The sequence below is a fragment of the Streptomyces sp. A01 genome (assembly GCF_059026195.1).
The window spans coordinates 1-57671 of record NZ_JBWLKN010000002.1; the positions used below are offsets into that span (position 1 = coordinate 1).

Annotated in this window: 46 protein-coding genes and 3 tRNA genes; 9 read left to right on the top strand and 40 right to left on the bottom strand. The window is 70.3% G+C overall.

Features of this window, described 5'->3' with window-relative positions; translation table 11 throughout:
• Positions 1-4: 4 nt before the first annotated feature.
• The 7 genes from AC5P1B_RS02520 to AC5P1B_RS02550 all read right to left on the bottom strand — a co-directional run bounded on the left by AC5P1B_RS02520 (position 5) and on the right by AC5P1B_RS02550 (position 5209).
• Positions 5-77: transfer RNA gene (locus AC5P1B_RS02520), tRNA-Ala, on the bottom strand.
• Between the two features lie 237 nt (positions 78-314).
• Positions 315-968 (bottom strand): histidine phosphatase family protein, encoded by a 654-nt coding sequence (locus AC5P1B_RS02525; protein ID WP_493884831.1) that lies wholly within the window; start codon positions 966-968, stop codon positions 315-317.
• Positions 965-1417, bottom strand: coding sequence for a ribosome silencing factor (rsfS, locus tag AC5P1B_RS02530; protein WP_493884499.1), 453 nt, complete (start codon positions 1415-1417; stop codon positions 965-967). Before rsfS ends, AC5P1B_RS02525 begins: the two co-directional genes overlap by 4 nt.
• A 290-nt stretch (positions 1418-1707) precedes the next feature.
• Positions 1708-3882, bottom strand: coding sequence for an LCP family protein (locus AC5P1B_RS02535; protein WP_493884500.1), 2175 nt, complete (start codon positions 3880-3882; stop codon positions 1708-1710).
• Positions 3883-3892: 10 nt separating this feature from the next.
• Positions 3893-4504 (bottom strand): nicotinate-nucleotide adenylyltransferase, encoded by a 612-nt coding sequence (nadD, locus tag AC5P1B_RS02540; RefSeq protein WP_493884501.1) that lies wholly within the window; start codon positions 4502-4504, stop codon positions 3893-3895.
• A 43-nt stretch (positions 4505-4547) separates the two neighbouring features.
• Positions 4548-4703 carry a hypothetical protein gene (locus tag AC5P1B_RS02545; protein ID WP_493884502.1) on the bottom strand — a complete coding sequence of 52 codons (156 nt, stop codon included), beginning with the start codon at positions 4701-4703 and terminating at the stop codon, positions 4548-4550.
• 356 nt (positions 4704-5059) lie between these two features.
• The gene (locus tag AC5P1B_RS02550) at positions 5060-5209 is read right to left on the bottom strand and encodes a hypothetical protein (protein ID WP_493884503.1); all 150 of its coding nucleotides are present in this window, start codon (positions 5207-5209) and stop codon (positions 5060-5062) included.
• A gap of 94 nt (positions 5210-5303) precedes the next feature.
• Here AC5P1B_RS02550 and AC5P1B_RS02555 point away from each other — a divergent pair, with 94 nt between their 5' ends.
• The gene (locus AC5P1B_RS02555; protein WP_493884504.1) at positions 5304-6503 is read left to right on the top strand and encodes a M48 family metallopeptidase; all 1200 of its coding nucleotides are present in this window, start codon (positions 5304-5306) and stop codon (positions 6501-6503) included.
• Here the strand turns inward: AC5P1B_RS02555 and AC5P1B_RS02560 are convergent.
• From AC5P1B_RS02560 to proB, 5 genes are all read right to left on the bottom strand, one after another.
• On the bottom strand, positions 6469-7725 hold the full coding sequence (locus AC5P1B_RS02560; protein ID WP_493884505.1) for an SCO2583 family membrane protein: 1257 nt from the start codon (positions 7723-7725) through the stop codon (positions 6469-6471). The two genes, AC5P1B_RS02555 and AC5P1B_RS02560, sit on opposite strands and share 35 nt — an antisense overlap.
• 75 nt (positions 7726-7800) lie before the next feature.
• A complete protein-coding gene (locus tag AC5P1B_RS02565) occupies positions 7801-8427 on the bottom strand; it encodes an SCO2584 family spore wall biosynthesis protein (protein ID WP_493884506.1) in 627 nt (208 codons plus the stop codon).
• Positions 8428-8730: 303 nt separating this feature from the next.
• Complete coding sequence (locus AC5P1B_RS02570; RefSeq protein WP_493884507.1) at positions 8731-10014, bottom strand: glutamate-5-semialdehyde dehydrogenase; 1284 nt, start codon at positions 10012-10014, stop codon at positions 8731-8733.
• 374 nt (positions 10015-10388) lie between these two features.
• The gene (locus tag AC5P1B_RS02575) at positions 10389-10901 is read right to left on the bottom strand and encodes a DUF8830 family protein (RefSeq protein ID WP_493884508.1); all 513 of its coding nucleotides are present in this window, start codon (positions 10899-10901) and stop codon (positions 10389-10391) included.
• 208 nt (positions 10902-11109) lie between these two features.
• Entirely contained in the window at positions 11110-12213 is a 1104-nt protein-coding gene (gene proB, locus AC5P1B_RS02580; RefSeq protein WP_493884832.1) for a glutamate 5-kinase, read from the bottom strand.
• A gap of 648 nt (positions 12214-12861) precedes the next feature.
• On the opposite strand from proB, the gene AC5P1B_RS02585 reads away from it, so the two are divergent.
• Positions 12862-14952 (top strand): hypothetical protein, encoded by a 2091-nt coding sequence (locus AC5P1B_RS02585; RefSeq protein WP_493884509.1) that lies wholly within the window; start codon positions 12862-12864, stop codon positions 14950-14952.
• 478 nt (positions 14953-15430) lie between these two features.
• On the opposite strand, the gene obgE is transcribed toward AC5P1B_RS02585, so the two are convergent.
• The 12 genes from obgE to AC5P1B_RS02645 form a co-directional block, all read right to left on the bottom strand.
• Entirely contained in the window at positions 15431-16867 is a 1437-nt protein-coding gene (gene obgE, locus AC5P1B_RS02590; RefSeq protein ID WP_493884510.1) for a GTPase ObgE, read from the bottom strand.
• A gap of 186 nt (positions 16868-17053) precedes the next feature.
• A complete protein-coding gene (gene rpmA / locus AC5P1B_RS02595) occupies positions 17054-17311 on the bottom strand; it encodes a 50S ribosomal protein L27 (RefSeq protein WP_493884511.1) in 258 nt (85 codons plus the stop codon).
• Between the two features lie 14 nt (positions 17312-17325).
• A complete protein-coding gene (rplU, locus tag AC5P1B_RS02600; protein WP_493884512.1) occupies positions 17326-17646 on the bottom strand; it encodes a 50S ribosomal protein L21 in 321 nt (106 codons plus the stop codon).
• Positions 17647-18067: 421 nt separating this feature from the next.
• Positions 18068-22300 carry an Rne/Rng family ribonuclease gene (locus AC5P1B_RS02605; RefSeq protein ID WP_493884513.1) on the bottom strand — a complete coding sequence of 1411 codons (4233 nt, stop codon included), beginning with the start codon at positions 22298-22300 and terminating at the stop codon, positions 18068-18070.
• A 218-nt stretch (positions 22301-22518) separates the two neighbouring features.
• Positions 22519-23319, bottom strand: coding sequence for a TIGR03936 family radical SAM-associated protein (locus AC5P1B_RS02610; RefSeq protein ID WP_493884514.1), 801 nt, complete (start codon positions 23317-23319; stop codon positions 22519-22521).
• A gap of 163 nt (positions 23320-23482) precedes the next feature.
• Entirely contained in the window at positions 23483-25249 is a 1767-nt protein-coding gene (locus AC5P1B_RS02615; RefSeq protein WP_493884515.1) for a hypothetical protein, read from the bottom strand.
• A 270-nt stretch (positions 25250-25519) separates the two neighbouring features.
• Positions 25520-25948, bottom strand: coding sequence for a PIN domain nuclease (locus AC5P1B_RS02620; RefSeq protein WP_493884516.1), 429 nt, complete (start codon positions 25946-25948; stop codon positions 25520-25522).
• A complete protein-coding gene (locus AC5P1B_RS02625) occupies positions 25921-26166 on the bottom strand; it encodes a type II toxin-antitoxin system VapB family antitoxin (protein WP_493884517.1) in 246 nt (81 codons plus the stop codon). Before AC5P1B_RS02625 ends, AC5P1B_RS02620 begins: the two co-directional genes overlap by 28 nt.
• A 253-nt stretch (positions 26167-26419) precedes the next feature.
• Positions 26420-28345 (bottom strand): TIGR03960 family B12-binding radical SAM protein, encoded by a 1926-nt coding sequence (locus AC5P1B_RS02630; RefSeq protein ID WP_493884518.1) that lies wholly within the window; start codon positions 28343-28345, stop codon positions 26420-26422.
• 125 nt (positions 28346-28470) lie between these two features.
• A complete protein-coding gene (locus tag AC5P1B_RS02635) occupies positions 28471-30246 on the bottom strand; it encodes a CYTH and CHAD domain-containing protein (RefSeq protein WP_493884519.1) in 1776 nt (591 codons plus the stop codon).
• Between the two features lie 309 nt (positions 30247-30555).
• A complete protein-coding gene (locus AC5P1B_RS02640; RefSeq protein WP_493884520.1) occupies positions 30556-30942 on the bottom strand; it encodes a hypothetical protein in 387 nt (128 codons plus the stop codon).
• 556 nt (positions 30943-31498) lie between these two features.
• Positions 31499-31918: an ATP-binding protein gene (locus AC5P1B_RS02645; RefSeq protein WP_493884521.1), complete on the bottom strand. Its 420-nt coding sequence runs from the start codon at positions 31916-31918 to the stop codon at positions 31499-31501.
• A 302-nt stretch (positions 31919-32220) separates the two neighbouring features.
• On the opposite strand from AC5P1B_RS02645, the gene AC5P1B_RS02650 reads away from it, so the two are divergent.
• Positions 32221-33042 carry a helix-turn-helix domain-containing protein gene (locus AC5P1B_RS02650; RefSeq protein ID WP_493884522.1) on the top strand — a complete coding sequence of 274 codons (822 nt, stop codon included), beginning with the start codon at positions 32221-32223 and terminating at the stop codon, positions 33040-33042.
• Between the two features lie 11 nt (positions 33043-33053).
• Complete coding sequence (locus AC5P1B_RS02655; RefSeq protein ID WP_493884523.1) at positions 33054-33254, top strand: DUF397 domain-containing protein; 201 nt, start codon at positions 33054-33056, stop codon at positions 33252-33254.
• Between the two features lie 49 nt (positions 33255-33303).
• On the opposite strand, the gene rodA is transcribed toward AC5P1B_RS02655, so the two are convergent.
• The 9 genes from rodA to AC5P1B_RS02700 all read right to left on the bottom strand — a co-directional run bounded on the left by rodA (position 33304) and on the right by AC5P1B_RS02700 (position 45956).
• Positions 33304-34437, bottom strand: a complete 1134-nt coding sequence (gene rodA, locus AC5P1B_RS02660; protein ID WP_493884833.1) for a rod shape-determining protein RodA — start codon at positions 34435-34437, stop codon at positions 33304-33306.
• Positions 34438-34499: 62 nt separating this feature from the next.
• Complete coding sequence (mrdA, locus tag AC5P1B_RS02665; protein ID WP_493884524.1) at positions 34500-36767, bottom strand: penicillin-binding protein 2; 2268 nt, start codon at positions 36765-36767, stop codon at positions 34500-34502.
• 49 nt (positions 36768-36816) lie between these two features.
• Positions 36817-37542, bottom strand: a complete 726-nt coding sequence (gene mreD, locus AC5P1B_RS02670; protein WP_493884525.1) for a rod shape-determining protein MreD — start codon at positions 37540-37542, stop codon at positions 36817-36819.
• The gene (gene mreC / locus AC5P1B_RS02675) at positions 37539-38477 is read right to left on the bottom strand and encodes a rod shape-determining protein MreC (RefSeq protein WP_493884526.1); all 939 of its coding nucleotides are present in this window, start codon (positions 38475-38477) and stop codon (positions 37539-37541) included. The genes mreD and mreC overlap by 4 nt, the downstream gene beginning before the upstream one ends.
• 314 nt (positions 38478-38791) lie before the next feature.
• Positions 38792-39811 carry a rod shape-determining protein gene (locus AC5P1B_RS02680; protein WP_493884527.1) on the bottom strand — a complete coding sequence of 340 codons (1020 nt, stop codon included), beginning with the start codon at positions 39809-39811 and terminating at the stop codon, positions 38792-38794.
• Between the two features lie 297 nt (positions 39812-40108).
• The gene (gene ndk / locus AC5P1B_RS02685) at positions 40109-40522 is read right to left on the bottom strand and encodes a nucleoside-diphosphate kinase (RefSeq protein WP_493884528.1); all 414 of its coding nucleotides are present in this window, start codon (positions 40520-40522) and stop codon (positions 40109-40111) included.
• A 542-nt stretch (positions 40523-41064) separates the two neighbouring features.
• Positions 41065-41481 (bottom strand): DUF4233 domain-containing protein, encoded by a 417-nt coding sequence (locus tag AC5P1B_RS02690; protein ID WP_493884529.1) that lies wholly within the window; start codon positions 41479-41481, stop codon positions 41065-41067.
• 5 nt (positions 41482-41486) lie between these two features.
• Positions 41487-43031, bottom strand: a complete 1545-nt coding sequence (gene folC / locus AC5P1B_RS02695) for a bifunctional tetrahydrofolate synthase/dihydrofolate synthase (RefSeq protein ID WP_493884530.1) — start codon at positions 43029-43031, stop codon at positions 41487-41489.
• 291 nt (positions 43032-43322) lie between these two features.
• On the bottom strand, positions 43323-45956 hold the full coding sequence (locus AC5P1B_RS02700; RefSeq protein ID WP_493884531.1) for a valine--tRNA ligase: 2634 nt from the start codon (positions 45954-45956) through the stop codon (positions 43323-43325).
• Between the two features lie 139 nt (positions 45957-46095).
• Here AC5P1B_RS02700 and AC5P1B_RS02705 point away from each other — a divergent pair, with 139 nt between their 5' ends.
• The 3 genes from AC5P1B_RS02705 to AC5P1B_RS02715 all read left to right on the top strand — a co-directional run bounded on the left by AC5P1B_RS02705 (position 46096) and on the right by AC5P1B_RS02715 (position 49154).
• The gene (locus tag AC5P1B_RS02705) at positions 46096-47103 is read left to right on the top strand and encodes a hypothetical protein (protein WP_493884532.1); all 1008 of its coding nucleotides are present in this window, start codon (positions 46096-46098) and stop codon (positions 47101-47103) included.
• A 139-nt stretch (positions 47104-47242) separates the two neighbouring features.
• The gene (locus tag AC5P1B_RS02710) at positions 47243-48184 is read left to right on the top strand and encodes a hypothetical protein (protein ID WP_493884533.1); all 942 of its coding nucleotides are present in this window, start codon (positions 47243-47245) and stop codon (positions 48182-48184) included.
• Positions 48185-48218: 34 nt separating this feature from the next.
• Positions 48219-49154, top strand: coding sequence for a hypothetical protein (locus AC5P1B_RS02715; RefSeq protein WP_493884534.1), 936 nt, complete (start codon positions 48219-48221; stop codon positions 49152-49154).
• A gap of 83 nt (positions 49155-49237) precedes the next feature.
• Here AC5P1B_RS02715 and clpX read toward each other — a convergent pair whose 3' ends face one another.
• The 5 genes from clpX to AC5P1B_RS02740 form a co-directional block, all read right to left on the bottom strand.
• Positions 49238-50524 (bottom strand): ATP-dependent Clp protease ATP-binding subunit ClpX, encoded by a 1287-nt coding sequence (gene clpX, locus AC5P1B_RS02720; protein WP_493884535.1) that lies wholly within the window; start codon positions 50522-50524, stop codon positions 49238-49240.
• A 136-nt stretch (positions 50525-50660) separates the two neighbouring features.
• Entirely contained in the window at positions 50661-51317 is a 657-nt protein-coding gene (locus AC5P1B_RS02725) for an ATP-dependent Clp protease proteolytic subunit (protein WP_493884834.1), read from the bottom strand.
• Positions 51318-51374: 57 nt separating this feature from the next.
• Positions 51375-51980 (bottom strand): ATP-dependent Clp protease proteolytic subunit, encoded by a 606-nt coding sequence (locus tag AC5P1B_RS02730; RefSeq protein ID WP_493884835.1) that lies wholly within the window; start codon positions 51978-51980, stop codon positions 51375-51377.
• A 509-nt stretch (positions 51981-52489) separates the two neighbouring features.
• On the bottom strand, positions 52490-53938 hold the full coding sequence (gene tig / locus AC5P1B_RS02735) for a trigger factor (RefSeq protein ID WP_493884536.1): 1449 nt from the start codon (positions 53936-53938) through the stop codon (positions 52490-52492).
• A 224-nt stretch (positions 53939-54162) separates the two neighbouring features.
• A tRNA-Pro gene (locus AC5P1B_RS02740) sits at positions 54163-54239 on the bottom strand.
• Positions 54240-54406: 167 nt separating this feature from the next.
• Between AC5P1B_RS02740 and AC5P1B_RS02745 the strand changes: the two genes are divergently transcribed.
• Positions 54407-54480: transfer RNA gene (locus AC5P1B_RS02745), tRNA-Gly, on the top strand.
• Positions 54481-54817: 337 nt separating this feature from the next.
• On the opposite strand, the gene AC5P1B_RS02750 is transcribed toward AC5P1B_RS02745, so the two are convergent.
• Positions 54818-55012: a hypothetical protein gene (locus tag AC5P1B_RS02750; RefSeq protein ID WP_493884537.1), complete on the bottom strand. Its 195-nt coding sequence runs from the start codon at positions 55010-55012 to the stop codon at positions 54818-54820.
• Positions 55013-55721: 709 nt separating this feature from the next.
• Between AC5P1B_RS02750 and AC5P1B_RS02755 the strand changes: the two genes are divergently transcribed.
• On the top strand, positions 55722-56906 hold the full coding sequence (locus AC5P1B_RS02755) for an acyltransferase family protein (RefSeq protein ID WP_493884538.1): 1185 nt from the start codon (positions 55722-55724) through the stop codon (positions 56904-56906).
• A 222-nt stretch (positions 56907-57128) separates the two neighbouring features.
• Here AC5P1B_RS02755 and AC5P1B_RS02760 read toward each other — a convergent pair whose 3' ends face one another.
• Positions 57129-57581, bottom strand: coding sequence for an HD domain-containing protein (locus AC5P1B_RS02760; protein WP_493884539.1), 453 nt, complete (start codon positions 57579-57581; stop codon positions 57129-57131).
• Between the last annotated feature and the right edge of the window lie 90 nt (positions 57582-57671).

Sequence of the window (57671 nt, forward strand, 5' to 3'; positions counted from 1 at the left end):
CTCGTGGAGCTAAGGAGAATTGAACTCCTGACCTCCTGCATGCCATGCAGGCGCTCTACCAACTGAGCTATAGCCCCGCTGTTCCCCTTGGAGGTGAACCACCTGGTGGCGGTCCCTTCCGTGCCGGGAACGAGAAGAAGCTTAACCGGTGACCAGCCCAGATGCGAAATCCGGTCGGCGGCGGCCCACAGGGGGCCGACCGCTCGGGCGCTCTCGGGTCTGGCACGGCCTCCGCCGCGCCGACCCGGTACGGGACGACTGTGCTGCGACGACCGGCGGGGACCAGGGCGGGACCAGCGTGGGACCGGCTTCGGTCAGTCGTCGTCGCCGAGGACCGGCTCCGGCAGCGTCCCGGCGTTGTGCTCAAGCAGCCGCCAGCCGCGCGCGCCCTCGCCGAGCACCGACCAGCAGCAGTTGGTCAGGCCGCCCAGCGACTCCCAGGTGCGCGAGTCGAGGCCGAGCAGGCGGCCGATGGTGGTGCGGATGGTGCCGCCGTGGCTGACGACGACGAGCGTGCCGTCCTCTGGCAGCTTCTCGGCGGCGTCCAGGACCACGGGAGCGGCCCGGTCGGCGACCTCGGTTTCCAGCTCGCCGCCGCCGCGCCGCACGGGCTCGCCGCGCTTCCACGCCGCGTACTGCTCGCCGAACCGTTCGACGATCACCTGGTGGGTGAGCCCCTGCCACTCGCCCGCGTACGTCTCGCGCAGCGCCGCGTCGTACGACACGTCGAGGCCGGTGATCGCCGCGAGCTCCCCGGCCGTCGCCGACGCCCGCTTCAGGTCGGAGGCGATGATCGCGTCCGGCTTCAGCGCGGCCAGCAGCCGGGCGGAGCGGCGGGCCTGGGCGACGCCGGTCTCGGTCAGCTCGATGTCCGTGGAGCCCTGGAAGCGGCGCTCAAGGTTCCAGGCTGTCTGGCCATGGCGCCACAGGACGATGCGGCGGCCCTGGCCGCCCGTGGTGCCGCTCAGTGGAACTCACCGTCCTGCCGGTCGTCACCCTCGTCCTCCACGGCCTTGGCCCTGGCGTACTCCGCGCCCTTGCCCTGGGTGGCCAGCGCGTCGGCGGGCAGCTCAAGCTGCGGGCAGTCCTTCCACAGCCGCTCAAGGGCGTAGAAGACGCGCTCCTCGCTGTGCTGCACGTGGACCACGATGTCCACGTAGTCGAGCAGCACCCAGCGGGCGTCCCGGTCGCCCTCGCGGCGCACCGGCTTGGCGTCGAGCTCCTTGTTCAGCCGCTCCTCGATCTCGTCGACGATCGACTTGACCTGGCGGTCGTTCGGCGCCGAGGCGAGCAGGAAGGCGTCAGTGATGGCGAGCACGTCGCTGACGTCGTAGGCGATGATGTCGTGCGCGAGCTTGTCTGCGGCCGCCTGAGCGGCGGTCTTGATGAGCTCGGTGGAGCGGTCCGTGGCGGTCACAAGCAGGGCTTTCCGGTCGATGGCTGCCCCATGCGGTGGCTGGGGGCGTGATGACTTAAGGGTCTCACGCCCCACACACACTTCCGCCAGCCGTTTCCTGAGCCAGTACGCCGGGCCGGACCGCCCCGTCGGGGCCAGGCGAGACCCGCCCCGCCCCGCCCGCCGTAGCCACGAAGTCCGCGCTGCCCGCCCCCGGCTCCCCCGGTCGGCCGTCGCAGCCGGGCCGACGCGCCCCGGCTCCGCCCGCGGCGACCGGCCGGGCCGGTCGCCGCGGGCGGGACCCGGGGCGGTCAGGTCTTCGGGCCGGTGAAGTCGCGGCCCAGGACGACGGTGACGTCCGCGTTGGCCGCGCCCTTGCCCTCGCGTACGGCGCTCTTCGGAAGGCCGAGCGTCGCCGCGACCTCCTTGGCCTGCTCCGCCTGCTGGGCGTCCGCGTAGGTCACCCGGGACGTCGCGGCCTGGGTCGAGCCGTTGCCGCCGCCGACGACCGTGAAACCGCCGTTGACCAGGGTGACCTGCGCGGTGCTGGCCTTGCGTTCGTCACCGGTGGCGTTCTGGACGCTCACCCGTGGCGTGGCGTCCTTGTCCGGGTTCTTGACCGATCCGCCGAGGATGTCCTTCACCACCTTCTCGGTGGCCCCGGCACTCAGCGTGCCGTCGGGCCGCACGGGGAGCAGCTCGGTGTCGTACGCGCCGTCCTGCGCCCGCTGCGCCAGCCGTGCCAGCGACGCGCCGAGCTGCTTCTCGGTCAGCGACGGGTCGGGGATCTGCGCCAGCGTCTCCACGGTGGTGGTCGCCTTGGCCTCGTCGGTGGAGATCTTCCCCAGCACGGCCCGCATCACCTCGCCGAAGCGCGTCAGCTGCTTGGACTGATCCTCGCCGGGCTCCCGGTGGGTGGCGTAGGCGACCGCGCCCTGCCCGTTGAGCCGCTGCCCCTTGCCGCGCTCGACCAGCGGGTCGTCGCCCTTCTTGGCGGCGGGGACGGTGACGTCGGTGTCGACGGAGATCCCGCCGACGAGCTCGACGAGGTTTTCCAGATACGGGGTGTCCAGCCGCCAGGTCCCCTGGATCTCGGAGCCGAGCAGCGCGGTCAGGGAGTCCCTGGTGCCGCCCGCGCCCTCGTCCTCGACGGCGTTGCCGAGGGTGGTGGTGCCGCCCTCCTCGGCGGAGACCGCGAGCGCGTTGGGCAACAGGACCGTGCTGCCCTTCTTCGTGGTCTCGTTGTCCACGAGTAGGGCGGTGGAGCTACCGCCGCCCTTGGTCTCGCGCAGATGGACGACGATCGCCTGGCGCTGCTGCGGGCCGCTCGCTTCGGAAGCGCTGTCCCCGCCGCCGGACATACCGGGCAGCTTCTCCGCGTACCAGAGGTAGCCGACGCCGCCGGTGAGGGCGAGGGCCAGCACGACGACCAGCACGATGACGCGGGTGCGCACCTTGCGCTTGCGTTCGTCGCGCCGCTCGGAGCGGGTCTCGGCGAACTTCAGCCAGTCGATGACGTCTTCGGACTCTTCGTCCGGCTCCTCGATGAAGGAGAACTGCTCGGTGCGGTACTCCTCTTCGTCCGCCGCCTGTTCCCGCGCCTCCTGGGATTCCCGGGACTCGCGAGGCGGCCGTCCCTCGGACGGCCCCGCAGCGCGGCGGGTCTCCCCGTACGACGGTTCGGCTCGGCGCTGGTCGGGCAGCTGGTCGGGCCGCTGCCGCTGGTCCGGGTAGCCCGGCTCCTCGTAGCGCGGCTGGCTGGCCTGTCGCGGCAGCCACTCCCCCGGCGCGGCCTGGCCGCCCTGCTGCGGATGAAACTGCTGGGGCTGCTGCTGAGAGCGAGGCCGAGTCTGTCGCGCCTGCTGGGGCACCTGAGGAGATGTCGCCTGCTGGGTCTGCTGAGCTTGCTGGGCCTGCGAGGGCTGCTGGGTGTACGGGTCATAGCCGTAGTCGCCCGGGGCCTGTGGCGACTGCGGGGCCTGCTGCTGTGCGGGGAAACCCTGCTGCGCTTGGTACTGCTGCGGCTGCTGTGGCGGCTGCCCCTGGTACTGCTGGGGCGGGTAGTTTCCCTGTTGCTGCTGAGACTGGTGTTGCTGCTGAGGCTGCTGGCCCTGCGGCGCCTGCTGCTGGCCGCCCGGCTGTGCCGCGTACGGGTCGTAGCCGCCATAGGCGTCATAGGTGTCGTACGGCTGCTGCGCCTGCTGCCCGTACGGGTCGTAGCCCTGCCCGCCCTGGGACATGCCCTGCGAGGCGTCGTTCTGACCGGGCTGACCGGGCTGACCGGGCTGACCGGCTTGACCGGGCTGGCCTGACTGACCGGGCTGCGGCTGGTAGACCGGCTGCCCGTACGCGTCGTAGCCGTAGACCTGCGGATCTCCCTGGTACGCCGGGTTCTGCGGGTAGTGACCGCCGGAGTCCTGGGCGTACGGGTCGTGCTGCGGGTCCCCGGGCCAGAACTCTGGGGATGGCTCCTGTCGGTCGTTCACCGGTGCCCCTTCAGCCGTCGTCCCGGTACAGCTCGCGCTTGTCGATGTAGCGCACGACGCCGTCCGGGACCAGATACCAGACCGGGTCGCCCTGGGCGACGCGCGTCCGGCAGTCGGTCGAGGAGATCGCCAGCGCCGGAACCTCGATCAGCGAGACACCGCCTTCGGGCAGCCCGGGGTCCGTCAGTATGTGCCCTGGCCTGGTCACCCCGATGAAGTGCGCGAGGGAAAACAATTCCTCGGCGTTGCGCCACGTCAGAATCTGCGCGAGCGCGTCAGCACCGGTGATGAAGAACAGATCAGCGTCACTGTTGTCGGCCCGCAGGTCCCGCAGTGTGTCGGTGGTGTAGGTCTTGCCGCCCCGGTCGATGTCGATGCGGCTGACGGAGAACTGCGGATTGGACGCGGTGGCGATCACCGTCATCAGGTAGCGGTCTTCGGCCGGGGAGACGGTCCGGTGGCTCTTCTGCCACGGCTGCCCCGTCGGCACGAACATCACCTCGTCCAGGTGGAACTGCGCGGCCACCTCGCTGGCGGCGACCAGGTGTCCGTGGTGGATCGGGTCGAAGGTCCCGCCCATCACGCCGAGTCGCCGCTTCACGGACGCTGTCTGTTCTTCCATGCGTGCAGACCCTACTAAGCGAGGCCGAGCTCCGGGGCCGAGGTCAGCGGTCCCGGTTGAAGCGGGTGGTGATCCACAGCAGGAGCAGCAGGACGAACAGCGCGCCACCACCGGTCAGGTAGGGGTTGAGGCTGTCGTGCTCGCCGCCCTTGGAGGCGAGTGTGACGAGATTGGTGTGGGCGGTGCTGAATGCGGTCATGGTCGGCAGGACCTATCCGGAGGTCCCCACGCCGGAGGCTAGGGGAAGACGGGCAGAGGACTTCGGCCACATCGTATGCGGGGTCGCCGCGCAACCTCACGCCGACTCCGCACGTCTACGGATCTATGCGGGCCCCCGCCGGGCCCGCAGCGCGGAAACGGTCCTTCCGGCGGCACCGGAACCAGCACGGCGACGAGCGCCGGACCCGGTCCAGGGCCCGGTCCAGGGACCGGCACCGAGGCGGCCTCGGAGGCGGTCACCGGAACCGGCTCCCGGCGCGGGGTATGAGCCGTTCCCAGCCTTTTGCGGGCTCGGAAGCGGGCGCGCGACCGAGGCCGGGGTGGGCGGGCACGGGATCAGTCCTGCCGGCTGTAACCGCGCAGCAGGAACCAGGCGAGCAGGGCCGCGCCCACGACGCCGACGACGATGACGGTACGCAGTACCGGCCCGGCGCCGTTGCCGTGGGAGGCGGCGAGCACTTCGGTCAAACCAGTCAGGTGAGGCATTCCTCCACGGTAGCCATGCCACCCGGACGACCTAGGGTGGGGTCTGCCGAAGGGGACGAGGGGCAACGACACAGCAGCCCAACGAGGGGGCACGATGAGCGAAGGCAACACTCACGGGCACGAGCACGTGCCGAGCCGCGAGCGGAGGCGATTCCCCGGGATCTCCTCGCGCGCGTACGAACATCCGGCGGACCGGTCGGCGCTGGTGGCGCTGCGGAAGCTGAGCGGCTTCGACACCGTCTTCAAGGCGTTGAGCGGACTGCTGCCCGAGCGCAGCCTGAGGCTGCTGTTCCTGTCCGACTCGGTACGGGTGAGCGACCGGCAGTTCGCACACCTCAACGACATGTTGCGGGACGCCTGTTACGTACTGGACCTGGAGAAGGTCCCGACGATGTACGTCAACCAGGACCCGCAGCCCAACGCGATGTGCATCGGCCTGGACGAGCCGATCATCGTGGTGACCACCGGGCTCGTCGAGCTGCTCGACGAGGAGGAGATGCGGGCGGTCATCGGCCACGAGGTGGGCCACGCCCTGTCCGGGCACGCCGTCTACCGGACGATACTGCTCTTCCTCACCAACTTCGCCTTGAAGATCGCCTGGATTCCGCTGGGCAACGTGGCGGTGATGGCGATCGTGACGGCGCTGCGCGAGTGGTTCCGCAAGTCGGAACTGTCGGCGGACCGGGCGGGGCTGCTGGCGGGTCAGGACCTCCAGGCGTCGATGCGCGGCCTGATGAAGCTGGCGGGCGGCAACCATCTGCACGAGATGAACGTGGACGCCTTCCTTGAGCAGGCCGACGAGTACGAGGCGGGCGGCGACCTCCGCGACTCCGTACTGAAGATCATGAACGTGCTGCCGCGCACGCATCCGTTCGCCACCGTGCGCGCCGCCGAGCTGAAGAAGTGGGCGGCCTCCCGCGACTACCAGCGGATCATGGATGGCCACTACCCGCGCCGCGACACGGACAAGGACACCTCCGTCTCCGACTCCTTCAGGGAGTCGGCGAGCCACTACGCCAGCTCGGTCCGCAGCAGCAAGGACCCGCTGATGGGCCTCGTACGGGACATCGCGGGCGGCGCCGGGGACCTCGGCGGCAAGCTGCGCGACAGGTTCACGGGCGCCAACGGCGGCGGCAACGGCAGTGGCAACAGCGGCGGCAACGGTGGCAGTGGCGGCGATGGCGGCGACGGGCCCGCCGACGGGACGCCGCCCGGCGACGGCCCGGGCGAGGGGCCCGGTGAAGGGCCCGGCGGCGGCGCTAGTGGTGGCCCCGGGGGGACGGCTGCGCATTAGGCGCGAGGACGCCGCAGAGTGAGTCCGTCGGGCGCCCGGTCGTGTACGGGTTCGTACCGGCCGAGGTGTCCGACGGCGCGCTCTGCCCGGCGAACAGCGGCCGCAGGTAGGCGGCGGAGTCCGGCGCGCATGCCTGCGGCCCCGCCTGGAGCGCACTCTCGACGACCTCGACGTGGTGGTCGCGCAGATCGTCGCGGTCGAAGCGGAAGCGTGCTTCGCGCCGCACGGTGAACAGCGAGTGCGGGCCCGTGCCCGGCACGGTCACCGGAGCCACCTGGTCGCGGCTGTCGGCGCCGGGGGGCGCGGCGCCGCTCCCGGGGGTCGTAGCGCCGTCGTCGGCGCCCTGGGAGTCCTTGGCGGGCGCCTCGGACCCCTGGGCGCCCGGGGTGCCCTTGGCACCCTTCTCCGCTTCGGCTCGCGCGGCACCCTTGGCCGCGGGCCGTACGGCATAGACGTAGGTGTGGTCGGCGATGACCTCAAGGGCGGTCGAGCCCACCTCGCTCACCGTGATCCGCCCGTGCACCCGCACCGGCTCCTTGGCCAGGGAGACCCGCCTGGGGTCGAAGCGCATCACCCAGCCGGTCGCGGCATGCCGCCCGTCGTCGACCGGGTGCGCGAGGCTCTCGTCGAACTGGCCGATCTGGTCGGGGTCGATCAGCAGCCGTACGGCACGCGCCTCGCCCCCGGCGAGCGTCGCCGGGTCGAGCGCGGAGTTGACCAGGAACTCCTTGGTGGTGGTGAGCGCCTTGGCGACCTGTCCCTCGGAGAAGTGCGCCGTGCCCTTGGCCCTGGGCAGCGTGATGCCTTCCGCGCCGATCCGGAACTTCTTCGCCGGGCTGCGTTCGTACAGCTCCTTCGCCGGTCCGCCCGGCACCTCACCGCGCGGGGTCAGCGGCACGACGGCGCTGCGCAGCGGTTCGGCGGGGGTGGCCTGGGGCTTTTGGTACGGGTGTTGTACGCCCATGTAGACGGCGGCGGTGAAGGCGATGGCGATCAGCAGGACGAGGATGACCGCCTGCCGGGAGGACCCGGCCGTCCGCTTCCACACACGCCGGCTGCGCACCGCCGGGGCGTGTTCGACGATCCGCTCCTGCGCGGAGAACTCCTGCAACCGGGCAGCACGGATGAACTGCTCATCGAACACCAGGGAGCGGTACTCGTCGTCGCCGCCTCCCGGGATGCTTTCGGGTGCACCCTCGGGAGGATCTCCAGGCCCGGTCATATCACCAGAGTAGGTCGGTAGGGACGAACATAAACGTCCTCAGGGCTCGACAAGTTCAGACGAAAGCTCACGCGGTCACGGAGACCGGGGCACAGCGGACGCGGTGGGCACCGGGGAGTCGGCCGAGACGGAAGGCAGCGGGCTCGGCCGGCTGCCGGGCGCGCCGTCCACACCGCTGCTCGCGGGCGGCGGGCTGGGCTCCTCCCGGTCACCGGAAGCCCCCCGGTACACAGCGGTGAAGGCCAGGGCCACCACGCCGATGCCCATGAGCACGGCGAGCACCCACGCCACGGGCCGCTGCCAGTGCGTATGGCCCCGGTAGGGGCGTCCCGCCTGGCCGTATCTGCCATACGGGCCGAACACGTCGTCAGGGTCGTCGTCGTCGCCGACGCGGCCGTACCGGGCACTGCCCCCCGCTTCGTCCGGGTCGTAGCCGAACTCACCGTCAGGCCCGTACCCGTCGTCGTAGAGGTCGTCCTCGGTCGGGCCGCCGCGCGATCTGGCCCGAGCGGCCTCGGCATCGGCGCGCGCCTGCGCCGCCGCCAGCATCCGCTCGACGGCGGTTGGCTCATGGACCTCGGCGGACCGCACGAAGTCCTCGTCGAAGACCACGGAGGCGAACTCTTCGTCCGCTGCCCCGCGGCGGTGGTCGTCGGGCTCGTCGCCGTCAAGGAACGGCCTGCCCCCCACGTCGTCCGGCACCCGTCCAGGTTAGCCCTGAGCGTTCGTTTTGGGCAGGGCGTGAGGAGATTCCCGGGCACGCGACCGACGGGCCCGGCGCCGGACCCCCACCGGCTGGGCCGCGCCGCCACCGGACCGGCGGCGGCGCGGGTCAGCGGGGACCGCCGGGCCCCCAGCGGCGCCATACGGGCCGGTACGCGGCGGGCGGCGGCCCGCTCCGGCGCCGGAAACCTGCCCCGCCCCGGCGGCCGACGGCCCGCCGACGGCCTCCACCGGCCGCCTCGCCCCAGCTCACCGGCCACGTGCCCCTCGGACATCACGCGGCTACCTGACGTGTCCGTCGCCCGTCACGATGTACTTCGTCGACGTCAGCTCTGGCAGCCCCATCGGGCCCCTGGCGTGCAGTTTCTGCGTGGAAATGCCGATCTCGGCACCGAACCCGAACTGGCTGCCGTCCGTGAAGCGCGTCGAGGCGTTCACAGCGACCGTGGTCGAGTCCACCAACTGGGTGAACCGGCGGGCGGCGGCCTGCGAGGTGGTGACGATCGCCTCGGTGTGCCCGGAGGACCAGCGGCGGATGTGCGCCACCGCTCCCTCAAGGGAGTCCACGACCCCGGCGGCGATGTCGTACGACAGGTACTCCGCCGCCCAGTCCTCGTCGGTCACGGCGACCACAGCCGTCTTGGACCCGGCGCGCTCAGCGCCCGCGAGCACCGCCTCGTCACCGTGCACCGTCACCCCGGACTCGGCGAGCGCGGCGAGCGCCTTAGGCAGGAACGCCTCGGCGATGTCCTGGTGCACCAGCAGCGTCTCGGCCGCGTTGCAGACGCTCGGCCGCTGCGCCTTGGAGTTGACCAGGATCTCCACCGCCATGTCCAGGTCGGCCCGCGCGTCCACGTACACATGGCAGTTGCCGGTGCCGGTCTCGATCACGGGCACGGTGGACTCCTCGACGACCGTACGGATCAGCGACGCTCCGCCGCGCGGGATCAGCACGTCGACCAGACCGCGGGCGCGCATCAACTCGCGCACGGACTCGCGGCTCTCGCCCGGCACCAACTGCACGGCGTCCACCGGCAGTCCGGCACCACCGACGGCGTCGCGGACCACCCGCACCAGCGCGGTGTTGGAGGAGTACGCGGAGGAAGAGCCGCGCAGCAGCACCGCGTTGCCCGACTTCAGGCACAGCGCGGCGGCGTCCACGGTCACGTTCGGGCGGGCCTCGTAGATGATCCCGACGACCCCGAGCGGCACCCGGACCTGGCGCAGGTCGATGCCGTTGGGCAGCGTGGAGCCGCGGACGACCTCGCCGACGGGGTCGGGCAGCCCGACCACGTCCCGCACGTCGGAGGCGATGGCCCGTACCCGCTCCTCGGTGAGTGTGAGCCGGTCGATGATCGACTCGCTGGTGCCGGCCGCCCGCGCCCGCTCGACGTCCTCGGCGTTGGCCTCGACGATCTCCGCCGTCCTGGCCTCCAGCGCGTCGGCGATGGCGAGCAGAGCGGCGTCCTTCGCCGCGCGTGGCAGCGGAGCCAGCTCAGCGGCGGCTTCCCGCGCGCGGCGGGCTGACTGGATGACGGGCGAGGGGGCGGATTCGCTGCTGCTCATGGCGCGCAGCCTAGCCGGGCGACGCCGCCCGGCCAGCGGGTGTTTCACTCCCCGGGACGCTTCCTGGGACGTTCCTGGGCGCTCCCCCGCCGTGCGGCGTCCCAGCGTGGCGCGGAGCACGCCCGGCCCGGCGTGCGGCACGCCACCGCTTCCCTGTGAGCGACGCCACGCCACGGCGGCGGGGGCGCGGCTCCGTGGCGGTCGGGGGCGCGGCCTGAGCCGTGGCCGACGCGTCGTGCTGGAGGCCCTGTCCGTGCGTATGCCCGTGCGTATGTCCGTGGTTCACGGACCGCGGGTGCGTCGTGGCTGGTCGCGCGCGTTCCCCGCGTCCCTGACGGGGCACGTCCCTCCCCTGCGCGAAGGCTGACAGCCCCCTAATACGGGTGGACGCCGACCGGGGTCGCCGGGGCCGGGCCGTAGCCCTCCGCCACGCGCTGGTGGTACGTCTCCCGGTCGATGACCTCAAGCCCGACGATCTCCCACGGCGGGAGCTTCGCCGTCGAGCGGTGCTCGCCCCACAGCCGCAGCGCGACCGCCGCCGCGTCGTGCAGGTCCCGGGCCTCTTCCCAGTAGCGGATCTCGGCGTGGTCGTTGGCGTAGCGGCTGGTCAGCAGGAACGGATGGTCGTGAGCGAGCTGCTCAAGCGCTCGTCTGACCTCCTTCAGCGGCGCCTCGGCCCCCGAGACGCTGAGCGTGATGTGCCACAGCCGGGAACCTTCCTCTTCCTGGCCCGCCGCCTCCGGCGCCATGGAACCGGTCTCCGCCAGGCTCCCGCTCTGGCTGCTCGCTCCGACGCTGGTCAGCGCGCGTTCCTCGCCGACAGTCCTACGGGTGTGGGTGGGCGCACCCCCATTGCGAGGCTGCGGCCCTGGGCGCCCTCGTGTCACCGGCGGCCTCCTGTTGATCGCCGCTCCGCTCACCCTCGGGCGGAGCTGTGTACTGCTCTCTCGCTCCGGCAACCGCTCCCCGTGCGGCGCCGTGCAACAAAGTTGACCAGCCCGAAGCCACCCGTGTGGCGGTTTTCAGGAAGGTCTCCTTGGAAAGGTGGGAGTTCGCGCGTTTTCCCTCACCCTGCTGACACTTGGGTGACGCCCGTCAGGGGTGCAGCACGACCAGGTCATCGCGGTGCACGACCTCACGCTCGTACGCGGGGCCGAGTTCGCGTGCGAGGTCCCTGGTTGACCGGCCGATCAGCTGGGGCACCTCCTTCGCGTCGAAGTTGACCAGCCCGCGGGCGACCGGCCGTCCCGCGCTGTCGCGCAGCTCGACGGGGTCGCCCGCGATGAAATCGCCCACGACCTGCGAGATGCCCGCCGGGAGCAGCGACGTGCGCCGCTCGACGACGGCCCGCACGGCGCCGTCGTCCAGGATGAGGGCGCCGCGCGGCGCTGAGGCGTGCGCGAGCCACAGCAGCCGGTCGGCGGAGCGGCGGCCCGTGCGGTGGAAGTAGGTGCCCGTGGGGCGGCCGAGGAGAGCGTCGGCCGCCTGGCTGGCGGAGGTGAGCACGACGGGGATGCCCGCGGCGGCGGCGATCCTGGCCGCCTCCACCTTGGTGACCATGCCGCCGGTGCCGACTCCGGCCCGGCCCGCGCTGCCGATCGTCACGCCGTCGAGGTCGGCGGGCCCGGCGACCTCGGTGATCCGGGAGGTGCCCGGTGTCCTGGGGTCGCCGTCGTACAGGCCGTCCACGTCGGAGAGCAGCACCAGCAGGTCGGCGCGTACGAGGTGGGCGACGAGCGCGGCGAGCCGGTCGTTGTCGCCGAACCGGATCTCGTCGGTGGCGACGGTGTCGTTCTCGTTGACGACCGGTACGGCGCCCATGGACAGGAGCTGGTCCAGCGTGCGGTACGCGTTGCGGTAGTGGGCGCGGCGGCTGGTGTCGTCGGTGGTGAGCAGCACCTGGCCGACCCGGCGCCCGTAGCGCGCGAAGGAGGCGGTGTAGCGGGCGACCAGCAGCCCCTGGCCCACGCTCGCCGCCGCCTGCTGCCTGGCGAGGTCCCTGGGGCGCTTGGCGAGGCCGAGGGGCGCGAGCCCGGCGGCGATGGCACCGGAGGAGACGAGGACGATCTCCCGGCTGTCGCCGTGCGCCTTGGCGAGCACGTCGACGAGCGCGTCCACCCGGTCGGCGTCCAGGCCGCCCGCCGCCGTGGTCAGCGAGGACGAGCCGACCTTCACCACGACCCTGCGGGCCGCTGTCACCTCGTGCCTGGCGCCCTCAGGCCCGGCGGCTTCCCGCGGCCCGGCTCCCCGCGCGGGGGCGTCCGTCGCGACCGGCCGCGCGGTCGCCCGTCGTGCGCTTCGTTCCGCATCCCGCTCCGCCGACGCGTCCTGCCCTGTCACGGCCGTTCCCAACTTCGTACCTCGTCGCCATCACCCATGGATGCTCACGCGCGCCCGTACGGGTGCGTGCTCGTGCGCACTGGGCAATGTACGACAGCCGTGCGTGCGATCGCCCGCGCGTTCGCCCCGTGGACGCGGCGGCACGGGCGCCCGCGTACGCGCGTGGACCCCAGCGGACAGGTGTGCGGGGGTCGGCAGGCACGCGCCGACGCCCGCCCTACGGCACGCAGCGGCCTTGACGCCGCCTCCCGGGCCCTCCCCGGCGGCGGCCCAGCGCCCGTTCGCCCGCCGGGCGACGACGGCTTACCGTAAAGGCTGTAATCGTTTGACCCCGATTCGCGGCGATTGGCGCCGCGGCAGATTGTCACCGGGCCTGGCCTCGGCATACGGTCGGTGGTCGACCCGTATCCACACGCTGTCACCCAGGTGACCGCGTAGGGAACGGATGGCCGACACGCATGGCCAGCCCTCTCCTTTTCCGTCGCTCTCCTGCCAGGAGCCCACCCCGTGCCCTCTGCCGGAATCGCCCCCCGCCGAGTCGTACAGCTGGCGGCACTACTCGCGATGATGGTGTTCTTCACCACTCAGCTTGTCGGCGCCCTGCTGCCCAATGTGCCACTCCTGATCACCGCGTCGGCGGCGGGTCTCGCACTCGACCTCTATCTCCAGCACAAACAGCCAGGTCTGCTGTCCCTGCTGGGCAAGATCCGTTTCGATGTCACGGTTCGCCAGCTGTTCCGCGACATGCTGATCGTGGTCGGTCTGCTGCGCATTGACGGCATCAACCCGCTGCACGAGCAGGCGCCGCTGACCGTCGGCCTGCTCCTCTTCTACATCCTGCACTTCCTCTGCCAGGCGGTGGCGGTGCTGGTCAAGCGGCGGCGTTCGCTGCCGTTCGTCACCCGGAACATCGACGCCTCCGCACTGCGGCTGACCGAGGCCCCGCCGCGCCTGCTGGCCCGCCAGCCCGCCCGGCGGCTGCTGCGCTTCGCCGCACCCGCCACCGCGGGTCTGCTGATCACCGCGGCGACCGAGGACGCCCTCTGGGGCGGCATCGGTCTCGGCATCGCGGTCGCCCTGTCCCTCGGTGGGACCGTGTGGCTCGGCTCCTGGCTGCTGCCCGCCAAGCGGGTGGCCAACGAGCAGCAGGCCCTGGCGTGGCTGGACCGCTGGCTCGCCGGCTACCAGCCCACGGTCGGCATGTACTTCTCCGGCGGCACGTCCTCCGCGTACCAGGCGAACATGTGGCTCTCCACGCTCGACGCGCTCGACGGCAACCCGGTCATCGTGCTCCGTGAGCGCTTCATGGTGCAGAAGATCGACGCCACCGACATCCCGATCGTGTGCATCCCGAAGGTCGCGCACCTGATGCGGCTGGAGCACTCGGCGCTCAAGGTGCTCCTGCACCCGGCGAACTCCGGCAAGACCTCGCAGATCCTGCGCATCCCCTCGATCAAGCACGCCTTCACCAACCACGGCGAGAGCGACAAGCTCTCCAGCTGCAACCCGTACGCGAAGGCGTACGACGAGGTGTGGGTGGCGGGACCGGCCGCGCGCGAGCGCTACCAGCTCGCCGACATCGGCGTCGACGACAAGGACGTCGTCGAGGTCGGCCGCCCGCAGCTCGCGCCGATCGCCCCGTACACCGGCGCCCCGACCGGCCCGTACACGAACGTGCTGTACGCCCCCACCTGGGAGGGCTGGGACGGCAACCCGGGCAACACCTCGGTCATCCTGGCGGGCGAGAACATCGTCCGCGAGCTCCTCGCCGACCCCGGCGTGCGGCTGCTGTACAAGCCGCACCCCATGACCGGCTCGGTGGACCCCCGTGCGGGCGTGGCCAACCAGCGCATCCAGAACATGATCGCCGAGGCCAGCGCGCGGCGCGGTGGCGAGCGCCCGGGCCCCGAAGCCATGGCGGAGCTCGCGCGGCGCACCGAGGAGCTGGAAAAGGTCACCACGACCGCCTTCCGGCGCAACACCGACGAGATCGAGCGGATGCTGCTCCAGGGCGCCCCCGCGAGCGACCGCGCGGCGGCCGTCGCGGCGGCCATCGCCGCCTGGGAGTCCGCGTTCTGGTCGTCGCTGCCGGAGTGGGAGCACCAGATCATCACCGGGCCCCGCCCGGCGATCTTCTCCTGCTTCAACCACTCCGACCTGCTGATCAGCGATGTGTCCAGCGTCGTGTCCGACTACCTGAGCAGCGAGAAGCCGTACGCGGTGGCGAACACCAGCGGGCTGTCCGAGCCGGAGTTCAGGGCCGGGTTCCCGACGGTGAGCGCGGCGGCGATCCTCTCCCCCGACGCGGAGGGTGTCCCGGCCCTGCTGGACACCGTCCGGCACCCCGAGCGGGACCCGCACGCCGCGGACCGCGCCCGGCTCAAGGTGCACCTGCTCGGTCCGTCCGACCCGCCGTCGCTCGTGCGCTTCAACCAGGCGGCGCTGGCGCTGGCCGCCAAGGCGGAGGAGCGGCAGGCACGGATGGAGGCCCGTTCCTCCGACGAGTTCCCCGGCCAGCGAGAGGCCACCGACGCCGCCGAGGAGATGGAGATGGAGGCCGACGCCTCAGACGCGTCCGAGGCGAACGCGGCCGTCTGACCGAGGCGACCGCCTGACCAGGCGAGTGACACGACTGCCTCGGCACGGCCCGCAGGCCGCACCGAACGCATCGGCCCCCCGGAAGCACATCGCTTCCAGGGGGCCGATCGGCGTTCGGGCGGACCGCGCGGGCACCCGGCGGGCGGTAGCGGGCAGGCAGCGGGCCCGCGCCGGGCCGCGCGCCGCGCGCCGCTTCCGAGACGTCCAAGGCATCCCGGGTGTCCAAGGCGTCCAAGGCGTCCAAGGCGTCCAAGGCGTCCAAGGCGACGGCATCGCGGTGAACGCCACCGTGCGACCAGCGTGACCGTCCGACCGCCCGAGCGAGCACCACCGCCCCAGCATCGCCCCGTACCCCACACCCAACGCGACGGCCCCCCGGAAGCACATCGCTTCCAGGGGGCCGTCCGGCCGTCACGCGCCCTGCGGGCGCCCGGCACACAGGCAGGGCCCGCGCCGGGCCGCGCGCCGGCGCAGTGGGCTAGAAGGGCTTGAACTCCTCGTACGCCTCATCCGCGTCGTCCCGGGCCGCGTCGCGGTCACGGCGGCGCTGGGTGGCGGGCCGGGGCTCTTCGAGGCGGTGGTCCTCGCCACGACGGCCCAGCATCTCCGCACCGGCGGCCATCGCCGGCTCCCAGTCGAAGACGACCGCGTCGTCCTCGGCGCCGATCGCGACGCCGACTCCGGCCCTGGCACCCGCCTTGAGGAGGGCCTCCTCGACGCCGAGCCGGCTGAGCCGGTCGGCGAGGTAGCCCACGGCCTCGTCGTTGCTGAAGTCGGTCTGGTTCACCCAGCGCTCGGGCTTCTCGCCCCGCACCCGGTACAGGCCCTCTTCCTCGACGGTGACGGTGAACCCGGTGTCGTCCACGGCCTTCGGCCTGATGACGATCCGCGTCGCCTCCTGCTTCGGCTTGGCCGCACGCGCCTCGGCGACGATGCCCGCGAGCGCGAAGGACAGCTCCTTCAGCCCCGCGCGGGAGACCGCGGACGCCTCGTAGACCTGGTAGCCGCGGGCCTCCAGGTCGGGGCGGATGATGTCGGCGAGGTCCTTGCCGTCCGGGATGTCGATCTTGTTGAGGACGATGAGCCGGGGCCGGTCTCCCAGACCGCCGTACTCGGCCAGCTCCGCCTCGATGGTGTCCAGGTCGCTCAGCGGGTCACGCTCGGACTCCAGCGTCGCGGTGTCCAGCACATGCACGAGCACCGAGCAGCGCTCGACGTGCCGCAGGAACTCCAGGCCGAGCCCCTTGCCCTGGCTGGCGCCGGGGATCAGGCCGGGCACGTCCGCGATGGTGTAGACGGTCGAGCCGGCCGTCACCACGCCCAGGTTCGGCACCAGCGTCGTGAACGGGTAGTCTGCGATCTTCGGCTTGGCGGCGGACAGGACGGAGATGAGCGAGGACTTGCCCGCGCTCGGGTAGCCGACGAGCGCCACGTCGGCGACGGTCTTCAGCTCAAGGACGACGTCACCGGCGTGGCCGGGCTCGCCGAGCAGCGCGAAGCCGGGAGCCTTGCGGCGGGCGGAGGCGAGCGCCGCGTTGCCGAGGCCGCCGCGGCCGCCCTGGGCCGCCACATACGTGGTGCCATGGCCCACGAGGTCAGCCAGCACCTCGCCGTTCTTGTCGAGCACGACGGTGCCGTCCGGGACCGGCAGGACCAGGTCGCCGCCGTCCTTGCCGGAGCGGTTGGCGCCCTCGCCCGGCTTGCCGTTGGTGGCCTTGCGGTGCGGCGAGTGGTGGTAGTCGAGCAGGGTGGTGACCGACTGGTCGACGACGAGGGTCACATCGCCGCCCCGGCCGCCGTTGCCGCCGTCCGGGCCACCGAGCGGCTTGAACTTCTCACGATGGACGGAGGCGCAGCCGTGGCCTCCGCTACCCGCGGCGACGTGCAGTTCGACGCGGTCCACGAAGGTGGTCATGACGGTGCCTCCAGGATGAATCTCCCCGCCGTGCGCGGGGCAAAAGTATGAATCTGTCGCTGCGCTGCCGCTCTCGCCGCGAACGCCGCAAACATTGACAACAAACCGAGGGCGGACCCGCTTCCCCGTTCACCGGGAAAGAGCGGTCCGCCCTCGGAGAGGTGCTGTGGATCGTCCGGCGCGAGATTACTCGGCGACCGGGACGATGTTCACGACCTTGCGGCCACGGTGGGTGCCGAACTGCACCGCACCGGCGCCCAGCGCGAACAGGGTGTCGTCGCCACCGCGACCGACGCCCGAGCCCGGGTGGAAGTGGGTGCCGCGCTGGCGGACCAGGATTTCACCGGCGTTGACGAGCTGACCGCCGAAGCGCTTCACGCCGAGCCGCTGAGCATTGGAGTCGCGACCGTTCCGGGTGGACGATGCGCCCTTCTTATGTGCCATCTGTTCTCAGTCCCTTACTTCGCAGCCGTCGGGATGCCGGTGACCTTGATCGCCGTGTACTGCTGGCGGTGACCGATCCGCTTGCGGTAACCAGTCTTGTTCTTGTACTTCAGGATGTCGATCTTCGCACCCTTGTGGTGGTCCACGATCTCAGCCTGGACCTTGATACCGGCCAGCACCCACGGGTCGCTGGTCACGGCATCGCCGTCGACGACGAGCAGCGTCGAGAGCTCGACCGCGTCGCCCACCTTGCCGGTGGAAATCTTGTCAACCTCAAGGACGTCACCAACAGCAACTTTGTGCTGGCGGCCGCCGCTACGCACGATTGCGTACACGCGGTTCTCGCTCTCTCGCTAGGAAACGGGACCTCTGATGCCAGCCGCTCACACAGGCCGGAGCCTGTGAAAATCCGAATGGACGAGCGGCCTCTCCCGGCGAAACCGGGAGGTATTTGCTCAGGGGGTTGGCGTACAGACGCCGACGGTCAAGATTACGGCGCCGCGACCGGAGGGTCAAACCGGCCCCCGGCGCCCGCCCCGCCCCGCGCCCGTACGAGCCCGCCTGAGCCTGCCAGGTCCGCACCGGGCTCCCCGGGCGCTCAGGCCGTCCGCAGCGGCCCACGGCCCCGCCCAGAAGGCGGACGGCCCACACCGGCTGCGCACCGACCGCCACGCACCGACCGCGCCCCGGGCTCATGCGAGCCAGGGGCGCGGTCGGTCACTGCGGGACGGACACCGTCGTGCTACGGACCGGGAATCAGTCCTCCGTCGAGGCCGACACGGTGGCGGTCGTCTGCTCCGCCGCCGCCGTCGTCGTCTTCGAAGCGGCCTTCTTCGCCGTCGTCTTCTTGGCCGCCGCCTTCTTCGTGGTGGCCTTCTTGGCGGCTGTCTTGGTCGCCGTCTTCTTGGCGGCGGCCTTCGTCGCCGTCTTCTTGGCCGCCGTCTTGGCAGCGGTGGCCTTCGTGCCCGTCGCCTTCTTCGCGGCCTTCTTCGCCGTCTTCTTGGCCGGAGGCGTGACCTCCGCCTCGTCCTCGGCGGCGACGGCCTCGGCGACCACCGGGTCGGGCTCCGCCGCCGGCTCCTCGGCCCGCGGCGCGCTCGGCGCCTCGGCTTCGGCCGCCTGCCGCGGCTCGGGCTCGCCCTTCGGCTGCTGCGCGGTCGACGAGCTGACGACCACCACGGCCGCCTCAGCCGACTCGGCGGGCGGACCGGCCGGGGCCGTCGCCTTACGCGTCACCCGGCGCCGGGCACGCGGTGCGCTCACCACGGGCTCCACCGCCTCAGCCGGAGCGGCGGCTTCCACCGCTTCCGCCGGGGCGACCGGCTCGGCCGGGGCCTGCGCCACCGGCTCAGGGGCCGCTACGGGCTCCCGCACGGGCTCCGCCTGGGCGGGCACCTCCGCCGGGGCGACCACGGTGCTCACGGCCTCCTCGGCGGTCTTGGGCGAACCCGCCGGGGCGGACGCCTTGCGGCTCGCCCGGCGGCGGCCACGGCGCGAGTCCGCACCGCGCGAAGGACCGGCGGCGGCCTGCGCCTCAGCGGCGCTGCCGTACCACTCCTCGTCCGCTCCGACCGTCGGCTGCAGCTCCGCCTCGGTGACCGCGGCGGGCTCCAGCTCGGGCTCCTCGTCGGACGGCTCGGCCGCCCGCTCGTGCTCGACGGCACCGTCGGCCAGCTGCTGATCGGCACCGGCCTTCTTCTTCTTGCCGCGCTTGCCGCCGCCACCGCCGCCGATCGAGGACGGCTGGTCCATGTGGACGATGACGCCGCGCCCGTTGCAGTGCACACAGCCCTCGGAGAACGACTCCAGCAGGCCCTGGCCGACCCGCTTACGGGTCATCTGCACGAGGCCGAGCGAGGTGACCTCGGCGACCTGGTGCTTCGTCCGGTCCCGGCCGAGACACTCAAGCAGCCGACGCAGCACCAGGTCCCTGTTGGACTCCAGCACCATGTCGATGAAGTCGATCACGATGATGCCGCCGAGGTCGCGCAGCCGCAGCTGGCGCACGATCTCCTCGGCCGCCTCCAGGTTGTTCCTGGTGACCGTCTCCTCCAGGTTGCCGCCCTGGCCGGTGAACTTGCCGGTGTTGACGTCGACGACGACCATCGCCTCGGTCCTGTCGATCACCAGCGAGCCGCCGCTGGGCAGCCAGACCTTGCGGTCGAGCGCCTTCATCAGCTGCTCGTCGATCCGGTACGTGGCGAAGACGTCGACGTCCGACGTCCACTTCTGCAGCCGGTCGGCGAGGTCGGGGGCGACGTGCGCGACGTATCCGTGGATGGTCTCCCACGCGCCGTCACCGCTGACGATGACCTTCGAGAAGTCCTCGTTGAAGATGTCGCGCACCACGCGGACGGTCATGTCCGGCTCGCCGTACAGCAGCGTCGGCGCGTGCGAGCTGCTGCCGCCCTTCGCCTTCTGCTGGATCTCTTCCCACTGCGCCTGCAGCCGGGTGACGTCGCGCGCCAGCTCGTCCTCGCTCGCGCCCTCGGCGGCCGTACGGACGATGACGCCCGCGTCCTCGGGGACGATCTTCTTGAGGATCTGCTTGAGCCGGGCCCGCTCGGTGTCGGGGAGCTTGCGGCTGATGCCGGTCATCGAGCCCTCGGGCACGTACACGAGGTAGCGCCCGGGCAGCGAGACCTGGCTGGTGAGCCGGGCGCCCTTGTGGCCGATCGGGTCCTTCGTGACCTGCACCAGGACGGACTGCCCCGACTTCAGGGCCGTCTCGATCCGGCGCGGGCCGTGGCCCATGCCGAGCGCCTCGAAGTTGACCTCACCGGCGTACAGCACCGCGTTGCGGCCCTTGCCGATGTCGACGAAGGCGGCCTCCATCGACGGCAGCACGTTCTGGACCTTGCCCAGGTAGACGTTGCCGACGTAGCTGGTGGCCTGCTCCTTGTTGACGAAGTGCTCGACAAGGACGTTGTCCTCCAGCACACCGATCTGGGTGCGCTCACCGCTCTGCCGCACCACCATCACGCGCTCGACGGCCTCACGGCGCGCCAGGAACTCGGCCTCGGTGATGATCGGCACCCGGCGGCGGCCCTGCTCGCGGCCCTCACGGCGGCGCTGCTTCTTCGCCTCAAGACGGGTCGAGCCCTTGATGGACTGCACCTCGTCGGACGGCTCGGTGTCCTTCTGGCGCCGCTCCCTCGGCTCACGGATCTTGACGACCGTACGCTCCGGGTCGTCGCCCTCGGCCGCGGCCTCGGAGCCGTCACCGCTACGACGGCGCCGGCGACGGCGGCGCCGGCTGCTGGCGGAGCCACCGGCCGCGTCGTCTTCCTCGGACTGCTCCTCGTCCACGTCCTCGGCGGAGCCGGACGTCTCGTCCTCGGACTCGGCCTGCTCGCCCTCGGACTGCTCGTCGCCGTTCTCGGCGTCCAGCGCTTCACCCCGGCGGCGGCGACGGCCACCCCGGCGGCGGCGCCGCGACGGGCGGTCGCCCGACTCGTCGTCCCCCGCCTCGGTGTCGTCGGTGTCGGCTTCCGGACCGGCCTCGACCGGTACCTCCGCGGCGCGCTCCGGCGCCTCGTCCCCGCGCGGCTCGGCGGTCCTGCCGCTCTCCGCCGCCTGCTCGCTCTCGTCGGCCGGCTCGCCCCGGCGGCGCCGCCGACGACGGCCGCCGGTGCCACGCTCGGCGCGGTCGGCACGCTCGGTGCGCTCAGCACGCTCGGCGGTCTCCGGGGCGGACGGGACGTCCTCGTCCTCGTCCAGCTCGTCCTCGGCACGCCCGGCGGCCGCGGCTGCCGCCGCTGCCGTCTCCGGTGTCTGGAACATCGGCTCGGCGAACACCGGTGCCTGGAACACGGCGGTCGGCGGCCGCACAGCCCGGCGCCGCCCACGCGGCGCCGCCTGCGGCTCGGCCGTCTCGGTGGTCTCCGGCGCGGCCTCGGCCCGCTCGCTCACGGCGTCGGCGGTGCTCGGCGCGGCGCTCTCGCTGACCGCCCGCTTACGGGTACGCCGCGACACCGGTGCCTCCGGCGCCTCGGCCGTCTCAGCGGTGTCACCAGCGGTCACGGTCTCGTCGCGCGCCTCCTCGGCGGCGGCGGACGTCGTCTTGCGGACGGCGCGACGGCGCGTACGGCCACGCGGGGCCGCCTCGGCCTCGGCCGGGGCGCTCTCCGCGACGCTGGGGGCACTCTCCGGCTCGGTGGCCGCAGCCGGGGCCGGGGCGCCACTGTCGGCGACGGCGGCCGTGCTCGCTGCCTCGTCCTGGGGTGCGGCCTCCGCCTGCGGGGCGGTGGCCTTACGGGTCGCACGACGACGCGGGCGGGTGCGCGGCGCCTCCTCGGCGGCGGGCGCGGCCTCGGGCTCAGCCACGATCGGCTCAGCCACGGCCGCGGTTTCTTCCTCCGCCTCTTCCGCTTCCTCATCGAGGGCGACGGGCTCCGGAACGCTCGGGGCGGTCGCCTTACGTGTGGCGCGACGGCGGGTACGCCCACGCGGCGCGCTCTCAGCCTCAGCCTCGGCGGCGGGAGCAGCGGCCTCCTCAGCGCCGGACTCGACGACGGGGGCGGCGCTGGCGGGAACGGTCTGCGCGGCGGCTTCCGGGGCGCTCGCCTGCGGAGCACCGGCCGGGGCGGTGGCCTTACGGGTCGCACGACGCCGCCCACGGGTGCGCGGCGCCCCCTCGGCTTCGGTGTCGTCGGCGGCGGCGTCCGTGACGGCGGGCGCGGCGGCGGCTGGGCTGTCCTGGGCACCGGTGGCTGCGGCAACCGGCGCGGAACGGCCAGCCGACCGGTCACTCACCGGGGCGGCCTGCGGCGCTTCCGCGGCGCCGGACAGGCCCTCAGGGTTCGCCGACGTCACGGCGTCTTCGCTGCTCAGCGCGCCCTTCGCGACCGGCGGCCCGGCAGGGCGGGAAGCGGCGCGGCGCCGTCGGCGCGGCGGCAAAGTGCCACTCGGGCTGTTCTCAGCAGGGTCTCCGGCGGCGCGCTGCGCGGCCGGATCAACGGCTTCATTGGGCTCAATTGGTTCGAGCATGCGGGCAGTTCTCCCGTCACGCTCCCGGGCGCCGCGCCTGTTTCCGGTCGCGGTCCCGCTTCATGTGCGCGGTTCCGCCATCCGGGGCGCGGGCGCCGCACGGGAGCTGTCGTCTCGCTCGCCGGGTCCGTATCGACGGGACCGGCGAAAGTCTCCTGGTCAGTGCGCCTGCCTCACCCGGGTGACTCCCGTGTACGGCGGCGCGTCGACGACCATCCCTATCCGGGACCTTCCGGCGCTCCCCCGCGAGCGGGCGTTACCCCCATCGCGGCGGTGGCCCCGGCGGCCGTGGGTGGGGCGGCCAGGACTGCCTCGCGGTCGGGTGCGAGCGGATCGGTCACCGTGCCGGACTCCTCATCGAGCAGCCCCTGCGCCAGCCTGGTCACCGCAGCGGGGACCGGCGGCGCCAGGTCGGCCGTGGCGCGAAGACCGGACAGGACGTCGTCAGGTCGAACGGCAGGTGTCAAATGCCGAACAACCAGCCGCAGTATCGCACAGGCACCGCCGCCCGGCCTATCGGCCTGACCTGGGAATGCCTCAAGTGCGGCGACTGCCCCACGGGCGTCGAAGTTACGCAACCCATTTTTTGTGCGGCGCTGGACCTCGACGGTCTCCGCCGCGAGGAACGCCGCTGCGGCGCGCTCGGCGTCGGCGTGTTCCACCCCGTCGAGGCGGATCTCCCAGATCGACGCCTGGAGCCGGTCGGCCAGCCCGGACGTCATGGCCTCCACCGCGTCGGTGATGTCGAGGTCATCCGGAAGGGACTCGTTCAGGAGCTCGCGGAGCCGGTCGGGCTCGCGCCGCTCGGCCAGCTGGATCTCCAGGTACTCGGCTTCACTGCCGGTGCCGGTGGGGGCGGCGTTGGCGTACGACACCTTGGGGTGCGGGGTGAAACCCGCCGAGTACGCCATGGGTACCTCTGCGCGGCGCAGCGCGCGCTCGAACGCGCGCTGGAAGTCGCGGTGACTGGTGAACCGGAGGCGGCCGCGCTTGGTGTAACGCAGTCGGATGCGCTGCACCGCGGGTGCGGGCGGGGGGCCTTCGGGCTGTCGCTTGCCCAGTGGTACTTCTCCTCGTATAGGGCGCTCCGTGGCGCCGTCCCCGCGCGAACGGGGACTGTTCCGGCTTGGCGCCTGACCGGCGCCGTCCGGTCCGGCACGCCCCCGCGTCAGCGGGAACGGATCAGCGCCCAGACCTCTTGTCCAGGGTACGCGTTTCGCGCGCGTCCGGTTCTCGCCGGGGCTTGCTCAGCGAGACCAGCCCCGGATCACGGGGCGTGACCAGCGCGGGATCACGGGGTCGGACCAGCCCGGGCAGAGCGGCCGGGACCGGCTCGGACGCGCCGCGCTCCACGGGCTCGGGACTCCTGGGCGAGCCCGGCTGAGGCTGCCCGAGCGGCTCCCGCGCTACGGCCTTCCCGGACGCGGGCCCGCGAGGTCCTGCCCCCTGCGGCGCGGGCTCCCGGGGCGCGCCGAACAGCGCCCGCCGGATGTCGGCGCGCGCCTGCCGCGCACTTTCGCGGGCGGCGGCCAGCGCCTGCCGGCCGGCCCGGCCCGCATCCCGTACGGCCTGTGCCACCGGGCGCCAGACGTTGTCCCGTACGGCATGACCGGCCGGACGCAGCACCTCGCGCCACGCCCATACGAACGGGTCGACGAACACCCAGCGCAGCAGCCGCGCCAGGAAGCGGCCGACGGCGCGCGAGACGTATCCGGCGACCCGCCAGGCGTGTCCGAGGGCCGAGCCGACCTCGCGTACGACGACGGTGACGGCGCTGACGAGCAGCGTTCCTACGGGCCGCAGCACGAACCGCCACAGGGCGACAGCCGGTACGACGAGGACGTAGCGGACGGTGCCGGTCACGACGGCCCACAGGCCCCGGCCGGCGGCCGCGCACCCGGTTCCGATGCCCCGCGCCAGCCAGCCGATCGCGTGCCCGGCCGGGGTCAGCACGTAGCGGTGGACAGCCGAGCACGGGACGACGATGAGTGTGCGGCCCAGCCACCCGAGACCGGCCACGGTGCCACGGCCGATCGCCGTCACCCCGGCGCCGAGCCCGCGCACCAGCCAGCTCACGCCATGCCACACCGGGGTCAGCAGTGATCCGTAGACCCATCCGGCGGGCACCACGAACAGCCGCCGCAGCACCCACTGGCAGCCGGACCCGGTAGTGCGGGCGCCCGCGACGATCACGGCGCACACGCCACGCACCAGCCAGCTGACGCCATGCCCGACCGGGGTCAGCACGCTCCGGTACGTCCAGCTCAGCGGCAGCACCACCAGATGGCGGGCCAACCAGGTCACGGCCGTGGCGGCGGCCCGTCCGACCGGCGTCAGCACATGGCGCCACAGCGCCACCCACGGCCAGACGAACACCGCGCGCGCCACCCACACCACAACCCCGAGCACCCCGCGCCCTGCCACACCCACGCCGGTGGCCACGGCGCGCGCGAGCCACCCGATCCCCCGCCCCAGCGGGGTCAGCACGCTCCGGTAGACCCAGCTCAGCGGCGCCACGACCAGGGTGCGGCCGAGCCAGCCGAGCCCGCTGCCGAGGGCTCGCAGCGGGGTGACGATCAGGATCTCCACGCACCAGTCCAGCGCGCGGCCCACCGGGCGCAGCACGGCCCGGTCCAGCATCTTGGCGCAGCCGACGACCACGTCCCACACCATCCGCACCGGCACGACGAGCACCAGCACGACGATGCGCACCGGCAGCCGGACGGCGCGCGTCAGGCAGCCCTCCCCCGGCGCGTAACCGGCCTGCGCGGGGGCGCCCGGGCCGACCTCCGCCGACCCCCGTTCTACCGCTTCGGCCGCTGTCACCGCTTCGGCCGGTCGCCGTTCTCCGGCCGAGGCCCCTGGTCGCGCCGACTCGTCCGGGCTGGTCATCCCGTGTGCGTCGGACATCCCCCTCGGCCGATCGGCACGTGTCGTGTCGTCGTCCATGCCCGCACCGTAGCCGACGCCCGGCGCCGCACCGGAGGGCGGCCAGCCCGGGCGCGCAGCGACGCCCGCTGGCAGCCCGATCAGCAAGCAGTCGGCAGCGCACCGACGCCAACTGACCCTGGTCGAAAGCTGGTTGACGCCACAAGAAGCACAGACCACAAGCGCAGACCAGAAGCGCAGGCCAGACGCGCAGGCCGGATACCGAGCGGAAACGGAGCGGGCAGCGCGGGCAGAGTTCGCGGTCGGAGTACGGAAGGCCGATGAGGGACGTCAGTCCAGGGTGCCGGGCTCGGTGAGCCAGCGGGTCTTCAGCTCGGTGTGCCGCGCGATGGTCTCGAACCGCCGGTCGTAGTGCAGGACGGTCAGCCGATGCCACATGGCCGTGACCGAGACCAGCAACTCCACGGCACCGGCGGCCCGGTGACACCCGGCCGCCGCCAGTCTCGCCTGCAATCCGCGCGCCTCCGACCAGGCGTCATCCGGCACGGCCCGCCAGATGTAGAGGGCGGCCACCCGGTCACGCATCGCCTCGTACTCCTGGGGCGTCCGGGCGGAGTACAGCAGCTCCGTCTCGGTCGCCTCGCACATGCCGACGCGACCCTCCCGCAGCGTCTCGCGCCATGCGCCGAGCGCGGAAGGCTTCTGCATGCGTGCGGCGGCCGAGGTGTCGATCAGGAAGCCGTCCGCTCCGCCCCCCACGTGCGGCCGACCTCCTCCTTGAATCCCGGCTCAAGCGCCTTGTCGAAGGCGCCTTCCTCGGCCAGCCGCACCAGGTCGTCCAGGGCCCGCTCCCGCCGGCAACGCGCTCCTATTTCCTCCAGAGCGGCGTTGACCGTGTCCTTCTTGGTCTTGGTGCCCAGCACCTGGGCCGCGAAGGCCAGCGCCTTCTCATTGATGTCGATCATGGTCTTGGCCACATCCACCACCCCCGAATCAAGCGCCCCGGACAGACATGAAGCCCGTATCAGGATACTCCGCGCGAAACCCGGCAGAAACATTTCTGCAGGTCAGAAGCCGACAGGGCCCCCATTTCCCTCGGGAAATGGGGGCCCTGCATGACGGACCTTCAGCTTCAGCGGCGAGGCCGCGCCAGCAACAGCCCACCCGTGCCCGCGCACACGCCCGCGCGCACTCTGCGGCCGCGCCCGCTCCAGCGCCCGCGCCCGCGGATCACTTCACCACGGTGAGCGGCAGCAGCTTCTTCCCCGTCGGCCCGATCTGGATGCTCGTGTCCATCTGAGGACAGACGCCGCAGTCGAAGCACGGCGTCCAGCGGCAGTCCTCGACCTCGGTCTCGTCGAGAGCGTCCTGCCAGTCCTCCCAGAGCCAGTCCTTGTCGAGACCGGAGTCCAGGTGGTCCCAGGGCAGGACCTCCTCGTACGTACGCTCACGCGTCGTGTACCAGTCGACGTCCACGCCGAACTCCGGCAGCGTCTTCTCAGCGCAGCGCATCCACCGCTCGTAGCTGAAGTGCTCGCGCCAGCCGTCGAAGCGGCCGCCGTCCTCGTAGACGGCGCGAATGACCGCGCCGACCCGCCGGTCACCGCGCGAGAGCAGGCCCTCGACGATGCCGGGCTTGCCGTCGTGGTAGCGGAAGCCGATGGAGCGGCCGTACTTCTTGTCGGCGCGGATCTTGTCGCGCAGCTTCTCCAGCCGCGCGTCGGTGTCCTCGACGGACAGCTGGGGCGCCCACTGGAACGGGGTGTGCGGCTTGGGCACGAACCCGCCGATCGAAACGGTGCAGCGGATGTCGTTCTGCCCCGACACCTTGCGTCCCTCGGCGATGACCTTGACCGCCATGTCGCCGATCTGGAGGACGTCCTCATCGGTCTCGGTCGGCAGACCGCACATGAAGTACAGCTTCACCTGCCGCCAGCCGTTCCCGTACGCCGTGGAGACGGTCCGGATCAGGTCCTCTTCGGAGACCATCTTGTTGATGACCTTGCGAATGCGCTCGCTGCCGCCCTCAGGCGCGAAGGTCAGACCGGACCGGCGGCCGTTGCGGGTCAGCTCGTTCGCGAGGTCGATGTTGAAGGCGTCCACGCGGGTCGACGGCAGCGAAAGGCCGATCTTGTCGTCCTGGTACCGGTCGGCGAGCCCCTTGGCGATGTCACCGATCTCGCTGTGGTCAGCGGACGAGAGCGAGAGCAGGCCGACCTCTTCGAAGCCGGTCGCCTTCAGGCCCTTCTCCACCATGTCGCCGATGCCGGTGATGCTCCGCTCCCGGACCGGGCGCGTGATCATGCCCGCCTGGCAGAACCGGCAGCCACGCGTACAGCCGCGGAAGATCTCCACGGACATCCGCTCATGCACGGTCTCGGCGAGCGGCACGAGCGGCTGCTTCGGGTACGGCCACTCGTCGAGGTCCATCACCGTGTGCTTGGACACCCGCCACGGCACGCCCGACCTGTTCGGCACGACGCGGGCGATCCGGCCGTCAGGCAGGTACTCGACGTCGTAGAAGCCCGGAACGTAGACCGAGCCGGTCTTCGCCAGCCGCAGCAACACCTCGTCCCGGCCGCCGGGCCGGCCCTCCGCCTTCCAGGCGCGGATGATCTCGGTGATCTCCAGCACGGCCTGCTCGCCGTCGCCGATGACGACGCAGTCGACGAACTCGGCGACCGGCTCCGGGTTGAACGCCGCGTGGCCGCCCGCGAGCACGATCGGGTCGTCGAGACCGCGGTCCCTGGCCGCCAGCGGAATGCCGGCGAGGTCGAGGGCGGTGAGCATGTTGGTGTAGCCGAGCTCGGTGGAGAAGGAGAGCCCGAAGACGTCGAAGGCGCCGACCGGCCGGTGCGAGTCCACCGTGAACTGCGGGACCTTGTGCTCGCGCATCAGCTCCTCAAGGTCCGGCCACACGCTGTACGTGCGCTCGGCGAGGACGCCGTCACGCTCGTTGAGCACCTCGTAGAGGATCATGACGCCCTGGTTGGGCAGCCCGACCTCGTACGCGTCCGGATACATCAGCGCCCAGCGGACATCGCAACTCTCCCAGGGCTTGACCGTGGAGTTGAGCTCTCCGCCGACGTACTGGATCGGCTTCTGCACATGCGGGAGAAGGGCTTCGAGCTGTGGGAAGACCGATTCGGCAGGCATTTCGGCGATCTTTCGTGGACTGAAGGGGGCAACCCCGGGCCAGAGGCCGAGGGAGGGTGACCATCAAGCCTAACGCGGCGGGAGCCACAGCCGAGCCACGTCGGCCGGGGCCCGGCCCCGCCCCCTCACCCCCGCACAGCGGTCGGCACCTCCCGCATCTCCCACACCGAGGCCCGCTTCCACACCTCCGGCAGCTCCCGGTACAGCTCCGCCGCCCGGGCCTCCTCATGCGCGTAGACCATCCCGAACGCGAAGGTGCTCTCACCGGCCGCGTTCGCCTCCACCGCGATGTCCCGCAGCGTCCTCCTGACCATCACGCTGTCCTGGTACTCACCGAGGAGCCGCTGCACGTCGGCGACCCGGGAGACGAACGTCTCGGCGGGCTTCCCGATCCCGGGCCGGGCCACCTCGGCCGCGTAGCGGAGCCGCTTGGCCGCCTTGCGCGCTTCGTGCAGGGCCAGATCGCGGTCGGTCCCGGCGGGCAGCGCGCGAGCCGCGTCGATCCGGGTGGCGAGCCGGTCGAAGTCCCGGGTTACGGCCTTACGGAGCTCACCGGCCGCGGGCCGGTCGGCGGCGGGTCGCAGCAACGGTGCCCCACCGGCGCCGACCGAAGGGTCGGCGAGCAGCGCGTCGAGGGAACGCAGCAGCTCCAGATAGCGCTGCCCGTCGAGCACGAAGATCAGCCGGGCCCGCGAACCGACGCGCTGGGCGTGCGACCAGGTGCGCACTCTCGCCCGTACGGGGCCGAGGCGCAGCGTCTCCGGAACGCCGTCGAGCCCGGCGTTGAGGCGGGCGGCCAGCACCTCCCGGTCCCGGTCGATCCCCAGCTCGGCGGCCAGCCACTTCAGCTCGGCGCCGACCGGGTCGGTGACGGCCCGGTCGAGCAACGCGCTGTACGAGCGGAAGACGCTGCGGAGCCGACGGGTGGCGACCCGCATCCGATGGACGGCGTCGGGCACGTCGAGGCGAACGGCGGGGTCGAGCGCGACGATCGCGGCGACCTGCTGCCGCGCGTAGTCGAGCGTCACGTCCCCGGCGGTCAGCACTCCCCGCTCGACGCCTCCGATGGCGGCGGCACCCACCTTCTGCTGATTCTTACGGGAAGGGCGCGCCTGTTTCTTACGGGAAGGGTGCGGCTGTTTCTTACGGGAGGGGTGCGGCTTGCGGGACGAGTGCGGCTTCTTGCTGGACGGGCGCGGCTCAGGCGAGGGCGCCGGAGCGGGGCCGTCCGGCGCTGCGGACGTCTCGGCCAGCGCGCGGGCGAGCTTGGAACGGGCGGTGGCGGGCCGCAGACCCATGCCGGTCAACCGGTGTTCGATGCGGTCGAGCAGCGCGCGCTGTTGCCCGTCGGACAGCTCGACCTCCACCTCGGCCCACCGGAAGGGCTTCCCCACGCCTGCGGTGAGCCGCCGCGCGGTGACCTGGTCGATGGCGATCTCGGCGAGAGCGTTTCCGTTGGCGTCCACCAGACGTCGTGTGTCGCGCAGGGTCGTGAGCCGGATGAGCGGTGCGACGGGGGCGTCTCTGGTGCGGGAACGGATGAGGTCGGCAAGCGTCCGCGGCACGGCGTCCGCGAGCGGGGCCCGGATCTCGTCCCTGACCAGGTCCCTGACCACGTCCCCGGCGGCGTTCTTACGGGGCGTCCCCTCGGGCCGCACCGGGAGCTTCAGGTGCCAGCCCTCGTCGCTGCCACCGGTGCGCCGCCGCAACGTGACACCGTCCGCGGCGAGCCGCTGGTCAGCCGTGTCGTAGTAGGTGGCGTCGAGCTCGGCCGTGCCCTCGTCGGCCAGGGCCGCGATGCCGGAGAGCTCGGTCAGCGCGGACAGCCCCGCCAGGTCCGGCGGCTTGTCACTGTCGATGGCCTCATACTTGCGTTCGATCTCCCGCACGGTGTGCGCCATAACGTGAATTTACGCGCTGCCACACCCATCAGGCGAGACGCGCACACCGCCCAACGCACCGGCCCGGCCCTGTGACGGGCCGGGCCGGGCCGGTGCCGAGCAGCCGTTCAGCGGTTGATCGACTGGCCAGGGGGACGCCCTTTGCCGCTGGGTGGCTCTTCTTATAGCTGACCATCGAGCCAATCTCATCGCTGGGTTCGCCACCGGGTGACGGCAGGTCCGACGGACCCCAGTCGGCTTCAGCGGGTATCGCGCCCAGCAAGAGAGCCGCCCCGGTGCATACGGCCGTCACTGCTATCGATCGAAGACTCAGAGACGGCATTCCGCCGCCCCCTGCTTTGACGATTCCACAGAGACTTTCCAGGTGCCGCCATCAGTTTTCTTCATGAACGCCTCATGAGAAACAAAGCTCTTGGCACTCGGGGTGGTCTTGTAAATCTTGGATGTCTTGGCACCCTTGTCGTACGCATACCGCTGGTCCTCGCAATACCGGACGACAGCGGTGTGCGTTCCCTTGACCTTCTTGAGCTTCACTTCGCGGTCGTAGTAATGGACCGAACCAGTGATCGTCTTCCCTTGCTTCCTCATCACGTTGATGCCATCCGCAAACCTCATCAGCGCCGAATCGCTGAGGTGGTCGCCAAGTTGCGGTAGCCCAGGGTTCTGCTTGGCGAAGCCAAGGAGGATCGCTTGCAAGGCATAGCCGTGATCGCGCAGGACTTGGTCCTTGACCTTGTCACCCGTCTTGTCGGGGTCGATCTTGACCTTGATGTCCCTCGGAAGGTCGAACTCCGGAGCACCCGGCTCCGGCGACTCGCTGACTTCGGGGACGAAGAGGGCCTCTCGCTCTTTTCCGCGCCCTTGATCTTGCCCGAGCCGCTGTCGTCGTCACCTCCCCCGCAGGCGCCGAGCAACAGCGTCGCGGCGAGAGCGGCTGAAATCGCGCCGCAGGCGGTGCGTTTGTTCATGGTGCAACAGCTCCAGTTCGCTTGTCCGACTCCGCGCGGCAGGCGGCCGGCCATCGTTCGAAGTGGAGTGGAATTGCTCAACGCCTCCGCGCGCCACGGGGCATGAGCGTACAGAAACAGGCCCCCGCAGAGCGGGATTCCCCAGAACCTCTGAAAACAGAACAGCACCTTCACGTACACGTGCCTCACGGGCGCCCTATGCGGACCTGGGCCCGCATAGGACATGTGCCCAACCGCCGCTTTGAGGCACGCGCACGGGACTATCAGGCGACGCCGCCCCCCGATTACTCAATCGCGCAGGTGAACCACACCCCTTTCCCTTTCCGGCCACCAACGCCCAGCGGTGCGCCGCGGCTTGTGCCCCACGCGTCGGCGAGCGCGTCAACAAGGCGCAACCCCCGGCCGTGCTCATCATCGAAGCCGGGCGGGCGAACGACGGGCTCGCCAATCGCCCCGTCGTAGACGGTGACCCGCACCTGTGCGGACTCGATCGCGAGCCACAGGAGCGATCCGACGCCTCCGGCGTGGACGTATGCATTGGTGGCGAGTTCGGACGTACACATCCGAACGGTGTCGACAGTGCGGTGAAGATTGAGCGACCGCAGCACCAGCGCCACGAACTCGCGGGCGATGCGCGGAGATGTGTCGAGGGGTGGACAGTAGAGGGTGTACGCGTGTGGGAAGCGGGGGTCGCTGTTGCCCATGCGTGGCTTCTCTCGTGAGTGGCGACTCTGCCCTGCGGTGGCCTTGCCCCTCCGGCCGTGAAGGGTGCGCTTCCGACTTGCGGACAGCACGAGGGAGTTGGACGCGAGCCGAAGCGCCACTACCTCGCGTATGAGGTTCGCCACAGACCGTAGCGGCAATGGATGCACCGGCGCAACAATTTCCCACGCTTTCCACAGGCTCCCCGTGGTGTCCCTGAGTCATGGCAAGGTGGGCGAATCAACCGGCAGCGGAGCGGCGAAAGGACCTCATGCCACCTCGGAGTAATCCCACAGCGCGCCAAGTGCGCCTGGGAGTTGAGCTGCGCAAGATGCGTGAGGCGGCGGGCATGCCTGCCCGCGAAGCGGGTGCGCTGCTGGGCGGCGGACAGCCACAGATCAGCAACATCGAGACGGGTCGCTACGGCATCAGCGAGGAACGGCTCCGCCGCCTCGCGGCGTTCTACTCGTGCGGTGACACCCCGTTGATCGACGCGCTCGCCGCCATGACGTACGAACAGCGTGGTGAGGGGTGGTGGGAGGAGTACCGGGGGATTCTTCCGGCACCACTGCTGGACTTGGCAGAACTGGAGCATCACGCCACCTGCCTCCAGACCATCCAGGTGACCCACATCCCCGGGCTGCTACAGACGGAGGATTACGCCCGCACCGTGTTCAGTAACTCCATGACCCCGCTGCCGCGAGCGGAGTCGGAGGCCCGGGTCGCGCATCGCATGACGCGCCGCGAGATTCTCCTACGGGACGGCGCACCCAGGTATGAGGCCATCGTCCACGAGGCAGCTTTGAGGATGAGGTTCGGCGGTCGAGAGGTCACCCGCGCACAGTTGGGCTACCTGCTGGAACTGTCCGCACAGCCGAGCATCACGGTCCGCGTCATCCCGTTCGCCTCGGAGGCGTACATCGGCGCCAGTCGCACCATGCTCTACGCGCACGGCCCCATTCCGCAGCTCGACACCGTACAGATCGAAACCGATCATGGCGTGAGCTTCCTGGACACGGAAACACATTTGAAGAACTATTGTTCCCTCTTCGCCAAGCTCGGAGCCTCCGCGCTCACCACCGCTGAGTCACGAAGTTTCGTCCACTCCGTCATGCAAGAGCTATGAAGGGTTCACAGATGGCCGCGACGCCCCCTTGGCGGAAGTCGTCCTTCTCCGAGGTGCAAGGCGACTGCGTCGAGTTGACCACCCGCAACGGCACCATCCACCTCCGCGAAAGCGACCACCCCGCCACGGTCCTGACCACCACTGCCCCCAGCCTTCACGGCCTCATACGCACCATCAAGGCAGGTCGCCTAGACAACGTGGCGCCCTGGTAGCCCATCCACAACGGACAGCTCCCAGGGCGCCAAACCGACCGGCAGGTCACTACGCCGAAATAGGCCGCTGCACCCGGATCGACTGGAGCAGCCCGACCGCTATCCACGTGGCGAACATCGACGTGCCGCCGTAGGAGACGAAGGGCAGGGGGAGGCCGGTGACGGGCATGATGCCCAGGGTCATGCCGATGTTCTCGAAGGCCTGGAAGGAGAACCAGGCGATGATTCCGGCGGCGACGACCGTGCCGTAGAGCTCGGTGGTGTCGCGGGCGATGCGGCAGGCGCGCCACAGCAGGATGCCGAGGAGCAGGATGATCAGGCCGCCGCCGAGGAAGCCGAGTTCCTCGCCCGCGACGGTGAACACGAAGTCCGTCTGCTGTTCCGGGACGAACTGGCCCGTGGTCTGGCTGCCGTTGAACAGGCCCGAGCCGGTGAGGCGGCCGGAGCCGATGGCGATGCGGGCCTGGTTGGTGTTGTAGCCGACTCCGGCCGGGTCGAGGGCCGGGTTGGCGAAGGCGGCGAAGCGGTCGATCTGGTACTGGTCCAGGATGTTCAGCTGCCAGATCAGGATGACGCCGGTGACGCCGGCGCCGATCAGGCCGAGAATCCAGCGGTTGGACGCGCCGGAGGACAGGAGGACGGCGAGGACGATGACGGCCATCACCATCACCGAGCCGAGGTCCGGCATCATCAGGACGACCGCGATGGGGATGGCGGCCAGGCCGAGGGCCTGGACGACGGTGCGGTGGTCCGGATGGAGCCGGTCGCCCGCGTCCACCTTCGCGGCCAGCAGCATCGCCATGCCGAGGATGATGGTGATCTTCGTGAACTCGGAGGGCTGGAGGGAAAAGCCGCCGCCGAGCTGAATCCAGGAGTGCGCGCCGTTGACCGTGGAGCCGAGCGGGGTGAGCACCGCGAGGACGAGGATCACCGACAGGCCGTACAGCACGGGCACCGCGCCGCGCAGGGTGCGGTGGCCCAGCCAGATCGTGGCGATCATGAAGCCGAAGCCGATGCCGGTGTTGAGCAGGTGGCGGAAGAGGAAGGAGTACGGGTCGCCACCGTTGAGGTCGGTGCGGTTGCGGGTGGCGGAGTAGACCAGTATCGAGCCGATGCCGGAGAGCGCGAGCGCCGAGAACAGCAGCGGCCAGTCGAGGCGGCGCACCATGGAGTCGCGCGCCATGAGCTTGCCCCAGGTCCCGGGCTCCGGGGTGAAGCGGCGGATGGGGTAGTTGTTCCAGGAGGTCACTGGCCCCGCCTTCCGCCTGCCACGGGTGGCAGCGCCACGACGGGTTTGTGTTCGGATGAGCTGGGTGTGCCCGACAGGGTGGAGACCGGGGTGCCCAGCGGTGACTCGCCCACGCGCGGGAGGGCCACCACGGGGGCTTCCTCGATGGGGGCTTCCTTCTCCGGCGGCTTGATGGACGGGGCCTCGATCGAGCCGTCCTTCTCGATCTTCGGCAGCGTCTTCTGCGGCTTGGGCAGCAGCGCCTTCTTCTTGTCGATCTTGCCGTCCTTGTCGACGCCGTACAGAGCGCTGTAGATGTTGCGTACAGCGGGACCCGAGGCACCGGAGCCCGTACCGCCCTGCGAGATCGTCATGACGATCGTGTAGTCCTCGGTGTACGAGGCGAACCATGAGGTCGTCTGCTTGCCGTAGACCTCGGCGGTGCCGGTCTTGGCGTGCATGGGGATCTTCTTCTGCGGCCAGCCGCCGAAGCGCCAGGCGGCGGAGCCGCCGGTGACGACCCCGGCGAGCGCGTTGTCGATCTGGTCCCGGGTCTCGCCGTGCATCGGGAGCTTGCCGTGCGACTTCGGCTTGATCTCCTTGATGTGCTTGCCGTCGGGGCTGACGATCGCCTTGCCGACGGAGGGGTCGTACAGGGTGCCGCCGTTGCTGATCGCGCTGTAGATGGTCGCCATCTGGAGCGGCGTGACGAGGGTGTCGCCCTGGCCGATGGAGTAGTTGACGGAGTCACCGGCGCGCATCTTCATGCCCTCGGCGCAGTTCTCCTTGGCGATCTGCGTGGCGTAGTCGTCCTTGCCCGACTTCGCCTGCTTGCACCAGACGTCCTTGTTGGACTTGTAGTAGTCCTTCTTCCACTGCCGGTCGGGCACGCGCCCCGCGACCTCGTTGGGGAGGTCGATGCCGGTCTCCTTGCCGAGACCGAACTGGTGGGCCGTCTTGTAGAAGTAGTCGCCCGGCTTCTTCTTCGGGTTGTTCCCGCCGTCCTTCTGCCACTGCTTGTACGCGAGGTCGTAGAAGACGGTGTCGCAGGAGACCTCCAGGGCGCGGCCGAGGTTGATCGGCCCGTATCCCTTGGACTCGAAGTTCTTGAAGACCTGGCCGCCGATGTTGAAGGAGCTGCTGCAGTTGTACAGGTCGTTGAAGTCGTAGCCCGCGTTCACGGCGGCGGTCGCCGAGATGACCTTGAAGATCGAGCCGGGGGCGGCCTGCCCCTGGATGGCCCGGTTCAGCAGCGGGTAGTTGGACTTCTTGCCGGTCAGCTTCGTGTAGTCCTTGCCCGAGATGCCGCCGACCCAGGCGTTCGGGTCGTACGTCGGGTTGGACGCCATCGAGACGACCCGGCCGGTCTTGGACTCCATGACCACGACAGCGCCCGCGTCGGCCTTGTAGTTCTGGTTGGTGTTGCGGTCGTGCTCCTTGCGGGCGGCCTTCATGGCCTTGTCCAGTTCCTTCTCCGCTATGGCCTGCACGCGGGCGTCGACGCTGGTGACGACGTTGGAACCGGCCTGTGCCCGGTCACTGTTGGCCTTGCCGATGACGCGCCCGAGGTTGTCGACCTCGTAGCGGGTGACTCCGGCCTTGCCGCGCAGCTCGCTGTCGTACGTGCGCTCAAGGCCCGAGCGGCCGATCTGGTCGGCCCGCAGCAGCGGCGATTTGCTGTCCTCGGCCTTCTTGATCTCGTCGTCGGTGACGGGCGAGAGGTAGCCGAGCACCTGCGCCGTGTTGGCCTCACCGGGTGCGGCGTAGCGGCGTACGGCGGTGGGCTCCGCGCTGATGCCGGGGAAGTCCTCGGCCCGCTCGCGGATCTGGAGGGCCTGCTGGGTGGTGGCCTCGTCGGTGATCGGGATGGGCTGGTACGGGGAGCCGTTCCAGCACGGCTTGGGGGTCTTGGAGTCGCACAGCCGGACCTTGCCCTCGACCTCCTCCGGCTTCATGTCGAGGACCTCGGCCAGCTGGCCGAGGACGGCCTTGCCGTCGTCGGGCATCTTCATCAGCTCGGTCCGGCTCGCCGACACCACGAGGCGGGTCTGGTTGTCGGCGAGCGCCACGCCGCGCGCGTCGAGGATCGAGCCGCGCACGGCGGGGTCGACGACCTGCTGCACGTGGTTGTTGGCGGCCTCAGCGGTGTACTCGTCGCCGTTGCGGATCTGCAGGTACCACAGCCGTCCGCCGAGCGTGAGCAGCAGCGAGAACACCAGGATCTGAATGGCCACCAGCCGGATGGTGACCCGTGTGGACCGCCCGGTCTCCGGGATGTTGCTCACCGTGTCCCCCTGAGGTGGTGCGTCCGGGTGCGATCAGACGATTGCCGCCTCACAGCCTCTTGACCCCCTTGATACGTCCCGCCTTGCTCTTCGCCGCCTTGGCCAGCAGTCCCCCGCGCTGGCTGCCGATACGGGCCGACCTGCCGATACGGGTCGTTCTGCCCACCCGGGCGGCCTTGCCCATCCGTCCGCCGAGGCCGCTGCCGGAGCCGGAGGTGACCCAGTTGCGCGTGCTGTCGCGGCTGCCGGAGGACGTGCCCCCGCTGTCGGACAGCGGGTGGTTCTCCGTCTGCTTGGCGAGCGCCATGATCAGCGGTACGACGAACGGTGCCAGCAGCAGGTCGTAGAGGGCCGCGGTGAACAGCAGCTTCCCCAGACCCACGTGGCGGGCCGTGTCGTCTCCGACGAGCGCGCCGACGGCCGCGTACAGCAGCGTGGTGCCGATGGCGCCGCCGACGACGACCAGCATCGGCCCGGTGGCCGAGCGGAGCTGGCCCTTCTCCGGCTTCGCGAGACCGGCGAGGTAGCCGATGACGCACAGCACCAGCGCGTAGCGCCCTACGGCGTGGTCGGCGGGTGGCGCGATGTCGGAGAGGAGACCGGCGCCGAAGCCGATCAGGGCGCCGCTGGTGTGCCCGTAGACGAGGGCGAGGCCCAGCACGACGAGCAGCAGCAGGTCGGGGACGGCGCCCGGCAGCTGGAGCCGGGCGAGCACGGTGACCTGGACGATCAGCGCGACGACGACGAGGAGTCCCGAGAGAACAAGGCGTTTCACTGAGCTGTTCCTCCCGGAGTGGCGGTCGCGCTCGGGGTGACCGTGACGGTGACCGTGGGGGTGGGCTTGGTCTTGGGCTTGGGCGGCAGGACCATGTCGCGCGGGTTGGTACGCGGCGGCTGGACGACGACGCCGACGATGTCGAGCTTGCTGAAGCCGACGTAGGGGCGCACCTGGACGGTGCGGGTGAGGTCACCGTTGGACGGATCGACTCGTACGACCTCGCCGACGGGCACGCCGGGCACGAACGGCTTGTTGCCCCGGGAGCCGAAGGTGACCATCCGGTCGCCCTTCTTCACCTTGGCCTTGCCGTTCAGCAGCTGGACGCGCAGCGACCGGTCGCCCTGGCCGTTGGCGAACCCGATCTCGCTGGATTTCTCCAGCCGGGTGCCGACGGTGAAGTCCGGGTCGTTGGCCAGCAGGATGGTGGAGGTGGACGGGCCGACGGTGGTGACGCGGCCGACCAGTCCGTCACCGTTGATGACGGTCATGTCGCGGGCGATGCCGTCGTTGCTGCCCGCGTCGATGGTCACGGTCCAGGAGAAACCCTGGGCCGCTCCTATGGCGATGACCTCGGCACCCTTGATGCCGTACTGACCGGCACCGGCTGTCTTGAGGATCTTGTCGAGCTCGCGGGAGCGGGCACGGTTGCGGTCGTCGCTGCCGAGCCGCTGCTTGAGCGCGGCGTTCTCTCGTTCCAGGGTGCTGATGCGGTCGTGCCGGTCATCGGAGTCCCGGACGGCGGCTATGGCGTTGGCGACCGGGTCGACGGCGGTCGCCATGCCGTTCTCCACGGGTCCGAAGACCGTTTGCGCCGCGTGCCGTGGCGCGTCGAGGGGGGAGTCCTCACCGCCTCGGATGTCCACAGTGATCAATGCGAACGCGATGGCGACCAGCAGCACCAATAGCAGCCGGCTCTCTCGGGTGTCCCTCACGTACGGCGGCCGTGCCTTCCTCGTCGGACCGGCCGGCTGCGGGCGGCGGCCGGTCGGGGGCGTCCTGCCTGTAGGTGGACTCTGTCCATGCGGACGGCGTCACTGTCTTCTTGGCTCTGGGGTTTTCTGCGGTTCTTGTGACCGTGCCGAGTTCCCGGTACGGGTGGTGCGCTGTTCGCGGTGGTTGCTACGCGAGGTGCGCGGTACCCGGCACATGACGATGATGATCTCTTACGCGACCCATTATGCGAGCAATCCGCCGCGTGAGACGGCGGTCACTCACGCGGCGGCCGCTGTTCACCCGGCCGCTGAATTCATCGCCGGGGCTGGGAGTCGAGAACCTGCTGAAGCGCCTCGAACTCTTCCACACACTTGCCCGACCCCAGCGCCACGGAGTCGAGCGGGTTCTCGGCGATGTGGATCGGCATGCCGGTCTCGCGGCGCAGCCGCTCATCAAGGCCGCGCAGCAGGGCGCCGCCGCCGGTGAGCACGATGCCCCGGTCCATGACGTCACCGGAGAGTTCCGGCGGGCACTTGTCGAGCGTGGTCTTCACTGCGTCCACGATCGAGTTGACCGGTTCCTCAATCGCCTTGCGTACCTCGGTGGCGGAGATGACGACCGTCTTCGGCAGGCCACTGACCAGGTCACGGCCGCGAATCTCGGTGTGCTCCTCCTGGTCGCCCTCGTACGCGGAGCCGATGGTGATCTTGATGCTCTCGGCGGTGCGCTCGCCGAGCAGCAGGCTGTACTCCTTCTTGATGTGCTGGATGATCGCGTTGTCCAGCTCGTCTCCGGCGACGCGGATGGACTGTGCCGTGACGATTCCGCCAAGCGAGATGACGGCGACCTCCGTGGTGCCGCCACCGATGTCCACGACCATGTTGCCGGTCGCCTCGTGGACCGGGAGCCCGGAGCCGATCGCGGCCGCCATCGGCTCCTCGATGATGTGCACCTGCCGCGCACCGGCCTGGGTGGACGCCTCGATGACAGCGCGCCGCTCAACGCCGGTGATGCCGCTGGGAACACAGACCACGACGCGCGGCCGGGCCAGATAGCGGCGCTTGTGGATCTTCAGAATGAAATAGCGGAGCATCCGCTCGGTGATCTCGAAGTCGGCGATAACGCCGTCCTTCAGTGGCCGGACCGCGACGATGTTTCCCGGCGTCCGGCCGATCATCTTCTTCGCCTCGGCGCCGACCGCGAGAATGCCGCCGGTGTTGGTGTTGATCGCGACAACAGACGGCTCGTTGAGGACGATCCCGCGGCCTCTGACGTAAACCAGCGTGTTGGCGGTCCCGAGGTCGACAGCCATGTCACGGCCGATGAACGACATGTTGTTCCCCATGAGGATGCGTCAGGCCTTCCCAACTGGAGCGATTGCTTACTGGAGGTCGGCAGGATGATGCGCTGCGATGCGCGGGAGCTTCCATCGTAGTCTCGCCCGCCACGGTACGGCGCGAGGGTTCCTTCGCCATTGTCGGCGGAACACTCGCTCGCCCCCTGCTTATGGTGACGTCGTGTCGCGGTGATGCGTTCCCTCGAACGAAGGGCATACGCCAAGAGGCGACCGAAAAAACCGGTCGCCCCTGGTCAGAAGGGCCGCCAAGCCGATCAAAAGACGAGCAGCGCGTCAGGCGAGCCCGGGAAAGAAAATCTTCATCTCACGCTGGGCGGACTCCTCGGAGTCCGAGGCGTGAATGAGGTTCTCGCGAACGATAGTCCCGAAGTCGCCACGGATACTGCCCGGCGTGGCGGCGATCGGGTCGGTCGGACCGGCCAGCGCCCGCACCCCTTCGATCACTCGCTCCCCCTCGACCACCAGCGCCACCACGGGCCCGGAGGACATGAACTCGACCAGCGGCGGGTAGAACGGCTTGCCCACGTGCTCCGCGTAGTGCTGCTCCAGCACGTCACGCTCCAGGGTCCGCAGCTCCAGGGCGGCGATCGTCCAGCCCGCCTTGTTCTCGATACGGCCCAGAATCTCGCCGACCAAGCCGCGCCTCACCGCGTCAGGCTTGAGAAGGACGAGGGTGCGCTGGCTCATGATCGCGGCTCCTTGGGCAAACAGGGATGACGGAGTAGTGGGCCAGAGGCTACAGGGGCCGAACACGGGGGCGGCACCCGCCACCGCATCCCGGACCTGGTCACCGGCGCACCGGCCGTCCGGCGCCGGCAGCCCAGGCGCCGGGACGGACGCCCGGGCGGGCGCACCGCGACCCCGGACCGTCCCCCCGTGCCGACGCGGGGCCCGCCGTCACCGCCCCGGGCGTCCGCGCGTGCGCCAGTGCGAGGCGTATGTACGACGCGTACGTGCGAGGCGTACATACGAGGCGGCGTACATACGAGGCGGCGTACCTACGAGGCGGCGTACCTACGAGACGTACGGACGAGACATACAGACGAAGCGTACGGACGACGCCGCTGAAGCCGCCCCGTGCAGGCGCCCCCCGTACGGACTCGGCGCCCGTAAGCCCCGTATGCCCACATACCCGTACATACGCGCGGGTCCCCGTGCGCCCGCCGCCGGCACCGGCCCGCGGCGGGCGCACGCCACATCCGGCGGCGTGACGACCGGTCAGGTCGCCGTCACGCCGGGCCCGGCTGGGCCATGCCCGGGCCGCTGTCCTCGCCCGCCGCGGCCGCTTCCGCCGCGGCGGCTTCCCGCGCCGCCGCGTCCATCGCCGCGAACCTGATCTTGGCTTCGTCGATGTGACGGCCGTAGTGGATGGACGCCCACCACAGCCCGGCGAACGCCAGCCCGAGGATGAACATCACCGGGACCACGAAGCCGCTGAGGACCAGCGCCCCTTGCAGCGCCCAGCCCACGTGCAGCGCCCACGGCCTGCCGAGCAGTCCGGCGAGCAGCACGCACAGCCCCATGGCGATGCCGCAGACCGTCCACACCGTCCCCATCGACAGATCGGAGAGCTTCATGGCGACGAGACCGGCGAAGCCGATGACGAAGAACTCACTGATCAATGTGCTCGCGCACAGCATTCGCATCGCGCTCAGCCCCTCCCCAGCAGCAGCCGGGCTTCTCCTACGGTGATGACGGAACCGGTGACCAGGACACCCGCCCCCGAGAACTCGCTCTCCTCCTCAGCGAGCGTCACGGCCACCTCAAGGGCCTCGTCCAGGCGCGGTTCGACCTGCACCCGGTCCGGCCCGAAGATCTCGACGGCCACGGCCGCCAGCTCGTCCACGTCCATGGCTCGATCGTGCGCGTAACGCGTCACCACGATCTCGGTGAAAATTGGCTCGAAGGCTTCGAGGATGCCGCGCGCGTCCTTGTCCTTGCTGGTGCCGACCACGCCGATCAGCCTGCTGAAGGAGAACGCCTCGGTGACCGCGTCGGCCGCGGCCCGCGCGCCCGCCGGGTTGTGCGCGGCGTCCAGCACGACCGTCGGGCTGCGGCGCATGACCTCAAGCCGCCCCGGTGAGGTGACCGCGGCGAAGGCCGTCCGCACCGTGTCCAGGTCCAGCGTCCTGGCATGCTGCGAGCCGATGCCGAAGAACGCCTCGACCGCGGCGAGCGCCACCGCCGCGTTGTGCGCCATGTGCGCACCGTGCAGCGGCAGGAAGACCTCCGGGTACTCGCCGCCGAGGCCGCGCAGCGTCAGCAGCTGGCCGCCGACCGCGACCTCGCGGCTCAGCACGCCGAACTCCATGCCCTCCCTGGCGACCGTGGCATCCACCTCGACCGCCCGCTTCAGCAGCACCGAGGCCGCGTCCACCGGCTGCTGGGCGAGGACGACCGTCGAACCGGCACCGCCGTCCGTCGTGTCCCTCGCCTTGATGATCCCGGCCTTCTCGCCCGCGATCTGTTCGGGCGTGCTGCCCAGCCGGTCGGTGTGGTCCAGCGAGATCGGGGTGACCACGGCGACCGTCGCGTCGATCACGTTCGTCGCGTCCCAGGTGCCGCCCATGCCGACCTCGACAACGGCGACATCCACCGGCGCGTCGGCGAAGGCCGCGAACGCCATGGTGGTCAGCACCTCGAAGAACGACAGCCGGTGCTCCTGCTGGGCGTCGGTCATCTCCACGTACGGCTGGATGTCCCGGTACGTCTCGACAAACCGCTCGGCGGAGATCGGCGCACCGTCGAGGCTGATCCGCTCCGTGATCGACTGGACATGCGGGCTCGTATAGCGGCCGGTGCGCAGCTCGAAGGCGCCGAACAGGGCCTCGATCATCCGGGCCGTGCTGGTCTTGCCGTTGGTGCCGGTGATGTGGATCGACGGATACGCGTGCTGCGGCTCGCCCAGGATGTCGAGCACGGCGGCGATGCGCTGCACCGAGGGGTCGAGCTTGGTCTCCGCCCAGCGCCCGGCCAGCTCCGTCTCGACCTCGCGCAGCGCGCGGTCGAGCTCGGGGTCCTGCGGCCGGCCCGGGACACCGTCGCCCTGGGCAGGGCCTGCCTGGGTGCGCAGAGTGCGGCTCCCCGCCTCGATGACCGCCAGGTCAGGGTCGCGGTCGGTTTCTGCCTCGATGATCTCGTCGAATTCGTCGAGCCCGTTGGGCTCAGGGTCATCATTCAGGGGGCGCTCGCTCACGACGCCCAGTCTACGAGGCCGCGGTGACAGCGCTTCGCCCGCTCGCCCGGTGAGCACGGGAAGAGGCGCGATCGCGTACGTGCCGTGTCCGTGAGGGGCCCGGCCCACCCGCCGGACAGCGGGCCGCGGACGGCACACGGCAGGCGGACTCCGTACGAAAAGTCACAGGCGGCCCGCGGGCTCCGCCCACGCGCGGTACGAACAGCGGGCGGCCCCCGCGCCCGAGGGACAGTGTCCCGTAGGCGCGGGGGCCGCCCGCCGTGTCATGCCCGGTCGGCCGGGGGTCCGGCTTCAGGCGTCCGGCAGGGCCGCCAGCTGCGCGGTGATGCGGGCGATGTCCGCCTCAGCCGTCTCCAGCCGCTTGCGGATCTTGTCCACCACGTGGTCGGGCGCCTTGCCGAGGAACGCCTCGTTGCCGAGCTTCGCGTGCGCCTGGGCCTTCTCCTTCTCGGCCGCCGCCAGGTCCTTCGCGAGGCGCTTGCGCTCGGCCGCCACGTCGATGGTGCCCGACAGGTCGAGCGCGACGGTCGCACCGGCGACGGGCAGCGAAGCCGTGGCCGTGAAATCGTCACCCGCGGGCTGGAGCCGCAGCAGCGAGCGGATCGCCGCCTCGTGCGGCGCGAGACCCGTGCCGGTCAGGTCCAGCCGCGCCGGGACCTTCTGGCCGGGCTGGAGCCCCTGGTCGGCGCGGAACCGGCGGACCTCGGTGACCAGCTGCTGGACGACCGTGATCTCCTGCTCGGCCGCCGTGTCCCGGAAGCCGCTGTCGGACGGCCAGTCGGCGATCACAACGGACTCGCGCCCGGTGAGCGTGGTCCACAGCGTCTCGGTGACGAACGGGACAATCGGGTGCAACAGCCGCAGGGTGACGTCCAGGACCTCACCGAGCACCCGCCGCGAGGCGTCGGCCGCCGGGCCGCCAGCCATGAACGTCGTCTTCGACAGCTCGACGTACCAGTCGAAGACCTCGTCCCACGCGAAGTGGAAGAGCGTGTCGGACAGCTTCGCGAACTGGTAGTCGTCGTAGAGCGCGTCCACCTCGGCGACCACCGAGTTCAGCCGGGACAGAATCCAGCGGTCCGCCGCGGAGAGCTGGTCGGCCGGGGGCAGCTCGCCCTCGATCGTCGCGCCGTTCATCATCGCGAAGCGCGTCGCGTTCCAGATCTTGTTGGCGAAGTTGCGGGACCCCTGGACCCAGTCCTCACCGATCGGCACGTCCACGCCGGGGTTGGCGCCCCGGGCGAGCGTGAAGCGGACGGCGTCGGAGCCGTACTTGTCCATCCAGTCCAGCGGGTCGACCGCGTTACCGAACGACTTGGACATCTTCTTGCCGAACTGGTCGCGGACCATGCCGTGCAGGGCGATGGTGCGGAACGGCGGGGTGCCGTCCATCGCGTACAGGCCGAACATCATCATCCGGACGACCCAGAAGAAGAGGATGTCGTAGCCGGTGACCAGCACGGAGTTCGGGTAGAACTTCTCAACGCTCTCGGTCCGCCCGGGCCAGCCGAGCGTGGAGAACGGCCACAGGCCCGAGGAGAACCAGGTGTCCAGGACGTCGGTCTCCTGGTGCCAGCCCTCGCCGGTCGGCGCCTCGTCGTCCGGGCCGACGCAGACCATCTCACCGTTGGGCCCGTACCAGACCGGAATGCGGTGGCCCCACCACAGCTGACGCGAGATGCACCAGTCGTGCAGGTTGTCCACCCAGCCGAAGTAGCGGGACTCCATCTCCTTGGGGTGGATGGCGACCTTGCCGTCGCGGACCGCGTCGGCCGCGTTCTTCGCGAGCGGGGCGACCTTGACCCACCACTGCATGGACAGCCGCGGCTCGATCGTCGTCTTGCAGCGCGAGCAGTGCCCGACGGAGTGCGTGTACGGGCGCTTCTCCGCGACGATCCGGCCGTCGGCGCGCAGCGCGCCGACGATGGCGCTGCGCGCCTCGAAGCGGTCAAGGCCCTCGAACGGCCCGTGGACGGTGATGACGCCACGCTCATCGAGCACGGCGGGCGAGGGCAGGCCGTGCCGCTGGCCGATCTCGAAGTCGTTCGGGTCGTGGGCCGGGGTGACCTTGACCGCGCCGGTACCGAACTCCGGGTCGACGTGCTCGTCGGCGACGACCGGGATGCGACGGCCGGTGAGCGGCAGCTCGATCTCGGTGCCGACCAGATGGCGGTAGCGCTCGTCGTCCGGGTGAACGGCGACGGCGGTGTCGCCGAGCATCGTCTCGGCACGCGTCGTCGCGACGACGATCGCGTTGTCCCCCTCGCCGTAGCGGATGGAGACCAGCTCGCCGTCGTCGTCCTGGTACTCCACCTCGATGTCCGAGATGGCGGTCAGACAGCGCGGGCACCAGTTGATGATGCGCTCGGCGCGGTAGATCAGCTCGTCGTCGTAGAGCTTCTTGAAGATGGTCTGGACGGCCTGGGACAGCCCCTCGTCCATCGTGAAGCGCTCACGCGACCAGTCGACGCCGTCGCCCAGGCGCCGCATCTGGCCGGAGATCTGGCCGCCCGACTCGTCCTTCCACTGCCACACACGCTCGACGAACGCCTCGCGGCCCAGGTCATGGCGGGACTTGCCCTCCTTGGCCAGCTCACGCTCGACGACGTTCTGCGTGGCGATGCCCGCGTGGTCCATGCCGGGCTGCCACAGCGTCTCGTAGCCCTGCATCCGCTTGCGGCGGGTGAGCGCGTCGATCAGCGTGTGCTCGAAGGCGTGGCCCAGGTGGAGGCTGCCGGTGACGTTGGGGGGCGGGATGACGACCGTGTACGGAGGCTTGTCGCTCTTCGCGTCGGCGGCGAAGTAACCGCGGTCCACCCAGCGCTCGTACAGCTGCCCCTCTACTTCGGCCGGCGCGTACTGGGTCGGCAGTTCAGGGACGCTGTTCGGCCCGTCTTGCGGGCTCTGCTGGGGCTTCTCGGTCACGGCCGCAAGTCTACGGGCCCGGGGCACTCTGTTACGAACCCGTTGTCGCCCCGGGGTGAGGCGCGTACGGGACGTCCGGGAGGATGCAGGATGAGGCGCACTGACGCGCGCGACCGTCGACGCACCGAGGAGACGCCCTATGAGCCACCCCCAGCCGCAGCCCGGTCCCTACGGCGGCCAGCCGGGACCGTACGGCAACGGTGGTGGTCAGCCCCAGGGGCAACCCCAGGCGCCCAACCCGTACACGCCTCAGCCGGGTTACGGCTACCCGGCACAGGGCCAGCCGGGTCAGCCCGCGCAGGGCCAGGGGTACGGCCACCCCGGCCCGTACCAGCAGCCGGGCCCGTACCAGCAGCCCGGCCCCTACGGCCAGCAGCCGTCGCCCTACGGCCAGGGCGGCTACCAGCAGGGCGGCCAGGGCCCCTACGCGGCGCCCGGCCCGTACGGGCAGCCCCAGCCGCAGCAGCCCGGCCCCGGCTTCCACGGGCAGCCGCCGACGCCGCCGCCCGGCGCCGGGCGGTCACGCAAGAAGGCGGGCATCGCGGCCGGCGTGGGTCTTGCCGTCGTCGCGGCGGCCGTGGGCGGCTACCTGCTCCTCGGCGGGGGCGGTGACGACGGGCCGCACAAGCTGACGACGCCGCAGACGGTCGCCGGTGACTACCAGCGGCAGGGCGAGGGCAAAGACGAGAACAACCTCTCGCCCAAGGGCAAGGCGCAGTTGCGGGAGATCCCCGTCGTGGAGGACGCCCACCCGGTGTCGGCCGACTACAAGACACCCGGCGCGAAGATGCTCCAGTTCAGCGGGATGTGGGGAGAGGTCACCGACCCGGACCGCGCGGCGGATCTCGCCCTCGCCGTCATCACCAAGGCCCTCGCGGAGGACGGAACGGCCGAAACGGTCGGTACGCCCCAGGAATTCACACCCGAGGGCTTCGACGGGGACGTGCTCAAGTGCCAGCAGCTGAAATTCACCTCGGCCAAGGGAGCCATGACGGCGCCCGCGTGCGTCTGGGGCGATGAGAGCACCGTCGGTGTGACGGTCATGGCCGACCCCGCCGCCATCGTCACGGGCAGCGGAATGGAACTGGAAGCGGCCGCCACACTGTCGGCCAAGGTCAGAGACGACGCTCGCGTCGAGACCGGGTGACCAGCTGCCCCAGGCGGCGGAGTGAGCCGGGGCCGAACACGCGACACGCAGGACACAGCGAGCACCACTCACGAACCGTAGGCAACACCACCCCCCACAGCACCACCACGACGCAGTGCAGTCAGAGCGAAGGAACGTCATGAGCCACAACCAGCCCGGCCCCTACGGCCAGTCCCCCCACCAGCCCGGCCCCTACGGGCAGGGCGGCACGGCCGGGCAGCCCGGCTACGGCTACCCGCAGCAGCCGCCGCAGCCTGGTCCGTACGGCCAGCAGCCGCAGCAGCCCGGTTACGGCTACTCGCAGCAGCCGCAGGCCCCGTACGGCCAGCCCGGTCCGCCGATGCCGCCGCAGGGCGGCAACAACAAGAACAAGACCATCGCCATCGCCGTCGGCGCCGTCGTGGTCGTCGCCGCCATCGTCGGCGTCGTCATCGGCATGAACGGCGGCGATGACGACGACAGCAAGAAGAAGGGCAAGAAGGACGTCGTCGCCGGCGACAACGGCGGCCAGAAGGGCACCGGCGGCACCGGTGGGGGCAACGGCGCCGAAGACGGCAAGAAGTACAAGCTGACGATGCCGCAGACGGTCGCGGGCAGCTACACGCGCGTCGGCGAGCAGCTCGACGAGAGCAACATGACAGAAGCGCAGAAGGGCATGCAGCAGACGATCCCGGGCCTCACCGACCCGCACCCGGTCGGCGCGCAGTACAAGGGCGCGGGCCAGCTGAAGGTCAGCGGCAGCTGGGGCGAGGTCTCCGATCCCGAGTTGGCGGTCGCGGCCGCGTTCAAGGCCGAGAAGGCCAACGCGGAGAAGTCCGGCCAGCCGATCAAGGTCAAGGGCGAACCGCAGAAGTTCACCCCCGCCGGCTTCACCGGTGTCGTGCTGAAGTGCCAGGAGTTCGCCGTCACCACCTCCGGGAGGGAGACCCCGATCCCGCTGTGCATCTGGGGCGACTCCAGCACCGTCGGCGAGGTCATGGCGATGCCCTCGGCGACGTCGCCCACCGGCATGTCCCTCAGCGAGACGGCCGAGCTCACCGCGAAGGTCCACAAGGACACCCGCGTCGAGGTCACGAACTAACCAGCACGACGCCCAGCCCATAGGGGGACGACAGATGAGTTTCAACCAGCCACCACCGCCGCCCGGCCCGTACGGAAGCGGCGGGCAGCCCGGCCCGTACGGCGCGCCTCAGCAGCCCGGTCCGTACGGCCAGCAGCCGCAGCAGCCCGGTTACGGCTACCCGCAGCAGCCCCAGCAGGGCTACGGCTACCCGCAGCAGCAGCCGACGCAGCCCTACGGCCAGCCGCAGGCCCCGTACGGCCAGCAGCCGGGCCCGCCGATACCGCCGCAGGGCGGCAACAACAAGAACAAGACCATCGCCATCGCCGTCGGCGCCGTCGTGGTCGTCGCCGCCATCGTCGGCGTCGTCATCGGCATGAACGGCGGCGATGACGACGACAGCAAGAAGAAGGGCAAGAAGGACGTCGTCGCCGGCGACAACGGCGGCCAGAAGGGCACCGGCGGCCAGAAGGACAAGCCGGATGTGCAGGACGCCCTGAAGTACAAGCTCACCACCCCGGCGACCGTGGCGGGCAGCTACACGCGCAAGGGCGAGGGCAAGACGGACAGCGGTCTGGGCTCTGACGGCCAAGAGCCCACGGGTTTCACGACCGAGGGCTCGGTGTCGGCCGACTACGAGACGTCCACCAAGAAGTCCCTGTCGCTCGGCGGCGCGTACGGCAAGTCCTCGAACCCCGAGGCCAGCGTGGACTGGGTCTTCGACCAGATGGCCGACTCAAGCGGCGCTACCCCCAAGGGCGAACCGCAGAAGGTCACCCCGGCCGGGCTTGAGGCCGGCGCCGTCATGAAGTGCCAGGTGCTGGAGTCCTCGTCGGTCCCGATCATGGTGTGCTCGTGGGGCGACGCCAGCACCGTCGGCGTGGCGATCATGGGTGACCCCGCCTCGGTGACCAACCCCAACGCGGTCACCATCGACGAGGCCGCGGCGACGACCGTTCAGATCCGCAGCGACGCGCGCGTGGCGAAGTAAGCCAGGACGCGGCTCAACGTGAAGGGGCGCCCGGCCAGTTGGCCGGGCGCCCCTTCACGTTGCTGTGTGGCGTGCTGACGCGGCTACGCGCTCTTCTCGTGCCGGTCGTCCTTGCCGACGATGCGCGGCTCGCGCGGGACCAGGGTCGGGTTCACGTTGGAGTGGACGACCTCTTCGGTGATGACGACGCGGGCCACGTCCTTGCGGGACGGCACCTCGTACATCACCGACTGCAGGACCTCTTCCATGATGGCCCGCAGGCCACGCGCGCCGGTACCGCGCAGGATCGCCTGGTCGGCGATGGCCTCAAGGGCCGGGCGGTCGAACTCCAGCTCCACGCCGTCGAGTTCGAACAGCCGCTCGTACTGCTTGACGAGCGCGTTCCGCGGCTCGACGAGGATCTGGAGCAGGGCCTCGCGGTCGAGGTTGTGGACCGAGGTGATGACCGGGAGGCGGCCGATGAACTCGGGGATCATCCCGAACTTCACCAGGTCCTCCGGCATGACCTCCTGGAACTGGTCGCTCGCCTCGATCTCCCGCTTGGAGCGGATGGTGGCCCCGAAGCCGATGCCCTTGGCGCCCGCGCGGGACTCGATGATCTTCTCAAGGCCGGCGAACGCGCCGCCCACGATGAAGAGCACGTTGGTCGTGTCGATCTGGATGAACTCCTGGTGCGGGTGCTTGCGCCCGCCCTGCGGCGGCACCGAGGCCGTCGTGCCTTCCAGGATCTTCAGCAGCGCCTGCTGGACGCCCTCGCCGGAGACGTCGCGGGTGATCGACGGGTTCTCGCTCTTGCGGGCGACCTTGTCGATCTCATCGATGTAGATGATGCCGGTCTCGGCCTTTTTGACGTCGTAGTCGGCGGCCTGGATCAGCTTGAGCAGGATGTTCTCGACGTCCTCGCCGACATAGCCCGCCTCGGTGAGGGCGGTGGCGTCGGCGATGGCGAACGGGACGTTGAGCATCCGGGCCAGGGTCTGGGCCAGCAGGGTCTTGCCGGAGCCCGTCGGGCCGAGCAGCAGGATGTTGGACTTCGACAATTCGATGCCGTCGTCGCGGTTGCCCGCCGCCTCGCCTGCCTGGACCCGCTTGTAGTGGTTGTAGACGGCCACGGACAGCGCCTTCTTGGCGGGCTCCTGGCCGACGACGTATCCCTCAAGGAACTCGTAGATCTCGCGGGGCTTGGGAAGTTCCTCCCAGCGCACCTCGGAGGTCTCAGCGAGCTCCTCCTCAATGATCTCGTTGCAGAGATCGATGCACTCGTCGCAGATGTACACACCGGGGCCTGCGATGAGCTTCTTCACCTGCTTCTGGCTCTTTCCGCAGAACGAGCACTTGAGCAGGTCGCCGCCGTCACCGATGCGTGCCACGAGGTGCTTCCCCTTCGCCTGGGATCCGTCCTGTTCCACGGACCCGGGTGCTTGCCTATCGACGGTACCTTGCCGGGACCCCCGTGCGGGCCCCCCTTGGACCGACTCAGTCCAAGGGGGCCCCATCAAAGGTAGGTCACCCCATGCCGACGGATGTCTTGCGCGTCGAGACGATCTGGTCGATCAGACCGTACGCCAGCGCCTCCTCGGCGGTGAGGATCTTGTCCCGCTCGATGTCGTCGCGGATCTTCTCGATCGGTGTGGTGGAGTGCTTGGCCAGCATCTCCTCCAACTGCGACCGCATCCGCAGGATCTCGTTGGCCGCGATCTCCAGGTCGGAGACCTGGCCGCGGCCGGTCTCGCTGTACGGCTGGTGGATCAGAATCCGGGCGTTCGGCAGCGCCATCCGCTTACCGGCCGTACCGGCGGCGAGCAGCACGGCGGCGGCGGAGGCCGCCTGGCCCATGCAGACCGTCTGGATGTCGGGCTTCACGAACTGCATCGTGTCGTAGATGGCCGTCAGCGCGGTGAACGAGCCGCCGGGCGAGTTGATGTAGATCGAGATGTCACGGTCGGGGTCCATCGACTCCAGGCACAGCAGCTGCGCCATGACGTCGTTGGCGGAGGCGTCATCGATCTGGACGCCGAGGAAGATGACCCGCTCCTCGAAGAGCTTCGCGTAGGGGTCGTACTCGCGCACGCCCTGCGAGGTGCGCTCCACGAAGCGCGGGATCACATACCTGGACTCGGCGACCGGGCCCTGGTAGAGGCCACTGCCGACGTTGTTGTTCATCTGCGTGTTCACCATCCTGATGGCGTTCGGTGGGCTGGGTGAGGAAGCTCGGGGGCGTCAGGCCCCGGTGCCGCCGCCGCCCGGAACGTCCGTGGCGGAAGACATGACATCGTCGATCAGGCCGTAGGCCTTGGCCTCCTCGGCGGAGAACCAGCGGTCGCGGTCGGAGTCGCGCGTGACCTGCTCGACGGTCTGGCCGGTGTGGAAGGCGGTCAGCTCCGCCATCCGCTTCTTGGTGTGCAGCAGCCGCTCGGCGTGGATCTTGATGTCCGAGGCCGAGCCCGCCAGGCCCGCGGAGGGCTGGTGGATCAGGATTTCGGCGTTCGGCAGCGCGAACCGCTTGCCCGGGGTGCCCGCGCTCAGCAGGAACTGTCCCATCGACGCGGCGAGGCCCATGGCGATGGTGACCACGTCGTTCTTGATGAACTGCATGGTGTCGTAGATCGCCATGCCCGCGGAGATCGAGCCGCCGGGGCTGTTGATGTAGAGGTTGATGTCCTTGTCAGGCTCCGCAGCGAGCAGGAGCAGCTGCGCGGTGATCTTGTTGGCGATGTCGTCGTCGACCGGCTGGCCGAGGAAGATGATCCGCTCCCCGAGCAACCGGTTGTAGACCTGGTCGCCGAGGCCGCCACCGACGGTCGGCTCGCCGGCGGCGGAAGGCATCAGATTCGTCACGTATCCACCTGCTCGTTGATTCGACGGCCGCGAGCCGTCTCAGCGTCTTCGTGCGGGCGTGGGATTCGACGCCGCCAGGACTCGCCCGGCGCGTTTCAGGGACTCCCCTGCCCTCGTACTTACGGACCCTAACGCGCAGGTGGGGCAACACCATCCCGCATCAGTAACTGTTCGCTGTGAGCGCAGGCTCCGGGGCCCTGAGCGGCCCCACGAGCGCTCGCGGGGGCGCGGGGACCTCCCGCACGCCGGTGAGTCGTCCCCGTGCCCGTACGGGCCGCTACGGGCCCGCCAGGGTCCCTCGTGCCACGGCGCGGCCGGTTCCGTGCGGTCAGCGGTCGGCGCGGCGGCCTGGCGCGTGCCCTTCCCGGCGCGCCGGGCGGGCGGCGCGGCGGGCCGCCGGGGGCCCGGCCCCGCGGGCGCGGGCGACTCGCTTCCCAACGGCGACGGGCCCGGACGCGAGTGCGTCCGGGCCCGTGCGCGCGGGGTCAGGCCGAGGATCAGCCCTCGGTCTTCTCCTCCGACTTCTCAGCCGCCTTCTCGGTGTCGGCGGCCTCGGCGGTGGTGTCCTCAGCGGCCTCGGCGGACTCGGCGCCCGCCTCGGCGGTGGCCTCGACCGTCTCGGCGGTCTCGTCCTCTTCGTCCTCCAGGTCGACGACCTCACCGTTGCTGTCGGTGACCTTGGCGGCCTCGACGACGACGGCGAGCGCCTTGCCGCGGGCGACCTCGCCGACGAGCATCGGCACCTGGCCACCCTCGACGACGGCCTGGGCGAACTGGTCCGGGCTCATGCCGGAGGACTGCGCACGGCGCATGAGGTGCTCGGTGAGCTCCTCCTGGCCGACCGACAGCTTCTCCTTGTTGACGAGCTCATCGAGGATGAACTGCGTCTTGATGCCCTTCTCGGCCTGCTCCTTGGTCTCGGCGTCGAACTCTTCCTCGGTCTTGCCCTGGATCTCCAGGTACTTCGCGAGGTCGAGGCCCATCTGGCCGAGCTGGTGGTTGACCAGGTTGTGCTTGCGGGTCTCGATCTCGTCCTGGAGCAGCTTCTCCGGGATCGGGACCTCGGCCAGCTCCAGGAGGGCGTCGAGCACCTTCTCCTGGGCCTGGGTGGCCTGCTCGTACTTCTTCGACTGCTCAAGGCGCTTGCGGCTGTCGGCGCGCAGCTCGTCAAGGGTGTCGAACTCGCTCGCGAGCTGGGCGAAGTCGTCGTCCAGGTCGGGCAGTTCGCGGGACTTGACCTCGCTCACGTCGACCTTGACCTCGGCCTCCTTGCCCTCGGCGGAACCGCCCTTGAGCTCGGAGGCGAAGGTCGCGGTGCCACCGGCCTCAAGACCGGTGACGGCCTCGTCGATGCCGTCGAGCAGCTGGCCGGAGCCGATGGTGTACGACACGCCCTGGGCGACGCCGTCCTCCAGCACCTCGCCGTCGACCTTGGCCTCCAGGTCGACGGTGACGGTGTCACCCTCGGCGGCGGCACGCTCGACGACGGAGGTGGTCGCGAAGCGGTCGCGCAGCTGCTCGACCGCCGCGTCCACGTCCTCTTCCGAGACCTCGACGGCGTCGACGGTGACCTCGATGCCGGAGTAGTCCGGGATCTCGATCTCCGGGCGGATGTCCACCTCGGCGGTGAAGGCCAGCAGCTCGCCGTCCTTCAGCTCGGTGATGTCCACCTCGGGCTGGCCGAGGACGTTCAGCTCACCCTCGTTGACCGCTTCGGTGTAGAACTTCGGGAGCGCGTCGTTGACGGCCTCCTCCAGCACGGCGCCACGACCGAACCGCTGGTCGATGACGCGGGCCGGAATCTTGCCCTTGCGGAAACCCGCCACCGTGACCTGCTGGTTGATCTTCTTGTACGCCGCGTCGAGGCTGGCCTTGAGCTCCTCGAAGGGCACCTCGACAGTGAGCCGAACCCGAGTCGGGTTCAGGGTCTCCACGGCGCTCTTCACGGTTCGGTCTCCTTGGGGCTGACTTCTTGGGGTTTCTGCTGCTGAGGTTCTGCAGAGAATCTGCGGATCGCGCCCCGTATTCCCGTCATCACAGACACAGGTACGCAGCCTGCATAGTAACCGCAAGCATGCGCAGCGCCCTAACGGGATCATGCCCACCGGGGTACGCCGCCCGGTACCCGAGCCATGCTCGGCCGGGCGACGTGAACTGGACTGGATCGTGCTGGTCGGGGTGGCCGGATTCGAACCGACGACCTTCCGCTCCCAAAGCGGACGCGCTACCAAGCTGCGCCACACCCCGTCGGTGCGAGACGTAGGGTACATGGCTAGCGGACGGATGGCTGCCGGTTATCCCGGCGGCAGGCCGGGGTGTGCGGAGCACGCGGCCGACCCGCTACGATGCTTCTCGTGCCACGGCCGGGCCAGACAGGGCTCGTACGGCCGGTTTTTCTACGACCGGCGGCGCATGCGGGCGTAGCTCAATGGTAGAGCCCCAGTCTTCCAAACTGGCTACGCGGGTTCGATTCCCGTCGCCCGCTCCACAGCGTGACTGACACCGATGGACGACTCGGCCGGAGACCCCGACCGGGACTCCGACCGACCGAACGGCCCGGTGCCGGGATTCTTCCCGGCACCGGGCCGTTCGTGTTTTCGGCTCACTGCCGCCGCTGTTCTCGCTTTCGCCAGATGGCGCCGTTCGCGTGACCGGCATGGCGGCGCGGCAGGGCGGGCCGCGCGCGGGAAAGCGGCTGACGCGGCGCCCGTGAGGGTGGGCCTCGCCTCTCGGGCCCCGCGACTCAAGCCGTGCGCGTATCTCTCGGCTCAGCACCGCCTCCGGCCCGCAGGAGACGGTTCCCGCAGGCCAGAGGCTGTGCCGGGTCAGAAGCTGATGTCGCTGATGCCTTCCGCGACATTGTCGAGGAACTCCTGGATGTCGGGCGACGCATCCGTGGAGGCAAGGAGGAAGCCGAAGAGGATGGCGACAAGCGCCGGACCGGCCTTGATCTTCCCTGCTCTGAATATAAACACCAGAATAATGCCAACAAGCAGCACAACAGACAGGGAAATAACCACGACTGATCCCTCGCCCTCGGTCGCAACACGTCTCTCCGGCCCGGTGAGGACACACGACCTCGCAGGCCCCCGCCTCGACCATCGTGCCACCAAGTGGGTGATGGTTGGGGCCGGGTGACGAATCATTGACCAACTGCCCGTGTCGCGCGCGCCACACTCCGGGCCGCCGAAGCCGCGGACGCGATCGCCCCCGCCCGCGCGGGAGACGGTCCCGCTCAGGGCCCCGGGGCATGAATAGCCGCACACCGGTCACGCGACACGTCGGGGATGGCGTTCGAATTCGGCTTGATCACCTACCCTGGTGGCCCCTACACCCATATCGCCGACGAGAATTCCGCATTTTTTCCTCAGCACTGGTGCAGGAGTGCCGACGCGGGCAGACAAAGCGCCAATGAAGCAGACATTCCACCAGGGTCCCCTGCGGGGCATATGCCCCGTTTAAGCGGGATGAGAACCGACTAAACCGGACAGAACACGGCGACACGGTGGGACTGCGGAGCGTTTTGCCGATCCACCGAACAAGCAACCGGCAAGCGGGCAACGGCGATATCGGCAATGCGGCACGAGAACCACCACGAGAACAACACAGCAAGGTTTTACGCAATACAGGTTTGACCGCTATGGTGCCTCAGATGTTCCACGCTGCCATGCCCCACGTACGCGCAGTGAGATCCAGGACCGCCTCCCCCTGCTCATGGTGGGAGGGCCCATGACGAACTCCCTGTATCCGCACGGCTATCAGCGGGCCCCACTCCCTCCGGCCCAGGAGACGGCGCCCGAGCACCGCTCGTCACCGCGCGATCAGCATCCGGACCGCTCGGCGGCCCCGCCTCCGGCGGTCGGCGGGGCCAAGCCGAAACAGCGCGACGCGTTCTTCGACAACGCCAAGTACCTGGCCATCGTGCTGGTCGCGATGGGACATACGTGGGAACCCCTCACCGACCACAGCCGCACCGCCGAGGCGCTGTACATGACGGTGTACAGCTTCCACATGCCGGCCTTCATCCTGATCTCGGGCTTCTTCTCCCGCAGCTTCGACATGCGCCCGGACCGGCTGAAGCGGCTGATCACCGGCATCGCCGTGCCGTACGTGATCTTTGAGGTCGCCTACACGTTCTTCAAGCGCTGGGCGGACGACGACCCGACGTACGACTTCAGTCTGCTCGACCCCTGGTACCTCACCTGGTTTCTCGCCGCGCTCTTCGTCTGGCGGCTGACCACACCGATCTGGAAGATCATCCGCTGGCCGGTGCCGGTCTCCCTGGCCATCGCGACGCTCGCCTCCGTCTCCCCCGACATCGGCGACGACCTCGACCTTCAGCGCGTGCTGCAGTTCATGCCGTTCTTCGTCATCGGCCTGTGCATGAAGGGCGAGCACTTCCATGTGATGCGGCGCAACTCGGTGCGGCTGGCCGCGATCCCCGTGTTCGGCTGCGCGGTCGCCTTCGCCTACTGGGCCGGGCCCCGGATGAACTCGGCCTGGTTCTACCACCGCGACAGCGTCCAGGAACTGGCCGCGCCGCCGTGGACGGGCCCGGTCATGACGCTGGCCATGTTCGGCTGCTCGATGGTGCTGGTGACGTGCTTCTTCGCCTGGGTGCCGAGGCGGAAGATGTGGTTCACCGTGCTGGGGGCGGGGACGCTGTACGGGTACCTGCTGCATGGCTTCCTCGCCAAGGGGTCGCGCTTCTGGGGCTGGTTCGACACGTACGAGTGGCTGCACGAGCCGCTGGGGGAGATCGCCGTCACGGTGATCGCCGCCGTGGTGGTGACAGCGCTGTGCACGCCGCCGGTGCAGCGGATGTTCCGCTTCGCCATGGAGCCGAAGATGGCCTGGGCGTTCCGGAAGGACCCGGCTGAGCAGGCGCGGCGCCGGGCCCACGCCAAGGGCTGAGCGCGCCCGGCGCTTTTCGGTGACGGGTGTGGGTCTGTGGTTGTCCCCTGTGGTTGCCGTGGGTGTCCTCAAACGCCGGACGGGCTTGATGGGGCTGGACGGGCTTCGCACTTCAGCCCGTCCGGCGATTGAGGACAACACCAGCCGTCCGGCGCTTGAGGACACCATCCACCCAGCCCGTCCGGCGCTTGAGGACAGGACAGGTGAGGGGCGGGATACGCGCTACGGGGCTGGGGGTGGGGTCAGGAGTTGGCGGAGGTGGGTGTACTTCGCCGTGAGGCGGGACCTTGTTTCCGGGGCCAGTTTGGCCAGGCGGGACGGGTCCGCGTTGTGGGCTATGTCGGCTTCCTTGATCAGGAGGGCTCCGGGGGTGGCCAGGATGTGGGCCGTGTACTGCTCAAGCGGTTCACCCGGCCGCTTGGTCATGGCGTCGATCAAGTCCTTGGTGTGCTGGGTCAGCGGGGCGTCCGCGAGCCATGCGCGGGTGAGGACGTCGTCCTCGATCGCGTCGTGCAGCCAGGCCGCCGCGATCTGCTCATCCGTGCCGCCGCGTGCCCGTACGCCGTCCGCCACCGCCGCGAGGTGTTCGGTGTACGGGCTGCCCGCCTTGTCCTTCTGGGAGGCGTGGGCCCGGCGGGCCAGTGCTTCGACTTCCTGCAGCGTCAGGACAGACATCCACTTCTCCCGGTCGAGCGGGCACGCGCGGGCGCGTGCGGCCGCTGGTCTTCACGCTGTCGGGCGGCGCCGGTGTGGCGCACCCGTCTC

Bases quoted from the DNA above. Each gene is read 5' to 3' on its own strand.
- nadD (WP_493884501.1), bottom strand. From the start codon at position 4,504: ATGGAAGAACAGACAGCGTCCGTGAAGCGGCGACTCGGCGTGATGGGC.
- AC5P1B_RS02545 (WP_493884502.1), bottom strand. From the start codon at position 4,703: ATGACCGCATTCAGCACCGCCCACACCAATCTCGTCACACTCGCCTCC.
- AC5P1B_RS02550 (WP_493884503.1), bottom strand. From the start codon at position 5,209: ATGCCTCACCTGACTGGTTTGACCGAAGTGCTCGCCGCCTCCCACGGC.
- AC5P1B_RS02555 (WP_493884504.1), top strand. From the start codon at position 5,304: ATGAGCGAAGGCAACACTCACGGGCACGAGCACGTGCCGAGCCGCGAG.
- AC5P1B_RS02560 (WP_493884505.1), bottom strand. From the start codon at position 7,725: ATGACCGGGCCTGGAGATCCTCCCGAGGGTGCACCCGAAAGCATCCCG.
- AC5P1B_RS02570 (WP_493884507.1), bottom strand. From the start codon at position 10,014: ATGAGCAGCAGCGAATCCGCCCCCTCGCCCGTCATCCAGTCAGCCCGC.
- obgE (WP_493884510.1), bottom strand. From the start codon at position 16,867: ATGACCACCTTCGTGGACCGCGTCGAACTGCACGTCGCCGCGGGTAGC.
- rpmA (WP_493884511.1), bottom strand. From the start codon at position 17,311: ATGGCACATAAGAAGGGCGCATCGTCCACCCGGAACGGTCGCGACTCC.
- AC5P1B_RS02605 (WP_493884513.1), bottom strand. From the start codon at position 22,300: ATGCTCGAACCAATTGAGCCCAATGAAGCCGTTGATCCGGCCGCGCAG.
- AC5P1B_RS02615 (WP_493884515.1), bottom strand. From the start codon at position 25,249: ATGGACGACGACACGACACGTGCCGATCGGCCGAGGGGGATGTCCGAC.
- AC5P1B_RS02630 (WP_493884518.1), bottom strand. From the start codon at position 28,345: ATGCCTGCCGAATCGGTCTTCCCACAGCTCGAAGCCCTTCTCCCGCAT.
- AC5P1B_RS02635 (WP_493884519.1), bottom strand. From the start codon at position 30,246: ATGGCGCACACCGTGCGGGAGATCGAACGCAAGTATGAGGCCATCGAC.
- AC5P1B_RS02645 (WP_493884521.1), bottom strand. From the start codon at position 31,918: ATGGGCAACAGCGACCCCCGCTTCCCACACGCGTACACCCTCTACTGT.
- AC5P1B_RS02655 (WP_493884523.1), top strand. From the start codon at position 33,054: ATGGCCGCGACGCCCCCTTGGCGGAAGTCGTCCTTCTCCGAGGTGCAA.
- rodA (WP_493884833.1), bottom strand. From the start codon at position 34,437: ATGGCGCGCGACTCCATGGTGCGCCGCCTCGACTGGCCGCTGCTGTTC.
- AC5P1B_RS02680 (WP_493884527.1), bottom strand. From the start codon at position 39,811: ATGTCGTTCATCGGCCGTGACATGGCTGTCGACCTCGGGACCGCCAAC.
- ndk (WP_493884528.1), bottom strand. From the start codon at position 40,522: ATGAGCCAGCGCACCCTCGTCCTTCTCAAGCCTGACGCGGTGAGGCGC.
- AC5P1B_RS02690 (WP_493884529.1), bottom strand. From the start codon at position 41,481: ATGCGAATGCTGTGCGCGAGCACATTGATCAGTGAGTTCTTCGTCATC.
- AC5P1B_RS02705 (WP_493884532.1), top strand. From the start codon at position 46,096: ATGAGCCACCCCCAGCCGCAGCCCGGTCCCTACGGCGGCCAGCCGGGA.
- AC5P1B_RS02710 (WP_493884533.1), top strand. From the start codon at position 47,243: ATGAGCCACAACCAGCCCGGCCCCTACGGCCAGTCCCCCCACCAGCCC.
- AC5P1B_RS02715 (WP_493884534.1), top strand. From the start codon at position 48,219: ATGAGTTTCAACCAGCCACCACCGCCGCCCGGCCCGTACGGAAGCGGC.
- AC5P1B_RS02725 (WP_493884834.1), bottom strand. From the start codon at position 51,317: ATGAACAACAACGTCGGCAGTGGCCTCTACCAGGGCCCGGTCGCCGAG.
- AC5P1B_RS02730 (WP_493884835.1), bottom strand. From the start codon at position 51,980: ATGCCTTCCGCCGCCGGCGAGCCGACCGTCGGTGGCGGCCTCGGCGAC.
- AC5P1B_RS02755 (WP_493884538.1), top strand. From the start codon at position 55,722: ATGACGAACTCCCTGTATCCGCACGGCTATCAGCGGGCCCCACTCCCT.
- AC5P1B_RS02760 (WP_493884539.1), bottom strand. From the start codon at position 57,581: ATGTCTGTCCTGACGCTGCAGGAAGTCGAAGCACTGGCCCGCCGGGCC.